Source organism: Gilvimarinus chinensis DSM 19667, from assembly GCF_000377745.1.
Lineage (GTDB): Bacteria > Pseudomonadota > Gammaproteobacteria > Pseudomonadales > Cellvibrionaceae > Gilvimarinus > Gilvimarinus chinensis.
The window spans coordinates 115344-173014 of the sequence record NZ_KB898711.1; the positions used below are offsets into that span (position 1 = coordinate 115344).

Genomic DNA, 57671 nt, shown 5'->3' on the forward strand with positions numbered 1-57671 from the left:
GAGCCGCTATAGAATTCTCAGGCCGCTCATAAAACCATAAATTGTATACGGCTATAAATGAGTCATCTCATACCCTGCGGAACAGTACAAACCGTTAAGCTTAATGAAAGCTCCAACTGGATGCGCCTAGAAAGATCCGTGTATTTATCTGGAGCGAGATAACAAAACACCCCCTGCATGACATTTTGGAGCTCTAAATGCCAACTCTAAACCTCCCGCTTCGCCCTCACACCTTTTTGCTAGCTCTGACCTTTGGCACTCTTGCGGCCTGCTCCGGATCGTCAAACACGAACGAGTCCACAAGCTCATCCTCATCGCAATCGTCTCAACCTGAGCCACCACCAAACACGGCGAGCTGCTCAACCTCTACAGCCTTAATAATTGACGCCGCCACCGACGACGGAACTCATGACGACCTCGGCCCGGAAAACGCGATTGATTACAATCTGTCAGCAAACTCACGCTGGTCATCACTCGGCGACGGAAAGTCCCTCACACTCGACCTGGGAACGATCGCTTCAATCACCGATATTAAAACGGCCTGGTATGTCACCAGCGGCCAAACAGCGTATTACGAACTCGAAGCCTCTACCGACGCCGAATCCTGGAGCACCCTAGAAGCCAACGGCCAAGCGACGACTGACGACTTTAAGTCAGACACCTTTGATGAAACCAAGGCCCGCTACATTCGAATTATTGGTCGCGGCAACTCTGAAAATGCCTGGAATAATTTAATAGAAGTGGAGGTTTACGGTTGCGACGGCCTAGAAACAGCCACCGCCTCACCATTGGGCCCCCTGTCCATTGGCGAGCTCTCAGCAGGCGAGCCCCCAGCCAACAATTTTGATCTTTCACGCTGGTATTTAAGCATCCCCACAGATGAAGACAATAATGGCAGAGCCGACAGCATAAAAGAGAACGACCTGAACAATGGTTACGAAAACCCAAATTATTTTTACACCAACGACAAAGGCGGGATGGTTTTTAGGGTTTACCCTACAGGCTATAAAACCTCGACAAACACCAATTACACACGTACTGAATTGCGCGAAATGTTAAGAGCGGGCAACACCCAAATAAGCACCCAAGGCGTAAATGCCAACAACTGGGTTTTTGGCAGCGCTCCAGAAGCTGACAGAGCTGCCGCCGGGGGTATTGATGGAACACTAAGAGCGACTCTGGCGGTGAACCGAGTGTCTACCAGCGGCGAACAATATCAGATTGGCCGCGTTATTATTGGTCAAATTCATGCTAATGACGACGAACCGATTCGCCTTTACTACCGAAAACTACCAAACAACAGTAAAGGAAGCCTTTATTTTGCGCACGAAATAAAAGGCGGTGATGATACCTGGCACAGCTTAATCGGTAGCCGTTCAGATAATGCCGCCAACCCTGCCGATGGTATAGCGTTAAACGAAACCTTCAGCTACGAAATAAACGTTCGCGGCAATACGCTACACGCTTATATCTACCGGGAAGGACAGCCTACCGTCGTCAAAACCCTAAGCATGGCTGATAGTGGGTATGACGAGGGAGGCCAATATATGTATTTTAAAGCCGGTGCCTATAACCAAAATAACAGTGGAGATGATGACGACTACACCGAAGTCACCTTTTACGCCTTAGAAGCCACCCACAATTAAACGGTATACCGCTTTGCCATTGGGTTTATAACCAATAGGCAAAGCGGTACTCACCCTAAACGCCATGAAGGGCGGCTCTAATATTTGGTCAACCAATTAAAGCCAGCCCTCTAAAGCCATTTAAATTATCCTGCTAATCCTCTGATTTTATTAGCCTTCCTTTATTATTCCAAAAGCAATGTCCGCCTAACGTGAAGGGCGCCAAAAAAAGACAGCCAAGCTTTCCGGCCAAATTAGGGAACTTTTCCAGTTAACCCCTTGCACTTACCTGTCACTTTGGTTGACAATATAATCTGCCAATTACAGACAAATTGGGCGCCAATAGGCGTTTACCCAAATATCAACAATAACGGGCCCTGGAGGATAGAATGCGAAATAACAATAAATTCGCTCAAGATTCATCGCGCATGCGCAGTTTCAACCGATCCATTCTGGTTAGTGCTATAGCCGCAATATCTTATACCGGCATGGCGCAAGCTCAGGATTCATCGGACGAAATGCTTGCACTTGAAGAAGTTGTGGTACAAGGCACACGCGCCACGATTCAAACAACCATTGATATTAAACGTAACTCCACCACCATCGTAGACGGTATGTCCGCCAACGATATTGGGGACATGCCAGCCTTGTCCATCGGTGAAGCACTGGAGTCTATTACCGGCGCGTCTTCACACCGTGAAAATGGTGGCGCCACAGAAATCTCGATTCGAGGCTTAGGCCCTTATTTGAGTGCCACTACATTTAACGGTCGTAACGCCACTAACGGTAGCGGCGATCGCTCCGTTAACTTTTCTCAATTTCCATCCGAATTGATTAACAAACTGGCCATTTACAAAACGCAAGACGCCAGCTTAATCGAAGGCGGTGTAGCCGGTCTTATTGCTCTGGAAACGGTTAAACCTCTGGATTTTGATAAGCGACGTTTACAGGTAGAGGCCAAAGCCGGCTTTCAACCCAATCAGCAGAACATTGAAGATTCAATGTCGGGCGACGTAGGCTTTCGCGGCAGTGCGAGTTATGTTGATCAGTTCGAGTTTGATAACGGCTCTGCCTTGGGCATCTCATTGGGTTATGAACAAAGCGACATTGCGCAACCCGAATCCGAGATGCGCGCCTCCAGTCCCAGCGGTACATCGCTGTTTGCCTGTATCAATGACCCCAGTGTAACCGACCGCGGGTATTACCTCAGTTCTGCAGGCGACTGTGAAGACCCAACCACAGGCCCCTCCAACTCTGGCGATTACAATACTGAAATCAACCCAGAAACAGGAGAAGCCTACGACGCAGGCAAAAGTTACGCGTTTGCGCCCAGCTCTAACAGCTATCGTCAGAACGACACCTCTGACGAGCGGGAAGCTTTTTTCGCGGCCATTCAGTTTCAACCAAATGATCGCACCGATATTAATATCGACTACCAGACATCAGAGCGTATTCAGGCCGAAAAGCGTCACGATTTGAACTTTGCCAACCAAAAACGTACGACGCCCGGCATTACCCCCGAAAACTTAGTGGTGTCTGATACCGGTGCCATTCACAACTGGGTGGGCGAAACCGCCATCGAGTCAAACAGTGAACTGTTCCGCCGCGATGAAGATTACGAAGGTTACGGCATCAACATCGCCTATGACATCACCGACGACTTTACCGTGTCGGCCGATTACGCCTTCTCCGAGACTAAGCGAGTCGAAAATCAAATTCTATTGCGCACGCAATCAGATGACCGCAATGTCTACGCTGAAGACATCTCGCAGTATCGCCCACTGGTGCAATGGGATACCGACTCCGGTATTCGTCAATACGAAATCACCGGCTTTGATGTTACCGACCACTCATTGTTCTCGGACCGTTATCGCGCCCGTATTGATAGCGATGTCGACCGCACAAACACCATTGAAGCATTCCGTGCTGACTTCGAGTGGCGTTTGGATGGCACCATCACCGCAGTGAAGGGTGGCGTTCGTCACTCAGAGCTGGAATATCTGGATATGGGGCCGACCGTTCGCAACGAATTTGAAGTCACCATTGGCGAATACGAGTTTTTATCCCAGGTGAATGAAACCTGCGCAATCGACTTCCCTGAAAGCGACTTTATGGGCTCAGAGCGTGACGGCGCCCTGTTCACCATTCTGGATGATCAAGGCAACATCGTTAAGGAAACCAACAGCTGGGCCACCTTCGATACCGCTTGTGCGGTTTCCATGCTGGCCGACCATACAGGCAACAGCATGGATTTCCCCGAGATGCCTGAGTCTTTGGCCAGCACCACTGACGTTACCGAAACCACAGATGCCGCTTACATCATGGCAGACTTTGACAGCCAGCTGTTCAACAAAACGGTACGCGGTAACTTTGGTGTTCGTGTCATTCAGACCGATGTCGAGTCCATCGGTTACCGCACACCCTACACCATTGAAACCTCTGATGAGGGCATTCTTTCACTGGTGCCAGTCGAAGGCGCAGATCTTGAACGCGTAGAAGCTGGTGGCGATTATACCGAGGTACTGCCCAGCATTAACGTGATTATGGACCTGAGCGAAGAGCTGATGTTACGCGGCGCGGTATACCGCGGTTTATCACGCCCCGAACCTGCAGACCTAAGCTATCAGCGTGGCTTTACGGTTAGCAGCGAAGAAGACATTACCGAGCTGGATGAGCTGATCCAGAATGTCAGCGGTGACGGCAACCCCAACTTGCAGCCTCTAACCTCTTGGAGCTTTGACGCTGCAATTGAATGGTATCCCAACCAGGACACCATGCTGGCCTTCGGCCTTTACCACAAAAAATTCCAAGGCGGTTTTGAAACCACTCGCACCACCGAAGAGTTTTTAATTGATGGTCAACTGGTGCCCGCTGATTTCGATTTAACCGAAACCAACGATGACACCAGCAATCTGACCGGTATTGAGATTACTGCGACTCACAACTTCTCGTATCTGCCCGGCTTCTTAAGTGGGTTTGGTGTAAAAGCCAGCTACAACTATGCCGATTCAGACTTTGAGTTTGAAGACAGCAACTACGGTGATGTGACCGTAACAGACGATGAAGGTAATGTGGTCTATCAAGCAGACGGTTTCCTGGAGCCTGCTAATGTCCCCGGTTTCTCGGACCATGTGTTCTCTGGGCAACTGTACTACTCGGCCGGTGATTTTGATGGCAGCTTGATTTACAAGTACCGCAGTGAATACTTCCAGCCCTACACGAGTAACGGCACACGCCTGCGCTTTGTGGGTGACACCGGTGTTTGGGAAGCGCGCATGTCTTACTACATCACTGACAATGTGCGTTTAAGTCTTGAGGGCATTAACCTATTTGATGAGCCCAAAAAGCAATACCATTATTCACGCGATTACTTAGGCGAACTGAACAGCTACGGCCCCCGCGTCTTTATGGGTGTAAAAGCTAAGTTCTTCTAATCTTACCCCTTCTGGCGGCCCACTCCGCCAGAAACCACTCGTGCCCGCCTTTGTGCGGGCTTTTTTGTCCCCCTACCCCCAACATTTTAAATAGACTGCCCTCCTTAGAAGATAGATCAAGACCACAATTTCGAGCGCTATAATAATCTCGTCACTGCTTATTGCTGGCTTTGCAATCTGTTTAACTTTACGACTCAGTTAACAAACCTTCCCTGCTTAAGTCACCCACCAACTCATTAAAGCCCCCTCCCTGTGCACCCTCAAGCCAGGTGATCGCTTAATCCACCCTTCCCTACAACACGCCTAAATCCTCTTTCATGAACAGCCAACTCACTATAAACGTTTAAATAAAAAGATTATTAGGCTTATTGAAAGCGATCAACTAAACCGCCAAAGCCAAGCAAGAAAACCCAAACCCAGTGACAATACGCAATTCGCTCAAAGACAAGAGAGTTGATAACCGGGAAAACAACAACCCGTAAACTAGAGCAAGAGAAAAAGAAGGAGAAAGAAGCGTGGGAGAGAATAAAAAGCTGCCCCCATAAAGGGGGCAGAAAGAGACAGTATAAAACAATTACAGGAAGTGATTACTCTTCAGCAATAACCACTTCTGCCGAGTTTGAATGGTAAACAGAGCTTGCGTTCACATCAGGATCAAGAGAGTCCCCAACCGCATAACTTTCAAAATCGTCTTCAAACACAACAGAAGTACCCGCTAAGTCGTCAAATAGTTTGACCTCATCAACATGATACGCAGCAGAAGGAATTGTCGAACCATTATCGCCAAGCTTAAAGATAGCGTATTCAACTCCGTTCATCACCTCGGCTGGAGAAGCAGAGGCCGATGCGAACGCATCCGTAGTGACACTGGTTCCATTAATGGTAACCGTTAATAAAGGGGTAACCTCAGCGCTAGCAGCAGAAGCGTCCCAAGTCATTTCAACTTCCGTCCACTCACCGGGTGTAAATGGGATGTCCACGGTTAAATCATCACGATCACGAATGGCGAACTTGTCAGCCTGGATTCGTAAATCAATCAAAGCATTACTCGTGCTGGTTGAAGACCCAAACAGACCAATATATGCATCCTTAGCCGAGCCATCTTCTGTAACTGCATTATCATCTTTAAGGAAGTAAACCGATAACTTCCCAGACTCAACAGCCGAATCCAACCGGTATCTGAGTTCACCAGCGTCATCAATCATGCTGTCCGTGATTTGGGCCATTTTATTGCCAGATGAACCTGGACCACTTTCATTACCCGAGCCACTGCCACCATCAGAGCCGGCAGTAACATTGGCAACGATCACTTCAGCGGTATTACTGTGGTATACCGAAGCATCATTTTCAGCGGGATCCAGAGACACGCCAACATCATAACTTTCAAAGTCATCTTCGAACGCAATATTAGCGCCTTCAATATCCGAATACACTTTTACGTTATCTACATAATAGGCACCTTTAGGAATAATCGAACCATTGTCACCTACTTTGAAGATCACAGCTTCCAAGCCATCCATAACGGTGGTAGGAATAGAAGAAGCCGAGGAGAAAGGTTCAGTGGTTACACTTACACCGTTGATGGTTACCGTGATCAAAGGCGTATTTTCAGCATCAGCTGCCGAGGCGTCCCATGTCATTTCTACGTCCGTCCACTCACCGGGAACAAACGGAATTTCTACTTCAATATCGTCACGATCACGAATAACGTACTTATCCGATTGAATTCGTAAATCAACCATAGCCTGGCTGGTACTGGTTGAAGAGCCGTAAATGCCAATGTAAGCATCTTTGGCTGCGCCATCTTCATCGACTACATTTTCATCTTTCAAGAAAGAAACGGTTAACTTACCTTTTTCAATGGCTTCATTGAATTTGTAGCGAAGCTCGCCGGCATCATCGAGCATATTATCGGTAATACGCGCCGCCTTTGTTGTTGTCAGAACAGTATCGGCCCCGGTAATAGTAATCTCTAAAATCGCGGTAGAGCCATCAACGGATTGAACCTCCACACTATCCACCACCGAATCTTCTGGCCCGGCTAACCCTGCAATTGTAGAGTCCTCGGTATCCAACTGGTAAACCCAGTTACCATCAGCAAGAATGGAAAAAGACCCATACATGGTGCTTTCATCGCTTAACGGCTCGAGAGCATCCTCGCCTGAGTCTGGATCAGTGATAACAATCGTCCCAGCCAACTCGGGGGTACTATTATTGGTGGCCGCGGTTAAATTACTAAAGGTTGCCGGGGTATTTTCTACGGGTGCAGAGCTTGAGCTAGAACCACCCGATGTATCGGGTACATCAAAAACATCATCGCCATCGCCACCACAGCCCGCTATCGTCACGGCTAATATAGACGCTGTTAACAGTTTTAATTTCATATTCTTGTATCCTTATTGTTCATTGGTGATTTGATACGTAGTCTTGCTTAAAACATTTTTTAAAAACTTAGTGCCCCTAACCCGTTGTACTAAAGGCTTACCGGTTCGTTTTACTTGGTATAACTGTATAACTCTTCATCCGTGACTCTTAATTAACAGAAATACTCACGAATCTTAAAAAGCTTCACTAAAATATGACGCTCAGCTATTAGCTGAGCCCTTACAAAATAAAACACTGCTCTATCACAACCCAACGGCATTCTCACGCGCGTTGCTGATTATTTCTCCTGAAAAAAATGGGCTTCTGGTGAAGCCCTTTAAACTGGGTAAGGTTTTAGTTCACCCATCGGAGAGGACCACCTACTCAGTGGTGCAAAAATGACCCAAAGGCCAATACGGGTTGCTATGGCAGCCAGCCATAGAAGTGCAGAATTCGTTAGTGACGGAAATACCTATCATTCTTTGACTCCCTATTTATGTTTATTTGTAGGAAAGCTCTCAGCCTGACTATATAAAGACCTTACCGAATTGACGACATCTTTGTCAACCGATTTGACAAGCGTTAATTAAACCGAATACTTAACCAATCTCGCAGAAAAGGAAAACTCTTCGTACAACGCTCTAAAGGGCTCCAGCATTTGCACCCCTGACCGGGAAACTCAATTAATTATTAGAACTACGCCCTTAATGAAAGGGATACCAGGCAGGAAAAGAGGTGAAGTAGCCGCTGTCGGCTTTTACTCCAGCAGCGGCGTTAAGCACGGAAGACTCGTTAATCTAAGGTAATTGATGAGAAGGTTGCCTGCACATAATGGCCATTTTGGAAGTCTTCCTCCCAATTACCGGTCCCCGCACATCCGGCGTACCACATCCCTTCTTGATCTTTGCTGCTGCATTGGTTGTAAGCCCCAGCTTTAAAGTAGAACCAATCCCCGCTATAGCCGCGAGGGTTGTCCAGCTCATCAACCTTACCATTGGGGTCAACATTATTAGAAAGGTCTATCGAATATTCGACTGTGGGTTTACCTTCAGCACTAAAGGTAAGGTTCATCACATTGCCATCCACATCGACGGTATAGCTGAAGACTTGATCTAATTTAACGCCTTGCTCAGCCGGATCTTTAGCAGAATCCCATAATTCACCCCACACAGGAAAGGCGATATCCGTACGATTTGGGTCATCACGCTCTAAATTACGTTCGTAAGTCCAAAAAACCGACCCAGTATCATGGTTTGGCCACTTTTTATAATAAATTTTCAACGGCTCGTTCCCATACCCGAAACCTTTTGCCATCGAATCGTCTTTACCCGCGTGGATTTGTCCAATCACCACTGAGAACGCGGGCTTTTTATTTGGGTTTTTAGCTTCAACCGCAACATGATTAACCGCTAATGTGGCGGACAAACGTCCCCCGACTGCACCATATTTTTTTGCCTTTGGATGTGCGGCAAGCACAAAGTTGTTACCTGGAGCTCGAGTCTTTGAGCCCTCAGGGTCTACCATCTGACGCAGCTCACTTCTTGTATTGGTAGAGTTAGCCGTTGTTATCGCTTTGTTAGGAGCAGCAAAAACAACATCGCCAAATTCATTAGCGTAAAAGAAGCGGGGCTCTAGTAATCGGCTGATATTAGGCGGCCCTACCTCATCAATTTTTCCATCTCGATTACTATCCATTGGCAAGGTTATTTTCCAATGAGACAAGTCCATTACAGAGCCTGGAATTCTTTTACCTTGCATATCATCGGCAGTAATCGCCTCTGACTTAGTCTGAGTTTGCCCCTGACAAGCGGTAAGCAAAGCAAACCCTGAAGCCATCAAAACCCGAACAACAGGCATACTACGCCTGGTCGTTTTAGTGTTTATTATCATTTTACTTCTCCTACTGCGTTGCTTCTTGTGAGTTCAAGTTGTTGAAAACATACTTGATTGTTACTTTCGGCGACTTTGAATAAATAGATGTTTGAACCGTGCTCTAGCATCACCATACCCGCCGCGCCTGTCGTATTTCGGTAAGCCTGTGCAAACCCACCATCAATACAGTACAACTTGCCGTTTGCCCGTTTTGGAGGCTCTCCCCGACGCAACTTTACCGGCACATGACCGTTGACCAACACACTGTGCCGATTTCCACTTAGCTCGAGGGCGATAGATTGTATAAAAGCCTCATCATCGCGCGCATCGAAATACGGGTTTTTTCCTTCCTGGTGGAAAGCTTTATCAGCGATAAAATAACGCTCGAAAGTCGTCATTTTTTGCCGCCCAAATAACGGGGATTTCGGCCCACACCATAAATACCATGCAATGTCTGAAAGGTACTGGCAGCTTAAACTGTTGCGACGCGAATAGGCTTTGCGCAGCTGTAACTCCAGCGCATCAAACAAAGCCCGACCTTTTAACGCACGGTTGTTGACTGTAAACGCAGCAGGCTCAAGTCCGTCATCAACCGGACAGCAGCCATGAAACAGAGTAAATTGATCGTCTGAAGCCAGCAGACTACCATTAGCAAATAAAAAATTAACGTGCTTTTGTAAACGTTCTGATCCGATAAACTGTTGCTTCAACGCTTCAATAACAAGCCACTCAGCTTCTGTAAGTGCCGAGGTAGAATCTTTATCGATGGTCGGGAAGTCCGTATCTACAAGCTCCGCAATCAGGCCATTCGACGAAAACGTACCCTGGAAAAAGTCTATATGTTGCAGAACCGCCCTATCGGCCATCGCAAAATTAGGGTTTCTTTCTATGATTTGCTCTTCAAGTTTGAACTGAATAATGGCAATCGCCTTATGCATTTTATCCCAAGGCAGTAAAGCACTGTTATTTTCTTCTGTTGCAAAACAACGGGTGTTTGAATTCGAGTAGCAAGATTGCGAGAACTCAGATAGCCCCTCAAGAGAAATGCCATAATCTTCCGTTAAAGTAGAGGTATCCCCATACTTTAGACATAAACGAACAACTGTTGCAATACAAGCTAAGGATCCTGAAGCAGCCCCCATCCATAGAACATCATGATTGCCCCATTGCACGTTTACAGCAGGCAAAACCTCTAACAGATCAAGTATATGCGCAGCTCCTGGCCCCCTATCATAAATATCACCAACAACATGCAACCGATAACTGATCAGAGATTTTACGGCTTTCGCAATATAACGGCATAACTGATCACGATCCTGATCGTCCAGTAAAGCAATGGCTTCACGGCGCTGCTCGTCCAACTTTCCCGTTATGGCGTACTCATCAATAATATTCAAAAACCAGCTACAACTGGCGAAAACCTCCACTCCGACGGGCCAAAAACGACGATCATGCTTAAAGCTCAACAACACTTCCATCATTGCCGTGAGATGTATGAAATGATCGGACGAGTCTAAAGAAGCCAGAGTTTCATTTAACAAATAATGACGTAAGGCCGCGATCGGAGCTTTAGGGTTTTTACTCACATGTTCACACAGCACCGCTTCAAGCAAGCCGAAACGTTGCTCGAGCAGCGCATCAAACATCTCACCTTGCCCATGTAAGTCCGATATAAATACTTTGGATGGCCGTGCTGACATCTACGAATACCTAACAAAATTCTGCGCAGCTTTAAAAGACACTTTCGCAATTTAACTGGCGGCAGATATCCGTAAGTTTCGAAGAAAATCCTTCCTCCGCTTTGCGCAACCATACTCGTGGGTCATAAAACTTTTTATTCGGTACATCACGGCCTTCCGGATTACCAATTTGAGCCTGCAAGTAACCCTTTCGATCCTCATAAAATTCACGCACCCCGTTCCAGTAGGCCCACTGAAGATCCGTATCCACATTCACTTTAATGACACCGTAATCGATACCCGCTGCAATATCTTCAGCGGAAGAGCCCGATCCACCATGAAACACAAAGTTAACGGGATTATGCCCTAAGCCAAATTGCTCACTTAAATGATCCTGAGAATTACGCAGTATTTCTGGGCGCAAAGTAACATTGCCCGGAGAATACACACCGTGAACGTTACCAAAAGAGGCCGCAATGGTAAATTTATCACTGATCTGGCTCAGTTTCTCATAGGCATAGGCTACCTCTGAAGGTTGAGTGTAAAGCCGAGAAGAGTCAATGCCTGTATTATCGACTCCATCCTCTTCACCACCGGTTACCCCAAGCTCAATTTCAAGCGTCATTCCCATAGCACTCATACGCTTAAGGTACTCACAGCAAGTTTCAATATTGTCTTCCAGTGGCTCTTCGGATAAATCAATCATGTGAGAGGAAAACAATGGCTTTCCATGTTGACGGTAATATTCTTCACCCGCCTCTAACAAGCCATCGATCCAAGGCAAAAGTTTCCGTGCAGCATGATCGGTATGCAGCATGACATTTGCACCATAAACCGGCGCCATCGAATGCACATGTAAAGCCGCTGAAACCGCGCCTTTAATAGACCCCTGATGATTTGAGTTACCCACAGACTTACCACCGTAAAATGCAGCCCCGCCGTGAGAAAGTTGAATAATTACAGGAGCATTCAACTCCGCAGCCACCGCCATAACACTGTTAGCAGTACTTGAGGTGGTAATATTTACAGCCGGCAAAGCCATACGCTGCGCTTTTGCAAACGCGAAGGTCTCTGAAACCGCATCACCCAAAATAACATTTTCAGGTAACGTTAATTTGTTAATCATGGTCAACTCTCTTGTGGTATCTCTGGATCGGAAAACAATTACTGAAAGCTGGGCATAGCGCTTTCAGCGATAATAGCTCCCTTATGCTGAATCACCGTGGAAGCCAGGGTGTGCCCCATTTTCGCTGAGACTTCAGGGCTTTCGCCTTGTGAGCGATAGTGTAGATAAGCAGCATTGAAAGAATCCCCTGCAGACGTTGTATCCACAACCTCCACCTTACGGCCGACAACAACTTGGCGGCTAGTGCCATCATCAACACAACAACCCTCAGCCCCCATTTTTAAAACAATTTCTTTAGCCCCACATCGACGGATTCTATTGATGACAACGTCTTTATCTGACTCTGAGAAAAGTTGCGACTCGTCATCAATGGTGGGAAGGGCTATATCGCTTATGGCGTAAGCCCGACTAAACGCCTTTTGAGCAAGTTCAGTGGTTTCCCATAACACCGGACGGTAATTTCCATCAAAAACAATTTTCTTACCTTCAGCTCGCAATTCCTGCAGCAGAGAAAAAAGTCGCTCTTGCGATGCTTCGTCGAGAATAGCAAGGCTTATTCCTGAAAGATAAATATAGGAAAAATCATGTAACCGATCTTTTAAACTCACTGTTTTTTCATCAGTGTCAAAGAGAGTTTTAGCAGCCGAATCATTTCGCCAATAAATAAAGTGACGCTCGCCTGAGTCATCATTACTGATATGGTAAATACCAGGTCGCTTCTTTGACTCTATACGAACCAGAGAAACGTCCACACCATTACTCTGCCACTGAGCTATCATCCACTGGCTGGCCTGATCGTCCCCCATAGCAGTAACAAAGCTCGCACTTGACCCCAAACGCGCCAAATAAACTGCTGTATTCAGGGTATCCCCACCGTAACCAATAACGGCGGGTATTTTACTAAGCTCGGAAGACAAGGTGCCGCTGGACATTTCCAGCATACATTCACCAATGGCTGCTATTTTCACAAACTACCTCATTCACACTGACTGATTTACAAAATCCAATAACACTTCACTTCGTTAAGAAAACAGCAAGCCACCGTTTACATCCATATTTAAACCGGTTAAAAAGGTAGCTTCATCCGAGGCCAAATAAGCCACGACATCAGCCACCTCATCAGGAGACCCTTCACGACGTAATGGTGTAGCACCCGCCACATTCTTACGCGCCTCATCTTTAGTGAAAGTATCGTGAAAAGTTGTACTGATCATGCCTGGGCACAGTGAATTCACTCGAATCCCTTTTGGGCCCAGCTCTTTTGCCATCGCACGAGTAAAGGTCATCACCGCACCTTTCGCTGTGGCATACGCTGAAGCGCCAGGACCCCCGCCATCTCGGCCCGCCTGGGACGAGAAATTGATCACTACACCGCCTTCACTCATGTGAGGAGTAACGTATTTAGTCAACAGGAAGGTGCTGGTCAGATTCAAACGCACCACAAAATCGAAAAACTCAGGGTCCATCTCATCAATGGTTTTACGCGCAACCAAACCACCAGCGACATTCACTAAAACATCAATTTTTTCACCAAATGCTTCTTGTGTTTTTGCCACCAGGTTTTGCACTTCTTGCGGATCGCCCATATCCCCACGAACAAGAATCGCTTCGGCACCGAGAGCTTTTACTTCAGCCAAGGTTTTTTCCGCTTCATCTTTACTGCCGAAGTAGTTGATGACAAGCTTGGCGCCTTCTTTAGCCAACTTTAATGACGTTGAGCGACCAATATCACGACCGCCACCGGTAATGATGCACACACGATTTTCAAGCTTCATAGTTCATACCTTAAGAGTCAGTAACGGTTATACCGCCCAAGTTAGTTGCTTTACTGCTTGCCCAAAAGCTTCTGAATATTCATCAACAGAGCGATTTATAAACAGTCTTAAATCGTTATTTACCCGCCACCATATCTGCGCGTATAGGGCTGAAAATATCAATCAAAATTCCCGCTTCAAGACAAACGGCACCATGCTCTTCGTTTGGCGGAACATAAAAGCAATCCCCACCTTTCAGGATTTTTTTCTCACCATCAATCATCACTTCAAACTTACCCCGTTCGACATAAGCAACCTGAGAGTGAAAATGACTGTGAACATACCCCTCACTGCCCTCTTCGAAGGTGACACGAACCACCATAATTTGTTCGTTGTAGCCCATAACACGGCGCTTAACACCTGGAGCTACATCCTCTTCTTCGATTGTGTCCAACTCAATGAATTTACTCGATTCGATCAACATAGTATTCACCTATTACATCACGGGTTAAATCTGTTTTATTTCTTTGGCGCCTAAAAAATAAATTAATTATTTTCTATATTGACTGACGCCTTCACAATTCTAGAACTGCTTTCTTCTGTGGATAGAGTTAGGGAAAACGTTTCAACCTTAGCCATATCGACAACAAGTTCAGCACCGGACTCGGTCACCTTATACTCTAACGAACGAACTCGACTATATGCGTCCTTAACGTATTCGGCTGTGCCATTGTACTCGCCATGAGGCTCCAGGACTGAGAAAAACACGGCGTCACGAGCTTCCAATCTGCGCAGCACTCCCTGATCTCGACGCAGATTTTGATTCGGGTCATTAGCCCCAAGTTGAAAAAATAAGGTTTCTGAATTTTTGCTGTTTTCAGAATAATGACCGTAGGTATAAGAGTAAAAACGATCAGCAAGGAGCCAAGTAAGGCGATTATCGGTTTTTGCGTTTTTTGCAGAGGTTCGCAATAGCATGTGTTGATAACCATCCGCCTTACCCATGGCTTTCCAACTGCTTGGCACCTTCTGCTTTTTAAGGTTGTGATCAATTACCTGACCATTAAAGTGCAACGGTAAATCATACTCATGCTTGTCTTCTGACTTAACTTGAAAAACATCGATCACAAACGGGTCAACACCTTCAGGCTTAACCAACGCAAGCACACGTGTTAACTCAACGTCATCATACGCAGAGTTTATGCGACCAATACTAATATCAGAAAGATCGTTTTTTAAAAAATACACCTGCTCAGCGGGATTAATATCTGCAACAGAAAGCTCACCGTCAAACTGACTGGTTTTATCAACCACCAACGTATTATGAGCCACGGTTTGTTTAGCCCAACTGTTGTTTTCCGGCAGGTAATGACCGCCGTATTTAGCTTCTACATTTAAATACCGTGCTGCGCCATAGTCGGAGACTACCTCTTCGCCATTGTCATAAAACTGCCAGCTTAGTCGATCGTAATGTCCATGACCCATTCCCTGGCTTGTATTTTTCGCTACCAGCAAGGTTCCATTTTCATTATCGCCAGCACGCAATAGAGTCAAGCCGCCTTGATTTCCATCCGCCCCGTCACGATAGACTTTCGATGGGTATTCATACGGTTTAACCGCCCCATCTTCAATGAGCTTAGATAAAGCTACACCACCAGCGCTCAAACTTACACGCCCCTGCTGCCGGGCGATATCCGTTAAACTTTCATCCCCCGTTATGCCATAAGCAATAGCCAGGGCTTGAACAAGCTCTTCTGTCTTTATACCTTTGTCTTTGATAGCGTCATTAATCGGCAGAAATAAACCGTTGTAACTTAATTCAATCGTTGTATAGATAGCCTTTAATAATATTCCGTCCCGATACTCGAAAATAGCCTTGCCGGGTTGATTGGTTTGTATAGCTTGAGCAAACCACACAAAAGGCATTAATGCGTAACGCTGGTAATACGGCCCTTCAGTGTAGTAACCATCGGGAGAAAAAAGCTCATCCAGCTGTTTATAAAATCCAGATTCACCACTTAAATCAAGCCCTTTCAGAGCCTGCTCCACATAATCTTCTCGTCCCGTTGCATACCCCACCATACCGACAGCGGCAACCGCCCATGTACCATGGTTATGGATCTTATCAAAGGTCTGAGGTTGACCTTTGGACAGATAATCCGCCACTGGAAACAATAAATTTTCCTTGAATTTATTATTAACTTTATCCGTTAAGGTATCTGAAATCATGTCATAAGCCTGAACGGTATATACCAGCCACACGGCCTCATTCAAACTTTGCCAAAACAATTTCCCGGGGGTTTGCTCTTTCTTCTCTGGGTGCAACCCAAGAGATGGATACATATCGGCATAAGCGTCCAACATATCGACAACGAAATCACGGTACTTTTCATCACCGTCAAGCTGAAACTGAAGGGCAGCGGCATACATTGCCTTGTAGTTTCGCTTATGTTGCTCGTGGGTATACCCACCTCCCGCATCTTTCGGTTGAGGAACAATCACTCCCTTTGCCATAGCCTCATCGGCGACCAATTTATTTGCCGATAAAGAAGCCTCTATCAAGCCACCAGACGCTTGACTAAGCTCAGATACATCATTACCGCTAATTACCAACGAGGGGGCGGCTACTGAAGCAAGACTCACCAGCAGGAAACCCGCCACGCTCATGGACTTAGCTAAAAAAGAATAAATGCTCATATTAATCACTCAGAAATATTATTATTTTCAGCAGTAAAGGTTGACTCCATACCTGGCACCACACTTTCGACCTTAAACAAAGGCTTGTGACTGTATTGGTTGTCCTCGATACGAATCACTGGACCACCTACAGTATGCTGAACCAAAATTGGCGCACTGTTTTTAAAATGGCTGTTTTTTATTAAGCCACGCTGAACACCGTGTAATAGAACGCTGGCCTCCCCATTTTTCGGCGTAGGGGATGCCGTAACTGTCACACCGTCCATATAAACATGCGGACCAAAGGTACTCTCATCCGTTCCGCCTCGATACACAACCATTAACCCTCCAGTCGCGTTAGTTACCGTCGAGTTTTTCACGGTCACATACTCGGCGTTGTACATACCATAATCGTCTCTTTCTGAATCTAACTTCAGAACTGAACCCTTTATGTTATTAAAAGTGGAGTTCTCAACTAAAACATGATCAGCAAAGGTACTTTTGCGAAGCTTGATCACATCAAAGTCTTTGTTTATGTCCAGATCACTGACCGCTACGCCCACCAACTCGAGAACAAAGTTCTTTGTCATTGGTGCGCTATCAGACCGGATAACCGCATTCGCCTTATCATCAGGTGCTCGAACACCACTAATGGACAAATCCTGTAGTCGAAGTGAACCGCCATTTTTAAGGTCTACCAGTGACTTGCGCGAGAAGGTTATACGGGTTTTCTCTTTACCTTGCCCGCGAAGCACTAATGGCTTATCCAGCAGAAGCGTTTTAGAAAAATGAAAATCACCTTCACCCAACACCATCTCGGCACCGCTTTCTAACTGCTGATAAGCGTCAATAACCGTGTCGGTACCAGACTCAACTTTCATTTTCTTAGCGACAGAAAGAAGAGTATTTTTTTCCGGTTTAGGGTACCAAGATACCCCCACCTCGCTCTTCTCTATAGGAAGGTCATACTCAGGTTTCTCAACTGACTTAACAAGGCTAAAGCCAGAGGCAAGGGCCTCATCCACGGAAAAGTTTGCCTTATTACCCTCAAACTCTATGCCGCTTACGCTATCGTGCAGTTCAAAAGGAGACTCACCGGAATCATTGATAACGGTATTGTTTACAAAACGAGTGTCCACCGGCGCGGCACTGCGCTCCTCATCACTGCCCGCGCCAAAGATAATACGATCAACATTCAGCAGGGTATTGTCTGATATCACCGAGTTTTTAACTTGATGATAACGATTTATCGGCGAGTTAGGGACACCATTCATAACCACTAATCCGCCACCGAAACGGGAGCCGGTAAGACCCGACATGAAATTGTTTTTTACCACCTGATTAGCATTAATGACTCTTATGCCGCCAGTGTGGTCTACCCCATTACCGATAAAAGCGTTACCTTCTACCAAATTGCCATTACCGTGTCGCAAGGTCAAAGTTCCACGCGACTCAAAAAACACGTTATTTTTAATAACGTTCTTTCCCGATTTATTAGAGATAATTTCAACCTCACCATCACAGCGATCAAAATAATTATGCGCGACAGTGGTAAAAGAATCTGTGAGAGAAAAATGACTGGTTCCAATACGTAAAGTTTCACCACCATTTGAGCCAAGAACAGGACGAGGCCCAAAGTAGTTGTACTCAATTTTATGGTGATTTTCTCGACTATGAACGGTATCCAGCCGAACCGCCATGGTCACACCTTTATTCCGCTTGTAGCTAAAATGGTTGTGATCGATACGGTTATTTTTTCCGTAAATACTGACCCAGTAATCAGTTTCATAGCGATCTGGATTACTAAAATCGTCAATAACAATTTCGGTTAATCGTGTATTTACAGCAACTGTCGAATAATCTGACTCACTTGCAGGCTTTGCGGTGCGAAAAGATATAACCGCATCAGATGGCGTATAACCATCTTTAAATACCAGCCCCCTAACCACCAGATGCTCACCGGCCAGCTTTAAATTTGAGCGACCAGTAATAATAGCGTTGCCAGGATTGGCAGCGGCCAGGGTTATCGGTTGTTTCTCAGTGCCTTTACCACTGAACACAAGCTCGACATCTCGCCATTCACCATCGCCCAACAATAAACGATCTCCAGGCTGTAGCTTATCGACGGCCTGCTGATACTGTGAAAAATTGGAAACGGTGAAGTCTTTTGCCGTCGCGAAAGCCGAAGCAAAGGAAAGAAAAATAACGCCAGAAAAAACAGAAATCTTATTATTCATGTAATTACACCACACTTACGCCCAAAAAAAGCGGCCGGACCTCCTACGGAAGTCCGGCCCAAGGAGAGCCACACACTAGAACCAGCGCTATCGCTTGCTTCTAGCCTGGGACCAGTGCTCGTATTCCCTAGACCATACAACGCTCAGAAACCTGAAATCTAAGATGTATCGACTATTCGTTGCCTAGACTAGCAACCTGACAACAATAGTGTCAACCAATTATTATTACAAAAAATACAGAAAACCTTGATAAGCCTGTATTTTTTCGTCTGAAAACGGAAATTACCACTTATTTCAACGCTCCCCCCTACTTCACCACAAAAAGTCCAAACCACTCAGAATAACAGCTAACACATTGTTTTATATAGATATATACACAAAGACACTCATCAAAACGCCCCCCCCACTCTCAGCAAAAGCGTGCCAACACCACATCGTCTACCAATGCGTATTACCAATTGGCCGTATTCATGCTAGGATCAACCTCACAACAATTCATTTAAAACGATTTTGGATACTGAAGGCATGAACAAGCCCGGCGGAATTAAAACTCAAAGAACATATCGCAAAGTGGCAGATAAGATGTTGAAAGCGCTTGACTCAGGCGAATTCCCTGCAGGCGCACGCCTACCTCCCGAGCGAGAGCTTTCCGAAAGATACGGCGTTAGTAGGCCTACCATTCGCGAGGCCATTATCGCGCTGGAGGTTATGGGGAGGGTGGAAGTGCACACAGGCTCAGGCGTGTATGCCGTTAAATCATTCAAGACCAAAAGCGACAACCCCAGAGAGTACAGCCCCTTTGAAATCACCGAAGCTCGCGTACTGATTGAGTCGGAAACCGCCGCTCTTGCAGCCTCAACCATGAGCGAAGAAGAGCTGAACGAATTGGCCGACGCTTTGGAAGAGATGGTACAGGAAAACAAAAATGGCGATTTAACTTCAGAGGTCGCCGATAAAAAATTTCACTCCATCATTGCCCAATCAACCCACAATCGGCCACTGATGAATATCATTCGTCACCTTTGGGATATTCAAGCCAACCTGCCAGAAATCAAAACCGCTCATCAGTCAGTCTGCAAAACCGATGGGCAAAAGCGCATTGAAGAGCACCGGCAGATTCTAAACACTCTAAAAGCTCGTGATGCTCAAGCAGCCCGCGTTTCAATGCGGAACCATTTTTCCCGCTCGCTGGACGCCTTGCACGCCACCACAGAAAAACACGCCGTGGAAGAGATTCAAAGGCAACTTAACGCCCGCAGGGAAAGGTTTTCGTTAAGTCGAATTCAATAAGCATCCATTGTTTTAATCGTAAATGAGGTAACTCGTATGACCAAAAGCGCTGCACCAAACAAAGACAACATAGCTACTCGCGCAATAAAGCCTATGAGTTAGTCTAAGAGCATTTACACATTCAAATCACTCTACACTCAATATAAGCACCTTTTAGGGGGTAAAATAATGAAAGTTAAAAACCTGCGATGGTGGGTGATCACACTCATCGCTCTCGCCACTATCATCAATTATATTGATCGACAGACCATGAATGTTCTGTGGGCCACCAGTATGGGGGAGGACCTCTACCCCGACTTAGACGCCGACGGAAGAAAAGCCATTTACGGCACCATTTCTGGATTTTTTATTCTCGCCTACGCTTTAGGCCAGGCCATTTTTGGCAAAATTTTTGACTGGGTAGGCACCAGAATCGGGTTTGCTCTATCCATAGGCGTGTGGTCGATTGCTACCGCGCTGCACGCTTTCGGTCAAGGCGTTGTATCCTTGAGTATCTTCCGCAGCCTCCTCGGTGTGGCTGAGGCCGGTAACTGGCCCGGGGCTGCAAAAGGTAACGCCGAATGGTTCCCTTCTAAAGAGCGCGCCTTAGCTCAGGGGATTTTCAATTCGGGGGCAGCCATTGGTGGCTTGGTGTCCATTCCCATTATCGCCTTTCTGGCGGTGTATTTTAGCTGGCAGGCAATCTTTGTCATCGTCGGCCTTCTGGGCTTACTGTGGTTAATCCCTTGGCTGGTACTGGTTAAAGCGCCACCCCAAAGCCACCCCTGGATCACCGAAGAAGAGCGTGAATACATTCTTACCGGCCAAAAAACAACACCGGCGACAGATGATAACAATGTAGAAACAGAATACGCTCCAGACACCAAAGAGATGCTCTCTCGCAAACAAAGCTGGGGGGTAATTATCGCCTCTGCAGCCATTGATCCAATTTGGTGGCTCTTCGTATTCTGGATACCCACCTACCTCGCCGAAGTGTACAACATGGACGTGAAAGGAATTGCACTGTACGGCTGGGTGCCTTACGTCGGAGCCATGTTTGGCGCGTGGTTTGGGGGGCTGCTGTCTCAAAACCGAATCAATGCAGGCTGGACCATCAATAAAACGCGAAAGTTTGTCATCACCCTGGGCTGCCTGCTTATGCTGCCTTGCCTATTAGCCATGGCCAACCCGGGCGGCCCCGTTACCGCGGTTTTGCTTATGGGCGTGATTTTATTTGGTTTTCAAACCACGATTAGCAGTGTACAGACCCTGCCCGCAGACATGCTAAGCCAAAAATCAGTCGGCACACTTTCGGGCTTTTCCGGCATGGCCGCCAAGTTTTCAGCCTGGGGACTAACCATATTCGTTCCCTGGCTAACCCAAGGCGGTAATTACACCCCGGCATTTGTCATTGGTGCCTCACTGGCTCTTATCGCCTTAGCCGCCATCTGGATTCTTATTCCTACCGTAGAACCACTGAAAGCCAAAAACAATTAAAGCCTAAAGTCACAACCTGGCTTTTAAACGTCAAAAAGTCGCTCGAACACCCACAGTGTTCGAGCGACTTTCCTCCCTCTTCCCAGTACACCTAACCCAGCTAAAAGCGCCTCTAAAAACTGCGCAGGCTCAGCCCCCTAACAGACCACAAGCCTCCTACAGACTCACCCCTAACAGCCTCTACCTACCCGATACTGAGATAAAAAATTCACAGGCACGTGAAAAACTAAAAATAAAACCTGGAGCACTTTACCAAGAAAGATGCGGCACAAAAAAGCCGGGCTTTGAACAAACAAAGCCCGGCTTTCTATCTAAGACCGATCAGCTCAATCGCTTATCAAGCTATTTTTCCAGCTTAAGATAATAGTCAAAGATTTCTGGCACATTTCCATTACCCATACCTGCATCAAATGCAGCCTGCAAACCTTCAGAAGTGCCTTCGGCAATAGGCGCTTTGGTGCCTAAATCCTTAACCATTTCCAAAAAGTAACCCAAATCTTTGTTCGCATTGGCAATGGAAAAGCCCAAATCACTTACGCCATCAACAGCATAGTTTTTGCAAAACTGCATAAATGGAGAGCTCGAAGGCCCAGTGGACATGATGTCAAACAACTGCTGACGATCAACACCCGCCTTATCAGCCACGGCAAACGCTTGAGACATTGCACACACAGTGGTCATACCCATGAAATTGTTTATCAGTTTAGTGGTATGGCCCGCCCCCAATGCACCAAGGTAAAAAACATTTTCACCTTGCTGCTCTAAAACCGGCTTAACTTTTTCAAAAGTTTCTTTATCGCCCGACGCCATGATGTTTAACAATCCATCTTTAGCGTGAGCAGGAGTACGCCCAAGAGGTGCGTCCACCATGCCAGCCCCTTTCTTGGCCAGATCAGCACCGATTTTACGCGTGGAAGCCGGAATTGAGGTGCCAAAATCTACCAGGACAGCCCCTTCTTTGATTCCAGCCAAAATCCCTTCATCCCCATAAACGAGCTTTTCAACGACATTGGAGGTGGTCAGGCACAACATAACAATGTCACTAGCTTCAGCCAGTTCTTTGGCTGTTTTGGCCTGCTTAGCGCCACGCGCCACAACGGCATCTACCGCCTCTTGATTCAAGTCCATAACAATGGGTTCGTAACCTTTCTTTTGCAGGTTCTCCACCATGTTGCCACCCATCAGACCCAGGCCGATGAACCCAATAACAGGATTTGTCATACTCATAACTCCAATATTCAATATGTTTAACTCGGTTTGACGCTTGTGCATACAGCGCGCGCGATACTTCTAGAAGCCAACCAACAGGTAGAAAGAACCAACAGGCACACCTTTAATATCGCCAATGCAACACTTCAAATCGTTTGACTGTCGCGAATAGAAATAGACCGTGAAAGAGTTTAAAAACCGATGAATTTCAACTTTTATTATTCACCTCTATCGCCCGCCCACAGGAAGCGCCCAGCCATCTGTAAGCATTCAAGTTTAAGTTACCATTCGTGCTGCAAAAGTGTCAACCAATTATTATGACCGAAACCCTGCAAAGTTCAATTTATCCCTAAAGTTCCACAGCTTAATATTGGTTATACAGCCGTAGGCCTAATCACCCACACCGGCTTAACTTATTAATTATTAAGCACTATCGATGCAGATTACAGGATCAATCAATACTGCAAGCCTCTCATTTCTTGTCAACCATTCGGAAAACCATCCCTCTTTTATCTAATTTTCTAAGAGGGTTATCGTTAACCAACCTGTATTACCAATTAATGAAATTCATGTTAAGATCAATTACATAGCAAAAATGTAAACTTTTGATTGTTCGGAGAGACACGTACATGAGTAAAACTGGTAGCAGCGGAAACAAGCGAACATATCGCAAGGTTGCTCAAAAAATGCTTGCAGCGCTCGATTCAGGTGAATTTCCCGCTGGAGCCCGCCTGCCACCCGAACGCGAACTCTCTGAGCGCTATGGTGTCAGCCGGCCCACTATCCGAGAAGCGATTATTGCCCTGGAAGTAATGGGGCGGGTGGAAGTTCAAACCGGCTCGGGGGTTTATGCGCTCAAGGTTTTCAAAACCAACAGTGACAATCCTCGCGACTACAGCCCCTTTGAAATCACCGAAGCACGGGTTCTGGTTGAGTCCGAAGCGGCCGCTCTGGCGGCCTCTACACTGACCGATGAACAATTTACCGAGCTAGAGGCGGCACTGGAGGAGATGAGCCAGGAAAATGAAAGCGGGAACCTGACTTCTGAGGTGGCTGATCGTAAGTTTCACGCCATCATTGCCGAATCAACGCAAAACCGACCATTAATCAACATCATTCGCCACCTGTGGGACATTCAGGAAAACCTACCAGACATTAGAATGGCCCATCAGTCGGTCTGTAAAACCGACGGTGAACGACGTATTGCAGAACATCAGGCCATCCTAGACGCCCTGAAAGCTCGGGATGCCCATACCGCACGGGTCGCTATGCGCAATCACTTTGCCCGATCTATGGACGCCTTACACGCTACCACTGAGCAACGTGCCGTCGAAGAAATTCAGCGCCAGCTAAACGCACGACGGGAAAGATTCTCCCTCAATCGCATTCAATACGCTGCCGAATAGAGACCCTGCCCGCCAGCCTCAACACGACAACACTGTGTTGGGGCTTCTTCCCTCCCCCACCACACACAAAAAGCCAGCCTGCAGCAGTACTTTTTTTACCCAAAAAAAGGCCGGGAATCAATCCCGGCCTCAACATTAGCTCTAATTAAAATTAGAACTTATAGCTAGCACCTAAGGTTATGCGACGATCGGTCAAACCCTGGAAGCACAACAACGCTCCCTCATTAACACAAGACTGCTCGATCTCAGACTCGGTCAGGTTTACACCTTCAACACCCACACTAAACTGGTCGGTGATGTCGTAGTTAACACTGGCGTTCAGCTGGCCACGTGATTCCTGTACCACTGGGAAGCCCCATGGGTAGCTAGAGGTACTACCGAAATCATCCGAGCGGAATGCGTCGCGCCAAGTATAACGGGCACGTGCTGACAAACCATACTTTTCATAATAAACAGTAAAGTTGTAAGCGTTCTCCGAGTTGTCCAGCAACTGAGCACGCATGGTCACGTCGTCATTACCCAAGGCAGAGAATACCTGAGCCGCGCGGCTGGTAGGGTCATAATAGGAATCACCACCCTCAAACTCCTGCCAGGTATAGTTGGTCACAATACCGAAGCCAGATGCCCAGCCCAGGGTGTCTTCAAACTCACTCAAGTCGTACTGGAATGCAAGCTCAACACCTTTTTGAGTCGTCTCACCTTCACCGTTCACAGTAATTGACGTGGGTACACAAACACCGGGTGCCGCACCTGGAGGACCAAATACATTCGGGTCGGCGATTGGGTTAAAGATACCGCCCCCCTCACAAGGAGCCGTCATGTCACGGTAACCAGTATTGGGGTCTTCAACTGGATCTTCTTGCTGACCAACAAACAAGCCCGTGCGGGTTTTGTGGAAGTAACCAACACTAACCATGCTAGAAGGAGCAAAGTACCATTCCGCAGAAATCTCCCAAGACTCTACCTCTTCTGGCTCCAGCCCTGGGTTACCGATTGCCGCAGCAGGGTTTGGACTGGTGTCGAAAGAGAAAGACGTGGACAGGTTATCGAAGTCTGGGCGACGAATATCTTTAGACCAAGCGGCACGCAACATGATCTCATCAGTAACATCAGCCACTACGTTAATTCGTGGCAACAGGAAGTCGTAACTACCTGATGTAGAGGTTTGCTCAACCACACCATCAGTTGTACGGTTACCTACAGATTCAATCTCAGTCTCTAAATAACGCAAACCAAAGTTACCGCGGAAGATGCCAGCCTGAAAATTCGCCTGAGCATAAAGCGAGTTCGTTTCTTCGGTAATATCAAAGAATGAGTTAGTGGTAGATGTAGGCTGATCAATCGGCGGCTGGCCAATAGCCGTCATTGCAGAGTTAATTGCCGCCAGTACACCATCAGGGTCTGAGTTGGAACGTGCGGGATCAATGACTAAGAAATCCCCCACATATAAATCACGACCGTCTGCTTCGTTGAAGTTGTCTGGGCCCGCAATCAAGATATCAGCGTAGAGATCACCAGAGGGTGACTCAGCCATATCACGTAAGCCAGTGTTATTGGCACTATCGTTATTAACACTTTGAGAGCTGTTAAAGCGATAACCAAAATCGATGGTGGTGAAGATTGAGGTATCAAGCGCGTAGCTAACATCGATACGGAATGCATCTTCACTGTTCTCAACCACATCATGCGATTGATTCAGATCGCGCAGTACGTAGTTGGCAGGGTCTAACAACTCAGCAGTGCTGGGTGCATTGGCTACATCAGCAATGCCAAACGCCAAAGAGCCACCCGACAGGTCATACTCAATAGGTGTACCATTGTCGTTAGCCGAACCGGTAGCGGTATTGGGGTTGATAAAATTAAGTGTTGTACTAAAGTCCGGATTAACGGTGTCATTGGTTGAACGAGCTATCTCGACTTTACCAGAGAACTTTCCGAGCTCGAAGTTAGTACCCAGGCTGAAAATATCACTGGATGTATCGCGCGAACCTGTATCCGATGATAAACGCAGGTTCGGGTCATAACGACCATCGTTTTGCGCTTCAATCACACCGGTCAAGGCCGCTTGAATTGACCCCAGGTTCAAATTACCGTTTTCACTGTCCACTGAACCGAAGTCCACGGTTTCGTAGGAGTCTGGAATCGATGTGCCAATCAGAGTGCTTACGCCCGAAGCCTGCACACGAGTACTTTCTTGGTAGCGCTCTTGCTCATTCATGACCGCATCAAAGTAGAACGTAAATGCATCGCTTGGGGCCCACTCAAAGGTACCGGCGAAGTTAGTCGTTTCGTACTGATAGTTATCGTAATCCTGAACAAAAAACTGAATGGGCAGGTAATTGGTGCCATCATCAAGAGTATCTAAGTTGTCGCGGTCGGCGCGAGGACGGAAAGCCGATACATCTTGCTCAGAATAGCTTGCACTGATCACAACACCGAAATCGCCGGCATCTGTTGACCAGTTGTTACCCAGTGAGCCGGATAGACGAGGGCTCCAACCACCGTCATCAGACAGGCTGCTTTGCTCACCCTGAATACGCGCCGCAATCAACGGCTCGTTCAAGTCGAGCGGACGGATGGTTTTCAGGTTGATGGTACCACCCACAGAACCTTCAATGGTTTTTGCGTCTGGGGCTTTAATAACCTGCACTTCAGAAATGATAGATGCCGAAACATCGTCAAAGCTGATGCCGCTACGACCAGCACCCGAACCAACAGTAGACACACCGTTGATTTCAGTGCGGTTGGCATTCGTACCACGAATTTGCACGCCCGTACCCACACCTGCAGAACGGGTAATCTGAATACCGGTCACATTCTCCAGTACTTCAGCCAAGTTTTGATCCGGTAGTTTACCGATGTCTTCTGATTGAATGACTTCCATCACGTTGTCGGCGGCACGTTTTTCCTGAATTGCGCTTTCCAATGAAGCGCGAATCCCGGTAACAACAACCTCTTCCAACATTTCGGACTCTTGTGCAACAGCGGCCTGGGCAAAAGCCAGTGTTGATGCCGTCATCATGGCGCCACTAATGGCGGCAACGGCTTTGGACAGATTAAATTTATTATCGTCGCTCACTTCTCATTCTCCATAGTTATGTTTATTAGCAGAATAATTTCTCACTCGCCTGAAGAACATTACCGAATTCTCTGCATTATTGTCAACCATTTTGAATGCACATGATTATACCAACGTCACCCAGCAGCAGAACCTCAATTAATCATTATAAATCAGTGATTTATACGCCAGAACTTAAGTTTACGACCTCATAAAGCCTTTAAGGAGGATGAATTCAGTAGAGATACAGATCGGTGTAATGCCCCAACAGAATGAATCCGGTTGAATTCAGGGAACTCACTTTGGTCAACCAATTATTTGTAACCGGTTAGATGATGAACGTCAAAAGCTGGTAAGAAGGCCGAAGTAAAACATGACTCACCCCGCCACTTTTAAAAGCTATGGACAGGCGCTAAATCGACTTTGCTCACCGCTTAGCACAATCTCAAGCTGCTCGAGCGCGCAGGGCTGTTCACCCATCACGACATGTCCGGTCCTTGGGTAGAGGGTAAGCTCACTGTCTGCCCACTGTTTTTGCAGTTGCACCGCCCAGTAAGCGGGTGTAATCGGATCAGATACGCCGTTTACCATGGCCACACGAACATTGTTTGTTAAGGTAGGTATTACGGGCGGTTCAGCACTTGGCCACAAATGGCACATTTGATCACGCCACCCTCGCTCCACGTATTGCCCGGCGAAACCCAACGACGCCACCCGCTCTTCGTAAGTGTCCTCCTCCCCCGGCAAATTGTCCCGACAATCCACCGCGAAAAACGCCAGCGAGTTCACGCTGGTCGAGACCACTTGATTTGCATAGCGCTCAATCAAAGGCGCCAGGGCTTTGCGATCGCGTGTCCGAGCCGCCGCTATAGCCTGCACCGCTGACGCCCAGCGATCACGCCGATAGCTTGCCGCAAAAAAAGCGGCCATAAATCGATGGTCATTAAGTACCACCCGCTGTGGCAAGCCTTCCAGCATGACATCCACTTGCACCGGGAACCGAGCTAGATAATCGAGGCTACTGTGTAATTGCTCAAGCACATTGTGCCGATCCAGATTCCGGCCGAGGTAATATTGCTGCCACATTTCATGGCAACTGGTATCACTTTCGCAGGCTGCGGCAAAGCGGTCCAGCGCCCCGCCAAACAGCGTCGGCCACTCGGCCACACCGCCTTTGCCCGGAGGGTACACAGCATCCAGCACCAAGGTGTTTAACCCGGAAATATCCGCCGCCGCTATAGCGAGGCGCGAACCGTATGAGGCGCCGTACAAATGAAATTCGGTGAAATCCCATAACCTGACCAACGCCTCTAAATCTGCACGATTTTGCCGCGTACCAAAATGACGAGGGTTAAAACCCGGCAGCGAATCAAGACACTGTGATAAAGCTGTACGGCCGAGTTCGAATTCCTCCTGCAGTGACACTGACCGACCTAAAAGCTTGCGCCCAAGTCGCTCGTATTGCGAGCAGCGCCAGGGGCTATTCGGATCAGTGCCGCGCCTTTGCATTAACACCAAATCCCTTTTCAGCCCTGCGAAATCGCGCCAACTCTGCCAGTACTCTAAATCAGACGAACTGAAACCGGCATCCAGCCCAGGCCCGCCTTGCAAATAAATAAGGGGCACGGAAGAGTCAGGTTCAGCTGCCACTAGGCGCCGAACTTCCAACTCAAAGCCGTCAGGTGTAACCAAACGCGCGCACCGCCAAGAGGCTGCTGGCTTAAGGCAGGGGTACTCCTGCAAGCTATAGCGTTTTTCTGCAATAGGCTCTTTATTTGAGGGATTACCCCCAACACCCAAGGCGAGCACTGTCGCCAGACCTGCTGCGATGAATACCACAAGCGCAGCAGTAACAATTACGCGCGCGGCCACGTCAGTTGCTCTGGATGAGCCCAGCCTGCTAACGCTACTGAGAACTCGGGCCGTAAAAAATGCTCCCCCACATCAGGCAGCCGATTAAAACAATAAATGTGCCCGGCGACGCTAAAACTCAGCTGGTAAGCGTGCAGGTAAACCCTGTCTGCCGGTTCGGCGGCATAGTTCGTATCACCTAAAATAGGTGCTCCTACACTTTTCAATGCAACCCGCAACTGATGTGTTTTTCCCGTAAAAGGCTTTAGCAGAAACAGACGCAAGCCAGGAACAAGAGACGTAGAAAGAAAAGCGGTTCGCGCCGGGTTATTCGTACTTCGCGTGAGTCGCCACGCCCCGCGTCTTGCGGGTGCCATATCACCAATGACCGCCCCCTGTTTTTTCGTCGGCTTTTTTGCGCTGATGGCCAGGTAATATTTTTCTACTCGCGCTTCACGAAACTGCTCACACAACTCGCGATTAACGCTGGCACTGCGGGCCATAACCACCAAGCCAGAGGTGACTTTATCCAATCGATGCACAGGATAAAGCTCGCTCTCTCCCAGCTGCGCACGCACCCGAGAGAACAAACCCGGCGTGCCATGATCATCGTGAAAGTCACACCCGGCAGGCTTGTAAACCACCACAAAATCGTCACTCAAGTGAACAATAGAAACCATGGTTATTACTTAAATTCGTTTCAAAAAACCTGTTAAGTCGTAGAAAAACTAAACAACCTCTGGCCAGAAATAAACACAGTGCTACACTGACTTTGGGTGTCCGTTCGCCGCAGCGCCCGTCGATAAATGGCTTCAACCTTGGCGGATTTTCGCCAAACGTCGCAGGTAGCAGGCCAAAGGATGGAACCCAAACCATCCACCCCTCACGGATCGAGACAGCCATAAATCGACACAGGCAATACCGGAACTCAAGCACGGGAAAGCCGCCAGCACATGTTAGCGCGCAAGGACTGCGTCGGCAGCGCGAAGGCAACCTGAGAGCGTCCACTCGATGCTCCACCGATGTTTCGACCACGCCCTGGTTCCGCGTGATACGGTGAACGATTCGTTCAACATCAATGCTTACCGGCGACGGACACCTTCTCACACCCTCTTTTCACCGTCTGGGCTTATGCCTGGCGGTGTGCTTTGTTTACGGGGCGTGCACTACTCAGTTATACCACGCCCGTTATACCCGCCCCCAGGTGCTAACTTCCTCCTTTTGGCATCCCTGACCGACACAAACAAGCACTCGGTACAATCCTATACAATGCACTTTTAGTTCTCGAATTCGCCATGACCGATTACACCGAACAACACAAACAGCGCTTAAGCTACATGCCCTGGCTGTATTACCGCCTTAAGCCTAAGCACTTACGCTGGGCTCACCCCTGGCAAGATCACATTCAGCAGCAGCTCAGCGTCCTGGAAACTGTGCATATAGGCAAGAATGTGTTTATTGCCCCCAGCGCACGAATTTTTGCCGAGCCCGGCCGCGACATAGTCATTGGCGATAATACCTATATCGCCGCGGATACCTTTATTCACGGCCCGGTTACCATCGGCGAGGGGGTGTCCATCAATCACCACAGTTGTCTGGATGGTGGTAGCAGTGGAATTGTGATTGGTGATCATAGCCGCTTAGCACCCTACTGCCATTTGTACGCCTTCAATCACGGCACAGACCCAGAACGCTTAATCTGCGAACAACCTGTCTCTTCAATGGGCATCTCCCTTGGCCGCGATGTGTGGCTTAGCAGCCACACAGGGGTTGTGGATGGTGTCAGCATAGGCGATGGGGCCGTGGTAGGCATGAACAGTGTCGTCACCAAAACCCTTGCCGCTGGTATTAAAGCCGCCGGGAACCCGGCCCGACCTATTGGCACACGCTAACGTGTTGAGCTACATATTGACCCAGCTGGACAACGCCCGTAAACGAAAGTGGTGGTCTTGATAGCGCAACACCACGCCATCGGCAGCGATGGCGTCTACCACGATGCTGCCATTAATCCGGTCGCCCTCGCGCAGTACCTGACCGTTGATAACCACATTGCTGTCACCGCCACGACGATAATTATGCTGCCCATACATCAAGGTGGGTATGGCATTTTGCACCGTCAAGGGTAAGGCTCTAACTCCACCGACATTGTAGTAGCCGTCAAGATTATCGGGATTTTCTGGCTCTGGCTCAGCCGCCGAATCAGACCGCGCTGCCACAAGCGCCTGCTCATTCGCTTGCGGGCGGTCTTGCTCTTGGTCATTTTGCTGATCTTGTTGTCGATACAGCTGCGCCACAGCCTCCTTATCGGCATCACTCAAGCTGTCGTTTGTTGCCTCGCCTTCAGTATTTGCGGCGCTGTCGGTAGAAGCATTCTGCGTTTGGCTGGCCTCGGCATTATCTGGTACCACCACTTCGGCATAGGGCTCGCCAAGCTGTGACGGAGTAATCGCCGGATCTAAAACCTCACTCTCTGCTTTTTGCTTGGCGCTCACGGCTGAAGCTTGAGCCATCGCAAACTTTTCCCCTTGAGTGACATCAGGTGACGAGCTGATTGCGGCGCCCTCACCCGAGCTCTGCGTTTGTATCGCGGCCTCAGTCGCGACTTGCTCGACCGACACGACAGGCTTGGCAGACCACAACCAAATCACCACCACAATCAATACCACTAAAGCTATGGCCAGCAACGCCAACAACACCCAAAGCAAAGGCGACTGAGTTTTGGCTGTTAAGTCGCCGGGGCCGATACCCGCAGGGGCTTGTTGCTGGCTTCGCTCGCGGTCTGCTTTACGCAGTGCATCCAATAACAGAGACATCAGCGCGGCTCCTCGTCGCTTAATACCGGGTCCAGCCCAAGCACTTGATTTAATGTCAAAACGGTTTGCTGCCCGGCAATGCCATCGGCTTTTAAGCCATGGGCACGCTGGAATAATTTAACCCGCTCCGCCAAAGCCTTGTTGTAGGTTTGCTGCGCCAAGGGCTCTGTCTGGCCGTCCATGCGGGCAAATTGTTGCGCTAACCAGCTGACCGCTGCGCTGTTGTCACCCAGCGTCAACGCACCGGTATAGCCACTGGGCCTGTGCCAGGCGTACTGAACCTGCCCCGTCCACATCGGGCCCAGCCTGGTTAATTCAACGAACAGGTGTTCTCCGTTGCTGCTTATTAGCTGCGCGTGGCGGTCGGTTAACCCCACCAACACCGCGTAGGCGGTGAAGCGATCTGCCGTTGTCAGCGTCAATACCACCGGGCGGTTAAGCTCTAACAATTCCCGCCAGGTCATCAAGCGGGCGGTTTCGCACTCCAGTCCCTGGCTCTGTCCCTGCCAGCAGGACTCAACACCCAAACCGCCAAAGCGCGCCAGCAACAGTGCTTGGGCATCCCCAAGGCGGCGCACTATAAAATCCTGTTCAGATTGAACGGAAGCGTCAATTTCCGTCTGCGATGACGCAGCATTTGCCGCAGGCGGTGATTGTTCAGCCGCCGGCGAGTCGTTGCTAGGTTGAACGGCCGATGTATCAGCCTCTTGCTGCTCCCCGGCCTGCCACCACCAAGCGCCCAGCAGCACGATGAATAAAGCCGCTGCTACTGCCAAGGCCGTCCACAAAGGCCAGACGCGACCGCGACCGCCGTCGCGCCCCAGGTTGCCAGTGACCTCTTTTTTCGCCAATCGCAAGATGGTGTTATCCACCTTGATTTTATTGTGTCCGTACAAGCCCACCAGCGCGCGCTCACACACAATATTGATACGCCTGGGAATGCCGCCACTGAAGGCGTGTATTTTGCGCACCATGGCGGGCGAGAAGGGGTTGCGGTCGGCACTTAAACCCGCCACCTGCAAACGATGAGCAATGTAGGCCTGCGTCTCTTGCACTGTGAGGGGATTTAAATGAAAGCGTGCGGTAATGCGCTGGGCTAATTGGCGCAAGCGCGGCTGAGCCAGCAGCGCATTCAGCTCTGGCTGACCCACCAGCACAATTTGCAGCAGCTTTTGGGTGTTGGTTTCGAGATTGGTAAGCAGTCGAATCTGTTCCAACGCTTCAGCCGATAACAGCTGCGCTTCGTCAATCAGCAGCACAGTGTTGTGGCCGCGTCGGTGGTTGGCCAGCAGGTACTGGTGTAAGGCGTCAGTTAAGGCTTTGACCGAGGGCTGCTCTTTTGGGTAGTCCGCGCCCAATTCATCGCAGATCATGGCCAGCATTTCGGGTACGGCCGCCATAGGGTTAAACACCATGGCGATATCGGTGTTATCCGGCAGCTGCTCAAGCAATGAGCGAATTATGGTGGTTTTACCCGTTCCCACTTCACCCGTTAACAGAACAAAGCCGCCCCCGCCTACGCCATACAGCAGATGCGCCAGCGCTTCTTTGTGCTGGTCACTCATATACAGATAGCGCGGGTTCACCGCGATGGAAAACGCAGGCTCGGTTAAACCAAAATACTGATGATACATGCTCCGCTTGTCCTTTTTATGCCCCACGAGCTTGGCAGATCATACACGCTAGCCTGGTCTCGGCGAAGTCTCAGCGCTGAAACAGCGCCATGGATTCAATGTGCGAGGTTTGCGGGAACATATCCATCACGCCTAATCGCTCCAAACGATAGCCCCCCTGGGTTAAGGTGCGCGCATCGCGGGCCAAGGTAGCCGGATTACACGACACATAAAGCACGCGCTTGATATCACTCTGGGCAAGTTGCTCGCACACGTTCTGAGCGCCCGCGCGCGGTGGGTCCAGCAACAGTGCATCAGGGGTGCCCAGCTCGCTTTGCAGCTGCGCCAAGGATGTTTTTGTCAAATCAAAGGCGCGAAAGGTGGCGCCAGGTAACGCGTTCAGCTCCGCGTTTTCCTGCCCCCTAGTTACCATTGTTTCAATCGCCTCAATGCCGATAACCTCTGCACCGAGCCTTGCCAGCGGCAACGTGAAATTACCCATCCCGCAAAACAGGTCAAACACTTTCATACCCGGTGTCGGCGCCAACCAATTCATGGCCTGACGCAACATTAGCGTGTTTATAGCGCGGTTTACTTGAGTAAAATCCGCTGGGTGAAACGCCAGTTGCAAGTCAAAATCCGGCAAGGCCAACAATAAGCGCGGGTCGACACATTTTCCGCTTACCTCTGTTAACTGACTGGCATCCTTTTCCCCTTGCAACCAGAGGTCCACATGGTGTTCCTGAGCCAAGGCTTCCAGCGCGGCACGCGCATTCAACGCCAGAGGTTTGGTATGGCGCAGCACGCAGCAGGGTTGATTCGAAGTAGCAATCAGGTCAATGTGGGTAACGGCAAACACCTGAAAGTGTTGTAACCACTGGTTAAGCGGAGCCAATAAAGATTCAAGCGCTGGCACTAACACTGGGCATTGGCGCAAATTCACCAATTGTTTGTCTCGCCATTGACGAAACCCCAGACTCACCTGGCCGACTTTATCAAAAGTTACCCCAAGGCGAGCACGGCTGCGGTAGCCATAACCGTCGCCCACCAATGGCTCAGCGACCTGTTTTGGCAAGGCAACACCGGCACGAGCCAATTGATCGATGAGCCCCTGCTGCTTGACTATCGGCTGATGAGCCGTGCGCATGAACTGTAACTGACAGCCGCCACAATGGCCAAAGTGACGACACTGAGGCTCAGCTCGACTGGCTGCCGGGTGTAACACCTCTATACAGCGAGCCTCGCTGTAGCGAGATTGATCGCTGATGACTCGCGCACGTACCGTTTCACCGGCAAGCGCACCGGCAACAAAAACTGCCTTGCCATCGACTCTGCCAAGCCCACGGCCGTCATGACTGGTACCTGTTACATTCAGCTCAATTTCCCAGGGCGTAAAAGAAGGAGCTTGACGCTGAGTGCGCCTTCTAGGCCGGTGTCGTTTCATTGAAAAGCCCTGATGACAGATAACGATCACCGCGATCACAAATGATCGCCACAATAACAGCATTCTCAACACGCTCGGCCAGTGCCATAGCTGCCGCTACGGCGCCACCCGAAGACACACCGCAAAACACACCTTCTTTTTTCGCCAGTAAGCGCATGGTGTGCTCGGCGTTCTGCTGCGACATACTGACGATTTCATCTATCCGAGACTCATCGTAAATGGCGGGTAAATATTCTTGCGGCCAACGCCGTATGCCGGGAATACTCGCCCCATCTTCCGGTTGCAGGCCGATAATTTTTACCTTGGGGTTTTGTTCTTTCAGATACCGAGAACACCCCATAATGGTGCCCGTGGTGCCCATAGAACTGACAAAATGCGTTATTCGGCCCTGGCTCTGCTGCCAAATTTCCGGGCCGGTGCTGCGGTAATGCGCTTCGGGATTATCGAGGTTACCGAACTGATCCAACACCTTGCCCTTGCCTTCAGCCTGCATCTTCAAGGCCAGGTCACGGGCACCTTCCATGCCTTCTTCTTTGCTCACTAAAATTAACTGCGCACCGTAAGCCGCCATTGAGGCCTTGCGCTCAGCGGTGCTGTTATCGGGCATGATAAGGGTCAGCGGATAACCTTTGATCGCGGCCACCATTGCTAGCGCAATACCGGTATTACCGCTGGTGGCTTCGATTAACCGGTCTCCGGGCTTGATGTCACCTCGAGCCTCAGCACGATTAATCATAGATAACGCGGGCCTGTCTTTAACGGAACCTGCCGGATTATTACCCTCAAGCTTTAATAACAGGGTGTTGGTACTGGCCGAGTCCAGTAAACGTTGAGCCTTGACCAGGGGCGTATTGCCCACACAGGCTTCAATGGTAGGAAAATCCATGAGGACCTCTGACAACTTGCAGCGACGCGCAAAAGGCGTCTATTCTAAGGAGCCGCCAAAAAAGTATCAATTGGCTATAACTCACTTGTCCTCAGGGATCCCGACGAGAAATAATGAAAACGAGCAGCGTAAAATCCGAACTCTGGCGCCTTATTTTGCTGCCTGCCATCAGTATTACCTTATTGCTTTCCGCCACCTTAACCTTTTTGTATATGAGCGCCTTAGATCGTTTTGTTGATCAACGAGGTCGCTTACTTGCCGAAAAAACAGCGCAGCTGGCCCATATTGCCATCCGCAACCATAACCCTGAAATCCTGAGACAGATTTTAGAATCCACTCTGGAAGAGCCGATGGTTCGCGCCATCCTTGTGGAAGACCACGAACAGCAACAAAGCCAGCATTTTGGCCCAAGGTTTCTTGATATCACCAAAAAAGCGCCCTCGGCAGACAACATGGCGCAAATCGCTTATTCAAACTACACGGCGCGCTTTTCATACCCGATTGTCGATGATAAAGGTCTGGACCCGGTGGGAGTGCTAGAGATAGAGCTTTCGCTGTCCTCATACTGGATTACAATTTATCAGACCCTACTCATTGTGGTGCTCGCCACAACTGCCTGCCTGCTACTCGCCGGATTTTTCGCCATCAAACTGCATGGCAACATTATCGGGCCGACCAAAATCATAAACGACGCCATCTGCAAGTTGAGCAACGGCGATCTCAGCGCAAGGATTGACAGTGACTTTGCTCATGAATTTCAGCAGCTGGCACAAAACGTCAACATTATGGCCAGCACTCAACAATACGCCCAACAAGATATGCAGCAACACATTGAACAATCAATGGATGATTTGCGTGAAACGCTGGAGACCATCGAAATTCAAAATATCGAGCTGGACATAGCGCGCAAGGACGCAATTGCCGCGAGTCAAATTAAGTCTGAATTTCTGGCCAATACAAGCCACGAAATTCGTACCCCACTTAACGGTATTATTGGTTTTACGAATCTCGCCATGAAAACCCCGTTGAATGAAAAGCAGCGCAGCTACGTCCAGACTATTCACGATTCAGCGCAAAACCTCTTAACCGTCATCAATGATATTCTGGACTTTTCCAAAATCGAGTCCGGGAAAATTGTACTGGATTATATACCGCTGCCTTTACGTCAAGTGGTAGAGTCTGCAGTGGACGCTGTGGCTTATGATGCCCAGGAAAAAAACCTGCAAATACTGACAATTATCGACAATAACATCCCTCCCCAGTTGCTGGGCGACCCCTTGCGTTTCTCGCAAATTCTGACCAATTTAATCGGCAACGCCGTAAAATTCAGCAGCAAAGGCACCATTACCGTTGAACTGAGCCTCGAACGTTTTGAGGAAAATAAAATCACCCTCAAAGGCGCTGTCACCGATCAAGGGATAGGCCTGAACGAAGAACAGCAACGCCAGCTTTTTTCAGCATTTACCCAATCCGATGCATCCATATCACGAGAGCACGGCGGCACTGGCCTCGGTTTAGCCATCTGCAAAGGACTGATAAAACAAATGAACGGTAACCTTGGGGTGGATAGCGAACTCGACATGGGAGCCACCTTTTGGTTTACCGCAGAACTCGGCGTGGACCCACATTTTGTCGCCTCAGAACATCATCCACTGAAAAATAAACGTCTGCTGATCTGCAGTGATATTGAAGCCGGATACCGGCAATTGGCGAGCCTGACCGAGCAATGGGGGGCAGAGACGCATTGGATTTCATCTGTTCACGATATTTTCACAACGCTTCGACGGGAACAGCAAGGCGGTCAGGACTATGACGTAACAATACTGGATGTATCTCCTGGGGAGCGGCGTCTACCCCTTGGATTACTGGATAATTTAGCCGAACAGCTTGAAAGCGAATTTCACTGCACACTAATTATTTCCTGCACCGCCAATCATAAAGTGCTTTTCAGTCAGCACATCAGCGCCTCATCCATTGAATTTGTCGTTAAACCCATCACCCATTCCAGTTTATTGCATGCTTGTAACCATGCCATGAACCTTAACGTAGAAAGCTCTCAAGCCTTAACACCTCCGCCGCAGCCCACCGAACATCACGTATTATTAGTGGATGACAATGAAGCTAATCTACAGCTTGCCAGTGAATTTTTACAAGGCTTAAACGTTAAAGTCACCCAAGCTAAATCAGGTGAACAGGCCATAGAGCTGCACCTCGAACAGAAGTTCGATTTGATCTTTATGGACATACAAATGCCGGGTATGGACGGCATACAAACCACCCAAGAGATCCGCCGCCAGGAAAGCAACACCAGAACCCCTATTGTTGCGCTGTCGGCTCATTCGCTGAGCGAACACAAAACGGATTTGTTAATTTCCGGTATGGACGACTGCCTTCGAAAACCCGTCTCACAAGATCAACTGGCGCACGTACTCACACGTTGGCTTGGATTAAACCAAGGCAGCCTCTTTCCCGATGCCAGGCTCTTGCACCGCTCAGGAGACTCTTTTACACAAACTGCCGAAGCCAGCGGCCCCGTGAATATAAACCAGTGCCTGGGGCTCGCTAACCATAAAGCCGATTTAGCCAAAGACATGCTAAAAATGTTAATTGATAACTTACAGGAAGAAAAAAGATCTATTAACGATGCTTTTCAGGCCCAGAACTGGGCGACATTGCAAGACCTGATTCACAAACTTTATGGCAGCAGCTGCTATACAGGGGTACCACATTTGCGCGGCCTTTCTGGGCTAATCGACAAAGCTCTGCAAGCCCGCCAAACCGGCGTATTAGCGCCTATGATAAAAAGCTTAAACGCTGCAATGGATCAGTTAATCACATGGCAAAAGAATAACAACATTGACGAGTTGTTTACTTCTTCAGATTAAAAAATTCACGGGAGCGCAGCGGCTTTGCACCTAACAAGGCTTGAAGCAAGCATCTATTAACGCGCTTAGCCGTTTGCCGTGCTGAAACCAGATCGAAACGCTGCCTTGCCACCTGCAATATATGTTCACCGTAGAACAGCCCCGTCTTTTTTTCTCCCGCCATGACGGGCACAAAGCCCTGCTGAGTTTCCAGGCGATAGTAAGCCTCAGAGCGTATTGGCCCTGAGTCTAGTGCCTCTTCCGTCCAACTGATTGCGACCCCCATTGCCTGTAGCAGACTCTGCTCAAAACGTCGCAAGACGGGTTCCGGGCACTCGGTTTCGGCCAATTCAGACAGCGCTTGTTGATAGGCAGAAAATATTTCTGGATGGGGGTCTGCTTCTGGAATCAATCGATGCAACAGCTCATTGAGATACAGCCCGGAATACAAACAAATACCCTTTAGAGAATGAGGTATTCCAGCGCCTTCAAAATGGGTCATCAGCAGCATTCCAGCTTTTCCCTGGGCAGAAATAAGCAATGGAATAAAAGGATTCAGCAGCGCTCTTTGCGATTTCTTTTTTTGCCGCTGACCTCGTACTACAGTGGCAAGAATCCCGTACTGAGGGGTAAAACAATGAACGATAAAACTGGTATCGCGGTAAGGGCGGGTATGAATAATATATGCCGGTTGCAACTCCACCCGTCGCATAAACTAAGGCCTTTTACAGATCGTCGTAACCCAAACTGCGCAATGCACGCTCATCGTCCGACCAGCCAGATTTCACTTTAACCCAAAGGCGCAGCATAATTTTAGTATCCAGCAATTTTTCCATATCCAGCCTCGCCTGCTGGCCAATTTGCTTAATACGCTCGCCCTTGTTACCAATTAAAATCCGCTTTTGGCCATCGCGCTCAACCAGAATAACCGCTCCTATGTGAAGGGTCTTCCCCTGTTGTTTGTATTCCTCAATCTCTACCGCCATTTGATGCGGCAACTCATCGCCTAACTGACGGGTAATTTTTTCACGAATGATCTCCGCCACCATAAAGCGGGCGGAGCGGTCAGTGATTTGATCTTCATCAAAAAAATGGGGGCCCTCTGGAATGTACCCCAAAATCACTTCCTGCAATCGGTCTAAATTCGTACCGCGTAACGCCGACATAGGTACAATTTGATCGGCCTTTAAGCGCTCAGACAGCACCTGTAAATGAGGCAACAACGTGTTTTTATCGTCAATTTTGTCGATTTTGTTGACCGCAAGAATAATGGGGGAGCGCACCGCCTCAAGGCGCTGAGCGACCATTTCATCTTCTTCGGTAAACGCCAGACGGTCCACCACAAAAATCACCAAGTCGACGTCCTTCATCGCCGAGCCCGCTGCGCGGTTCATATAGCGGTTGATAGCGCGCGGCTCGTTTTTATGCAGCCCAGGAGTATCCACAAACACAACTTGATTGGTGCCTTCGGTCAGAATACCGGTCACGTTGTTACGGGTGGTTTGCGGCTTACGCGACGTAATGCTGACTTTTTGGCCCAGCAGATGATTCAACAACGTAGACTTGCCCACGTTCGGGCGGCCGACAATAGCCACGTAACCGCAACGAGTAGTTTGATCAGACATAGTAAATTCCTAACTCACACCCAAGCGTTTAAGCACCTGAGCGGCGGATTGTTTTTCAGCCGCACGGCGACTGCTGGCGCGAGCACTCTCGGGTTTATTCAGTAAAGCAACATGGCACTCTACGGTAAACATTTGCGCATGAGCCTCGCCAGCCACCTCGACTACCTGATAATCCGGCAATGGCTGTCGCTTGGCCTGCAAATATTCCTGCAAGCGCGTTTTCGCGTCTTTCGCCGGGTTTTCAAGGCTAAGTGCTTTCAGGCGCGAATCGTACCATTGCAACACCCGCGCGCGACAACTCGGCATATCTGAATCAAGGTAAATGGCGCCGATAATCGCTTCAACCGCATCGGCAAGAATAGAGTCACGCCTGTGGCCCCCGCTTTTCATCTCGCCTTCGCCCAAGTGCAGACATTCACCCAACTCAAACTCACGGGCCAGCTCGGCCAGGGTTTCGCCTTTAACCATTTGGGAGCGTAAGCGGCTCAACTGGCCTTCGCGGGCTTTAGGAAACTGGTGGAATAACGCCTCGCCCACTAAAAAATTGACGATAGAGTCGCCTAAAAACTCTAACCGTTCGTTGTTGTTGGCGCCCACACTGCGATGGCTTAGGGCAAGCTGCAGACGGGTTATATCTTTGAATTGATACCCCAGTCTTTGCTGTAAACGGGTGAGTAGAATATCGCTCACTGGTCTTCTAATGTCTCCGGGGCAGTGCAGCATTCGTCCGGACGACTGCTGTCGAGTACATTATGAAAGCTCAGTACTACATCGATGTTGTAGATCAGTGGCACACGAGTTTCATATTTGTTGACAATAATGATGCCTTTGCTGCTTTGCACAAACTCAAGCTGTCGAGCACCTTCACTGCGTACATTGTTGATACTGAAGTAACTGTTGAGCTTGCGAGTAATTTCCCCTTTACTCATCCGTTTTAGCTCATCACCTTCATCTGCCAGCGCTTGCAGGCCATTAACAATGTAGTAATTTTCGGCGTACACGGGCACCAATTTAGCCGCGCACAAGCCAAAAAAAGCCACCACCATTATCACCAGCAGCCAACCTATGGAAGACAATCCTCGTTGCGATGCTTTTGTACGCATAGTCGCTATCCTCAGCGTCAATTGTTGTTTAATTGTTAACCGTCGACATTAATTGATTGCGCCGGCACGGTCAAAACTGGGCAGACTGAACAGTGAATCCCAGTGCATCCACACAGCAACCGCTTTACCCACAATATGATCTTCCGGCACAAAGGGATCGTCCCAGCCGCGACTGTCAAAGCTGTTGTCGCGGTTATCGCCCATCATGAAGTAATGCCCTTCAGGCACCGTCCACGAGCCGCGGCGACTGTATTGCCCCGGGCGCAGATACTTGCGCGACGTGTAGGTATGCTCACCTAAGGTCTCTTCAACCAGCCTAAACTGAGGGCGTTGCGGCGGTAATACCGCCTGCAGATTTTCAGGCACAGGCTCGCCGTTTACGGTTAATTGATGGTCGGTGTACTCGATGGTATCGCCGGGCAAGCCAATAACACGTTTAATATAGTAAGTATCGGGCAGGTGGGGCGGGAAAAACACCATCACATCGCCGCGCTCAGGTTCATTAATCGGTATGACTTTTTTATTGATCACTGGCAACCGAATACCGTAGGTGTATTTATTCACCAGAATAAAGTCACCGATATCCAAGGTTGGCTCCATAGAGCCTGAGGGTATTTGAAAGGGCTCAGCGACAAACGAGCGCAGCACAAACACCACCAGCAATACAGGAAAAAACGATTTACTGTATTCGACCAGGGTGGGTTCACGAGACGCTTCATCAACCGCTCTCTGATAGAGCTTGCGTGTATCGCTACCCTCATCACCGAGCTCTTTACCATCAAACTGCGCTTTGGCAGCCGCTGTTTTTTGTTTACGGGGCCCGGCCAACACTAACGCATCGAACAGCCAAACCAAGCCAGTAAAAAAAACCCCGATAGTTAAAATCAGGGGCAGGTTGATATTTCCCATGTATGCGCCTTGTGATTAATTGTCTACCTGAAGTACAGCGAGGAAGGCAGACTGGGGAATTTCAACATTACCCACTTGCTTCATCCGCTTTTTACCTTCTTTTTGCTTTTGCAGCAGCTTTTTCTTACGCGAGGCATCGCCACCATAACACTTGGCGGTTACGTTTTTACGCAGTGCCTTAACCGTGGTACGCGACACAACATTGCCACCAATGGCGGCCTGAATCGCCACATCAAACATCTGCCGCGGAATTAACTCTTTCATTTTTTCCGTCAGGTTTCGGCCGATACTTTGGGCGTGATCACGGTGAACAATCAATGCCAAAGCATCGACTTTGTCGCCGTTAATTAACACATCCAATCGCACCAGATTTGCCGCTTCAAAGCGGGAAAAACTGTAATCGAGCGAAGCGAATCCACGGCTCACGGATTTAAGACGATCAAAGAAATCCAATACCACTTCGTTCATGGGCATGTCGTAACGTACCGACACCTGATTCCCCATGTAGTGCATGTCACGTTGAACACCGCGTTTCTCTACACACAAAGTAATCACCGACCCCAAATGTTCCTGGGGTACGAGAATATTTGCCTCAACAATGGGCTCGCGCATTTCATCGATGCTGCCAGAATCCGGCAGAGACGATGGGTTATCCACGTAAATGATTTCACCCTTAGTGGTTACTACCTCATACACTACCGTTGGTGCCGTAGTAATCAGATCCAGATCGTATTCGCGCTCAAGCCGCTCTTGGATAATTTCCATGTGCAGCATGCCAAGAAAGCCACAGCGAAAACCAAAGCCCAGCGCATCGGAGCTTTCAGGCTCGAAAAACAACGAGGCATCATTCAAAGTGAGCTTTTGCAGCGCTTCGCGGAAGTTTTCAAAGTCGTCGGAGCTGACCGGGAACATACCCGCGTATACCTGCGGTTTCACCTTCTGGAATCCGGGCAACGCCGCTGTGTCAGGGTGATTGCTGGAGATAATGGTATCCCCCACCGGCGCACCTTGAATATCTTTGATGCCAGCAACGATAAAACCCACTTCGCCAGCTTTAAGCTCTTTTAATTTAGTGAGCTTAGGGTTGAAGACCCCCACGCTGTCGACCACATGGGCTTTGCCGATGGATTTGGTGACGATTTTGTCTTTCACCCGCAAAGTCCCCTGAGTTACCCGCACCAGCGACACAACGCCAAGGTAGTTATCGAACCAGGAATCGATGATCAACGCCTGCAGAGGCGCTTCGCGGTCGCCCACAGGCGGCGGTACCAGGCGCACAAGCTCTTCCAGCACATCCTCGATACCCAAACCCGATTTTGCGCTGCAGCGCACCGCCTCGGTGGCATCAATACCGATCACATCTTCAATTTCCTGTGCCACACGTTCGGGCTCGGCCTGAGGCAAATCCATCTTATTCAGTACTGGAATAACCTCCAGCCCCTGCTCGATGGCGGTGTAACAGTTCGCCACCGACTGCGCTTCAACACCCTGCGCCGCATCTACAATCAGCAGCGCCCCCTCACAGGCAGAGAGTGAGCGGGAGACTTCATACGAGAAGTCGACGTGCCCCGGAGTATCAATAAAGTTCAGCTGATAAGTCTCGCCATCGCGTGCTTTGTAGTTCAACGTCACGCTCTGAGCTTTAATGGTGATGCCTCGCTCGCGTTCAATATCCATAGAATCGAGCACTTGCGCAGCCATTTCCCGGTCAGTTAGGCCGCCGCACAACTGAATAAAACGGTCCGCAATCGTGGATTTACCATGATCGATATGGGCGATAATAGAAAAGTTGCGTATATGGCTGATTTCTTTAGGGTTAATACTGTCTGACATTCTGTCTCAACTCATGCATTCGGGCGCGGCCCAAATGGCGGAAATGGTCTGTTCGGCCTGAGCGTATCGCTACCAGCCGGGTTCACACAAAGGCGGCAAGTTTAGCTTATTTGCCCGTCCCATGCTATGACATGCTTTCGCTCTCAAGACGGGGATTTGATAGAATCGCCGCCCTAAATCCTCACAGCAACCCAAGCGGACTCAGCATGAACTCAAACACCCCCACCCTCGCGCTTGCCTGCGACCTTATTTCCCGGCAATCAGTAACCCCGGAAGACGCCGGCTGCCAAGCATTGATGATCGAGCGCCTGCAACGCATCGGGTTTACCGTGCATCATCTACGCTACGGCGAGGTGGATAACTTTTGGGCAGTTCGCGGAGACTCCGGCCCGCTGCTCGCTTTTGCGGGCCATACCGATGTGGTTCCCACCGGGCCCGCCGAACAATGGCAATATCCTCCGTTTGAACCGTGCATCGTCGATGGCATGCTGTGCGGTCGCGGCGCTGCCGACATGAAAGGCTCTTTGGCTTCAATGATTGTCGCCTGCGAGGAGTTTATCGCCCAGCAACCCGACCACAGCGGCCGTATCGGATTTTTGATTACCAGTGATGAGGAAGGGCCGGCTGACAATGGCACGGTAAAAGTAGTGCAATGGCTGGAAGAGCAAGGCGAGAAAATAGACTGGTGTATTGTGGGGGAACCCTCCAGCACAAATAAACTCGGGGATGTAATTAAAAATGGGCGTCGGGGTTCTCTCGGTGCAGAACTGACAGTAAAAGGTGTGCAAGGCCACGTGGCCTACCCGCATTTGGCGCAAAACCCCATCCACACACTGGCCCCCGCCCTGGCCGAGTTGACCGCGACCGAGTGGGATAAAGGCAACGATTTTTTTCCCGCCACAAGTTTCCAGGTTTCCAACTTCAATGCCGGCACCGGTGCCACTAACGTGATTCCAGGTAATGCCCATGTGGTTTTTAATTTTCGCTTTTCAACCGAAGTGACTGAAAACCAGTTGCGCGAACGCACCGAAGAAATTTTAAAACGACACGGTGTTGTTTACGACATCCAATGGAAGCTGAGTGGACAGCCCTTCTTAACCGCTAAAGGTTCGCTAGTAGAAGCGGTAGTGAACGCCGTGGAAATAACAACGGGCTACAAACCAGAGCTTTCCACCAGCGGCGGCACCTCTGATGGGCGCTTTATTGCCCCTACCGGTGCACAAGTAGTAGAGCTAGGCCCTATTAACGACACCATCCATAAAGTGGATGAACGCATCAGCGCCGCTGATTTGAATCAGTTAACGCAAGTCTATCGCCGCACACTGGAAAATTTGCTCGGTAAATCAAGGCACCGGTAAATAAATTGTCCGCCAGGCCGCAGCTTCAATCTGCTGCCTGGCCCACCGAAATCTCGGTATTGAACCCATCAGCTCATCTACCGAGCCACTTCTCATTGCACGCTCAAGCCCTAGTGTGAGTCGCTCTCGCAATTGAACATTATTGTCTCGGACAAAAAAATACACATCACTGGGGTAACTAATCACTAAATCCGGCACAATCGCCAAATCAAGCTCAGGACGGGCCTGTTGCTCTTGGCTGATTTGATAGATGCCCCGCAGAAAATAATCGAATCGTCCCGCCGCCAGCATAGGGAATAACTGCTCATAGCCCACCGCGGTGACGGTCCGCAAATGATTATGCTTCAGTACGTCCACATCGGGCCACTGGGCTCCTAAACCGGCGGAAAATTTGCGCAAATGAGCTACAGTTTCAACCTCATTGAATCGGGCTACATCCTGCCGACGGACCAGCAGCATACGGTACTGACTTAACTCCCCAAGCAACCCCACCGGCACTCGGGCCAGCCCCTGCACAGACTCTTCAATGGAGGTATGCCACATAACATCGACAGCCCCTTCCCGTACTGCCAACTGCAAGCGGCGATCCGCTAGCACTCTTGGAGGCTCCTGCACCGTGTAGCCCCCATACTCTTCACGGGTATAATCCAGGGCTAGCTGCAAAAGGCGCTTGAAATAATAAGTTTGATGGTTAATGTCATCGGAGTTGTAAACAGGGGCAATTATTAACTCCGGTGTTTTTTCGAAAGGTTCAACCCCGTGACACAGCGCTGCCAAAGCGTAAATCAGCACGCAAAAGCAGCAACGTTTAACCATATTTTTTCCTCACTATCGAACGGCTAAACGAAATAATAGCAAAACTCAGCCATTTGAGGCGTCTACCTCAGCCGGTATAATCCGCCAGCAATATAAATCACAACTTTTTAAGTTTAGGTCGGGCTTTGAATCAATATTTGCATTTTATAAAATCCAGCTGGGCATTACTCGGCTTCGGCTTTTGCAGTATCTTTTGGGGCAATCTGGGCCAGTCTTTTTTTATCAGCTGGTACGGCTCTCAAGTTCAAAACTCACTCGAGTTAAGTGCCGCCCACTATGGAAGCCTATACTCAATCGGCACCTTGGGCAGCGCCATTACCATTGTGATCATTGGCGGCCTGATTGATCGCTGGCCTTTACGCCGCTTTACGATTTTGGTGGGCTCAGGCTTACTGATCGCTTGCCTGTTGTTTGCCAGTGCTGCCAACGCCATCACCTTGCTGTTCGGCTTTTATCTGTTACGTCTATGCGGCCAGGGGCTCTTACCTCATGCAGCGCAAACCACCATGGCACGCCATTTTAATCAGCACCGCGGCAAAGCACTGAGTCTTGCCGCCAGCGGCGTACCGGTTGGCGAAGTCGTTTTACCATTACTGGCCGTCGCCCTCATTAGTACTATAGGGTGGCGCGGCAGCTGGGTCATGTTCGCCATTACCGTGCCCTTGCTTTATTTGCCTATCGCACTGTGCCTACTGCGCTGCGCACCACAAAACACTACCCTCCCCCCCATGTTAAATCCTCAAGACCCCTCTCTTAATCTGGGGCGTCGCGCCATGCTCAGCGACTACCGCTTTTGGCTTGCGCTACCGGCAATACTGGCAGCGCCGTTTATGGTCACCGGTGTTTTTATCCAGCAGGGGTTTATTCTTAGCGAAAAAGGCTGGACACCTCTTTGGCTTGCCAGCTGTTTTATCGTTTACGGCATGACTCACTGGCTCAGCTCTTTGGTGGCAGGCGTATTGATTGACGTCTTCAGCGCGCGCAAGCTGTTACCCTATATGCCCACCCCCTTATTGGCGGCATTATTGATACTCGGTTGCACTCAGGGGCAATGGGTTGCCCCGCTGTTCATGGCTCTACTGGGCGTGGCCATCGGTATCGCCAGCCCCATTACCGGCGCTTTGTGGGCCGAGGTGTACGGCACAGCCAGATTGGGTTCAATACGCTCACTTATGACGGCGTTTATGGTTTTCTCAACAGCCGCCTCACCGGTTTTATTCGGTGCCCTGATTGATCGCGGGGCCAGTCTTGCTTACTTGTTTGGTGGCTGTGCCGTGGCAGTTTTAGGCTCGATTGCGTTAGTCAGCTTTTCATACCCACGCAGCAAAAAACCAACGTCGCTGGTATGATGCCCCGAAACCAATAAAGGGATCTCACGTGCGCCTGTCTTCAGTGCTTTGGCCTGTATTTTTTCTATGCCACTGGCTTCTGTGCGGCTTTATTGCCTGGCACCTGCTGGCCAAGGTGGATTTTGCCTACCCCTTGGCCTACCAAACCCTTGATATTGAGCAGCACATTCAAACCTATGGCCCGCAAAATCGTTATCGAGACGGCTTTGCCGATACCCATACTGAGCAACATATAGCGCTATTTGGCGAAATTAATCGAGCTATCCACAGCGAGCCGAACGCGCTGGCAAGCATCCACTACACCACGCGTCAAGGCAAGAAAGAGCGACTTTTGCGCAACGATGAAGTTATTCACTTAAAAGACGTCGCGCATCTGGTCGAGCTGGTATACCGGGCAGGCTGGGTATCCCTCATACTGACACTCGCCAGCGCCGCGGTCCTGCTCTTCACCCGTGCATCGCTGCCAAAAGCGCTGAATGTTATCGCAAGTTTTACGGGCGTTATTGCATTAGCTTGCGTGGCAGTGTTTATGATTGGCCCTAAAAAGGTGTTTTATACCCTGCATACTTGGGTCTTCCCGCCCGAGCACCCATGGTTTTTTTACTACCAAGATTCCCTGATGACCACCTTGATGAAAGCCCCAGACCTATTTGGCTTTATCGCCGTTTTGCTGCTGGTGGTGTGGATGGCGCTGTGGGGAATCAGTTTATTGGCCATCGTGCGCCTGTGGCGCAGGGCTCCAACCGCTACACATTGAGATCACTGTATGATTATTCAAAACGAAACTGTCGATATTGCGACTCCCACAGGCATCATGCGTACCTACGTGTACAGGCCTGTTGCCGAAGGTCGCTTTCCTGCGATTATTTTCTACTCTGAAATTTTTCAGCAAACGGCCCCCATCGCCCGTTCAGCGGCCATTATGGCTGGCCATGGCTTTGTGGTATTGGTGCCGGAGGTGTTCCACGAGCTCAACCCGATCGGCACCGTGCTGGCTTACGACGATGCAGGCAAAGACAAAGGCAACGAGGATAAGTTTACTAAGCCGCTCAAAGATCACGACAGCGACACCAATGCCATGCTGAGTTTTTTAGACACCACTGAATACTGTAACGGACACGTGGGTAGCATGGGTGTTTGCATTGGTGGACACCTGGCGTTTCGTGCCGCTCTCAACCCGCGCATACAGGCAGCCTCTTGCCTGTATGCCACCGATTTGCACTCTAACACTTTGCCCACTGATGAGGAGGATCAAACACTGACGCGTTGCGGTGATGTGAAAGGCGAGTTGATGATGATCTGGGGCCGACAAGACCCCCATGTGCCAGACAACAGCCGCGCCGACATTAACACGGCTTTGCGCCAGGCTGGCTGCCACTTTACCTGGCATGAATTCAACGGCCAACATGCTTTTATGCGCGATGAAGGCGAGCGCTTTGACCCGGAGCTGGCGCTTAACGCTTACAAAATGTCTGTGGATTTGTTTCGCCGCACGCTGAACTGAGGCGCGGCCTATATCGGCAAGGGCAAGCACTGCAACACAGGCAATGCTTGCCTTAAGCGCTAAGGCTCGGCGGCCTGCCGAGCCTCTTCGCGCAATTTATCCCGTACGTTCATCAACACTTTACCGTAGTGGTTTTCACCGCGTTTATCGCGACCGCACCCCCAGTAGTAATCGAACTGACTGTCTTCCACTAAGGATTCATCCCCCGTGGCGAGCAATCGCTCAGCAAGTTCTGGGTAAGTGCGCATTTTGATGTATACCGCGCGAGTCATGACAATGGGTTTTACCTGTTTCCAGTCACCGCGCTTTTTGCGAAACCAACCTCCAGAGGCCTTGCGGGCCGCGGCAACGTCGCTAGCGTTTCTAACCTTTTCTTGATCAGCAACCTTGCTGAACTGCATGGCCAGAAAATAATGTTCTACCGTGGGCCAGGCTTTGCCGTCCAACTCAAACGGGTGACTGGACACGCGACTGAAGCCGTCATCCGGATTATCCATAGAAAAGTACACGGCCGTTGACGGGGCGGAATCAAACATCAGTTGGCCCCACCAAGCTCTGCATCACGCTGCCAAATCTGATAACTGTAATCGATATTGGAGTAAAATTTCTGCTCAAAGACTTTATGTAATGAAGCGGGCAATTCGGGGAAGCTCACATCCCCCTCGGGGCGCGCATGAATAATCGACAAGTGCAGCGTGTCGATACGCGGCAATAACTGTCGATAAATTTGTCCGCCACCGGCCACCATCAAATGGTCTGTACGCTCGGCCATCGCTTCCAGCGCTTCCTCGATGGATGAAAATACACTTACCCCGTCGCTTTGCTCTACCGCTTTGCTGCGTGACACTACCGCGTACTGGCGGTTGGGCAGCTTGCCCATGGACTCAAAAGTTGTGCGCCCTACCAAAAGCCACTGGTTAAACGTCAGCGCTTTAAATAAAAGCTGTTCGCCTTTGGCTTGCCATGGAATATCCGGGCCTGCACCAATCACGCGGTTTTCTGCACACGCAGCCATCATTGATAATTTCACGTTTTATCCTTTTATTAAGAACTGCACGAAAGTATCGAACAGCCGGGTTTTACTTTTGCCCACTTTGGGCGCTTTTGCGCATAGCGCTCATAGTCAGGTGGTGCACTGTAGTTTTTCAGTGCTTTCATTAGCTCATGCAGCTCAGTTAAATCCCCCTGCGCTGCCGATAGCATTGTAGCCACACTTGGGTTTGACCAATGACAGTGCGCGGCGGTATCTGATAGTAAGTGGATTTTAATACCAGCAAAGACGCCTGAACATTCACAGTCGCGGTGATTTTAGCCAAGTGACCGAAGAAAATCTGTCATATCGGCTCTACAAGCGAAACGGTTTAAACAGGTCATCCACCCCATCGTCGTCAGCGTCAGAGCATTCTGCAAAACCAGCTTAGCAGCCTGCGACAACGACCAAATTCTTCGCTGCAAAAGCCCAAGGCCTCTCCTAACGCAGCGGCCTCTCTCCAGAGGAAACAATGCTTTGCCAACTGTCTGGCAACCTTGCGTGGGTGTCCAGGCAAGATGACCAGCTTATCGTAGAACTGGCCACTGTTGTCATCCCGCCAGTTAATTTCCATAGCCGCTCCAGAATCTTTAACCCAATTCCAGCAGCATAAATCAGGCCTGAGTAGCAGGCAAAGTTAACCCGGCGGATCGAGATAGGTTGACGTGCTCGTGTTTACCCGAAACCAGCCTGCAATGCTGTAACGCTCCTGGCGCGCGGGCAAAACCTCATGGGGAAAGTCTTCGCTTAAGAATACCACCAGGCGCCCACCCACAGGCGCTACCTGCTCCAAGACAGACTCGTCCGCCCTGTCGTAGAGCATAAGTTCGCCGCCATCGGTTTCACACCAGTTTTGATTCAAATAGAACACCGTAGATAACACACGGTTGGAGCGCCCCTTAAAAGCATCCCAGTGTTTTTTATAGAAGGTGCCCACGGGGTAGTAGGCCAAGTGACTTTCGTAGTCGAACAACCCCATAAACAGGCGTTGGTTTAATCCCTGGCGAATCATCGCCATGGTGTCGAGAAAAAACGCCGCTGCACCAGTACGCCCCTCAAGCCAGCAGATACGATCACCACGAACCTGTTTGGCGATGGTAAAATCATCCTGTCGGCCAATACCGGCACTTTTGAACTGACAATCCGGATGCTCAAACTCAGCGCGCAGCGACGCCACGGTGGGCGCACTAAATATATCGTCAAGCACGGCGTAGCCTTTCACCGTCAATTGATCGGCAAGCTCGTCCAGTAACGATTCATCAACACGGGTGGTAAACTCGGAATCTAGGCAGGGGCTGTGTGTCACAAGGGTTCCTCTAAGGCTGTGAGAGCTTATACCCCCGCTTCTGACATTGCGCAAGCAAAAGCGACATCATGCCATTAAAAGACAAGTTGATAACATTTTACTCGGCGCCTCTGGCACAAAGCTTTAAGCAGTTTCGCTTGGGTGCGGTGCTGTTTTTTGTAGGGCTTTTGCTGGTGTATCTGGCCTCACAGCTGCTGCAGCCGTCGTTAAGCCAGGAAATCGCCACTCTGATTGGCTTATGCGTGATTGGCCTTGGGTTTGTGATTGCCATCAGCGCGCAAATGCGTATGTTGATTTCGCGGCTGATCGCTTTCTTGCGCAAGCGCTAAGCAATAGTAACCAGCTTAATTCAAGGCCTCTGGAAACTTTTGTCGAGCGTAAATATCAAATCTGCCGGACTTCCCCTCTAAACGATAGCTGGGTGCCTGCTGCGCCAAATCCGGCGCGTTACGCGGGCGCTTAACCACCACCCGATAGCGCGCAGCGGCCAGAGCCCCTTGCAGCAAGTGGTCGGCATCTTCATCAGCACCCACTAAAGAATGAAAGGCTTTCATTTCCTTTTTAACCGCTGCGGATTTCTGCCGCTCGGGAAACATAGGGTCCAAATACACCACATCGTAGGAGGCGACGCTTTGCTGTAGTAGAGTTAGGGTATCGCCGAACGTTAACGTCAAACGGGCCAGAATATCAGCCAGCTCAGGGTCTGCTTCAATGGCCGCACGGGCTAAGCCGTCCTCTAACAATGCATGTACTGCCGGGTTGCGCTCGTGCATTTGCACTCGAGCCCCTAGTGTTGCCAGAACAAAAGCGTCGCGACCGAGGCCCGCTGTGGCATCCAGTACATGTGGCCGCACCTTAGCCGTTATGCCTACCGCTTTCGCAATAGCCTGTCCTTTACCACCGCCGAACTTACGCCGGTGGTTAACAGCACCGGCAGCAAATTCAGCGCGCACCGGGCCCGGAGCTTTGCGGCCCGTTTGCTGCAAACTCAGGCCATTAACGTCAAAGACAAGGGCAAACTCAGGGCCGTCTTGTAGTTCATTAACAGCAAGATCAAACAGCAATTCCGCCCCCATCAGCCCGGCCAAATGGCTGGCGGCCGGACGCCGGGTGGCGGTATTACACACTACAACGATTTCAGTCATTCGGTTTTAACGCGGCACCAGTTCAATTTCCACGCGACGGTTTTGCGCGCGGCCAGATGAGGAAGAGTTACTGGCGATGGGATAGCGAGGCCCGTAGCCCACCGCGTTCATACGACCGTAATCCACTTTGCGCTGCCCCAGGTATTCGCGCACGCTCTGCGCCCGCCGCTCACTGAGCATTTGATTGTAATTGTCCGAGCCAGTTGAGTCGGTATGCCCGGCAATATTCACATTGGTGTCTTTATACTCAGCCAACACCAGTGCGACGGAATCTAAAACATCGTGAAACTCCGGGCGAATGGAGTACTGGTCAGTTTCAAAGGTGATATTACCCGGCATAATCAATGAAATGGTGTTGCCATCGCGACGCACCTGCACACCACTGCCCTGCAGTTTCTGACGCAGTTCAGCCTCTTGGCGATCCATATAGTGGCCCACACCGCCACCAATAGCACCGCCTGCCACGGCACCTGTGAGTGCGCCTTTGCCCCGGTCTTTTTTACTGGACGATGCAACTCCAATAGCGGCACCGGCCACCGCGCCAATGACCGCGCCTGTGGTTGAATTGGTGGTTTTTTGCTCTCCTGTGTAAGGGTCTGTGGTGGTGCAAGCCACTAAGCCTAAAACGCTGGCAATTGCGATTACTTTTTTCATCTTGACTCCTGAATCTGGCCAATGAATATCCGGTGATAATCCTATACCATTGTCCGCTTGGGTACACTGGTCATTATCACATTTACACAACCACTCTTAACCCTCACTGAATACGGCAACAGAGACACAATGAAGATACTTTTTTTCGCCACGGCCCTAACCCTGATTACCGGTTGCAGTCAGTACGATTTTTCTGTGAATGACAATGTGCTGTACACGCCTAAACCCTTGCTTACAGTATCGAACATTCTCGACTCAAACCTTCAAGCGTGTATCGAGCAAGCCGTTGTGGACCGCAAGGTAACATCTGTCAGTCAGCTGACACAGCTGCAGTGCAGCCATGCCGGAATCGTAAGTCTTGCCGGGTTAGAACGTTATTTTGCTATCACCGAGCTGGATTTAGCCGATAATAAAATTCGCGACGCAAGGCCCTTGGGAAGATTGGGCAAACTCACACTGCTGCATATTGAAAACAATCGTATTTCAGATTCAGCGCCATTACTGCAGCTGATCAAACTAACGGACGTTAATTTGGAAGGCAATCAAAAGGTCAACTGTCAGGACTTATTACAACTACAGCGGACCGTCAAAGAAAATCGAGGCACCATCAGCTTGCCCGAGCACTGTCAGAACAACGACTTACAGAGCGAAGGATAACCCGATGGTATTGCGAAACTGATGCACCACTTTCATCGTGACAGGCTCCGCATTTATGGGCCCCACCACTTTGCGAAAGCATACTTGCAATTCGGTCCCAACCGGCGGTATCGATTGGTTTTCTAGCATCACCTGTGCCCCACCCTCGGAAATATCCGTAGTGAAACCAACGATGGTGCCGATACTGGGGTGCATCATCTCCACCCGAATACTCCGGCTGGTGCGTTCATGTTGACGACGTTCCACTTTCTTATCCACCCATTACAGTTTTTGTATACCAGCAACTATAGCAAAGGCGTGGCGCTTATTAGAACAATTAACACCATGACTGTGAGTTAAGCCGACACGGATACCGGCGGCACACCAGACACCTCAAGCCACTCAAACCCCTCATCCTGGCAGGCATAGACTGTGTTAGCCACAGAAGCCAGCAAGGGCTCAAGAGTCTGACGGACAAGCGCCAGAGAGTTATTCTTTTGGCTGATATGTGCAACCACCAGATGCTGTAACCGCGAAGTATTCACACGCTGTAAAAAACCTGCAGCCTGCTGGTTGCTCAAATGCCCCCATAAACCTCCCACTCGCTGCTTTAACGAAGGCGGGTAAGGTCCGCCTGCGAGCATTAAAGGATCGTGGTTTGCTTCTAATATCAATGCATCGCAATCGCAATAACATTTTTCGACATGAGGTGAGATATTACCAAGATCCGTTAACACCCCGAGGCTCACACCGCTGTAGCGAAACACAAACTGCGCCGGCTCACGAGCATCGTGAGGCACAGCAACAGGTTCCACCTCTAAACCATGCAGGCTAAATCGCTGATAATTTTCAATTAATCGAAGTTCGGGGATTAAGCCGTGATCTCGGCTGTAAAAAGTGCCTGGAGTCATATAAACCGGCATTTTAAAACGCCGCGCTAACGCTGCCACACCTTTAATATGATCGGTATGCTCGTGTGTAACGATAACGGCTGTAAGGTCTTTGGCTGATCGCCCCAGACGCTGCAAACGCGCTTCAGTTTCCTTAACACTAAAACCGCAATCCAGCAGCAGGGCACCACCTGACCACTCGATCAGCGTACTATTACCCTTACTGCCGCTGCCCAGAGAGGCAAACCTCATGAGCTTGCCTCTTAGATCAGATTTTTACGTAACAATGTCAGTAATTCGCGGGCGGTGCGTGGATCGAGACGCTTGCCATAAGGATCACGCAAATGAACGGTATAGTCGCCGGTTTGACCTTTGATGAACAGCAAATAACCGGGTGCATTAGGGTTAAGTGTCTCTGCCGTACGTTTTGACAGAGGTGCATTGGTAAAGGCTTCCCCCTGGGGTACATTTGGCAGAAGCTGCGATACCGTATAAGGGCTGGTATGTACTATGTCACCATCGCTTTCAAACCAACTGCTAAACCAACCGTCACCTTCTGGCTCTACCGGCTCGTAATGCAGATAGTACACGCCTTCATCGGGGGCACTGTCGTAAATGGCAAAGCCATCCTGTTTCATGGCGTGGAACAATGTTGCCTTGGCGCGCTCTTCGCTCAAGCGTATTTTCATCACCGGTTCACTGGCCTCAACCACGAGCGCTGATTTAGCTTCGCCGCCAATAGCCTGTGCCAGTAATGAAGTACCACCAATCGTTTCGTCCTGTGCCAGAGCAGCCGCTAACTCATCCAGCAACCAGGCTTCGCGCTCAGTGGAGGTTGACTGCCCTGGCCACTGCGCCTCTTCAGGGGGCGTGGCGCCGCTAACGGACTGGTGTAATACGTGGATCTCACTGGTTTCAGGTTGCACACCTTGATCAATCTGAATGCGATAGCGGTCTGTGGTGCTTAAATCAGTTTTAAACTGCAACCAGTGGCTCTCTATCAAGCCGCGACTGATATCAGCACTGGCAACATCCACATTATTTTCGTTCATAAAACTGCGCACCCGAGGCCAAACTTCACCGGGAGATACGTTCATCAAAATCCAGCGCTCATCGCCCAAGCGCTGAATTTTTACGTTTTCCTGCATTAAGTTGGTCGCCAGAGGTTGCGGCCTTGGCACCTCGTTGTGATCAGCGGCCACCGCCTCATCAAACTCGCTCTGCTGAATAGGGGGTATGGGATACACCTCACCCAAGCGCGCACCACTCATACCTTCGGGAACTTTTAAAGGCTCAATTTTATCGGCTTTTTGGTAATCGCCATCACGATTACGGAAATAGGCCTGGTCACCCCAAAACACGCCACAACCCACCAGCTGTGTCATTAACGTCAAAGCGAGCCCGCGAAGGGCGATGGTTTTTATCATAGGATTATCTTCAGCTTACTTATAACAGCCCGGCATCGCGCAAAGCGGTGCGAACTTGCTCATGATATACGTCGGATAGCGGCGTCATGGGTAAACGAATCCCCTCACCTATTACCCCCATTTGCGCCAGCGCCCACTTCACCGGAATTGGATTGGCCTCAAGGAACATGGCCCGATGCAGCGACATTAATGAATCGTTGATCGCACGAGCCTCTTCAGCCTTTCCAGCGATAGCAAGTTCACACATTTGCGCCAGCTTGCCGGGTATGACATTAGCCGTGACAGAAATATCCCCATGGCCGCCTAATAACATCAATTCCACAGCGGTTTCGTCGTCGCCCGAGATAATTTTAAAGCCATCCGGCGCGGCATCAATAATGGCTTTGGCGCGAACCATATCACCGGTAGCCTCTTTAATGCCGATAATGTTGGGCAATTTAGCCAACTCAAGAACAACGTCGGGCTGCATGTCTACTGCTGTTCGGCCAGGCACGTTGTATAAAAGCTGGGGAATATCCACCGCTTCGGCTATGGCCTTATGGTGCAAGTACAAACCTTGTTGAGTTGGCTTATTGTAGTAAGGAGTTACCAATAAGCAGGCATCAGCGCCGGCATTTTTGGCGCCTTCCGTTAACTCAATCGCTTCCGATGTTGAATTGGCACCAGTACCAGCAATGACAGGTATTTTCCCCGCCACCTGATTCACAACATGGGTAATAACAGCCAAATGCTCGTCAACATCCAATGTTGCCGATTCACCGGTAGTGCCTACCGCCACAATCGCGTGAGTGCCCTGTTCGAGATGCCAGTCAACCAGAGCCGACAATCGCTGCCAATCCAGTGAGTTATCGGCGTTCATTGGTGTCACCAGGGCAACCATACTGCCTTGAATCATATTTTCTCCACTGCGGAACAAAGGCGCTTCGGCGCAGCGCCCGGATGAGCAGTCACTCATCGATGATTGATTACAAAAACTGGCGACATGTTACGCACAGCCGCTCAGGGACACAAGCGAGGCAGCGTTGAGCCTCTACAAACTCAGCCTTTTTTAAAGGCCAGCATTCTGTCTAAAGGTCGCATGGCCCGTTCAGCCAATACCGGATCGACAAAGATTTCGTTGTCGTCCTGATCAAACACCTTAGCCAGTATTTCCAATTCGTTTAATGCCATCCATGGACAGTTGGCACAACTGCGACAGCTGGCACCACTACCCGCTGTCGGAGCAACGTGAAACACTTTATCCGGGCACAGCTGCTGCATTTTATAAAAAATGCCCTGATCAGTGGCCACAATAAACTCGCGGTTAGGCAGAGTTTGTGCGGCGTTAATCAGCTGCGACGTAGAGCCCGCCACATCCGCCAGCTCTACCACTGACTGAGGGGATTCGGGATGTACCAGCACGGCGGCGT

The 57671-nt window shown here is 49.5% G+C and carries 48 protein-coding genes (1 of these 48 only partly in view); 13 read left to right on the forward strand and 35 right to left on the reverse strand.

Annotated elements, in window-relative coordinates; translation table 11 throughout:
• Positions 1-197 precede the first annotated feature (197 nt).
• Positions 198-1646: a polysaccharide lyase family 7 protein gene (locus tag D568_RS0115250; RefSeq protein ID WP_020210469.1), complete on the forward strand. Its 1449-nt coding sequence runs from the start codon at positions 198-200 to the stop codon at positions 1644-1646.
• A gap of 368 nt (positions 1647-2014) precedes the next feature.
• Complete coding sequence (locus tag D568_RS0115255) at positions 2015-5059, forward strand: TonB-dependent receptor (RefSeq protein ID WP_020210470.1); 3045 nt, start codon at positions 2015-2017, stop codon at positions 5057-5059.
• A 587-nt stretch (positions 5060-5646) separates the two neighbouring features.
• Here D568_RS0115255 and D568_RS0115260 read toward each other — a convergent pair.
• From D568_RS0115260 to D568_RS0115300, 9 genes are all read right to left on the reverse strand, one after another.
• On the reverse strand, positions 5647-7443 hold the full coding sequence (locus D568_RS0115260) for a VCBS domain-containing protein (protein ID WP_020210471.1): 1797 nt from the start codon (positions 7441-7443) through the stop codon (positions 5647-5649).
• A 772-nt stretch (positions 7444-8215) separates the two neighbouring features.
• Positions 8216-9313 (reverse strand): polysaccharide lyase family 7 protein, encoded by a 1098-nt coding sequence (locus D568_RS0115265; RefSeq protein ID WP_020210472.1) that lies wholly within the window; start codon positions 9311-9313, stop codon positions 8216-8218.
• Entirely contained in the window at positions 9310-10995 is a 1686-nt protein-coding gene (locus D568_RS20350) for a fructose-bisphosphatase class III (RefSeq protein WP_051084078.1), read from the reverse strand. The genes D568_RS0115265 and D568_RS20350 overlap by 4 nt, the downstream gene beginning before the upstream one ends.
• A gap of 31 nt (positions 10996-11026) precedes the next feature.
• Positions 11027-12100, reverse strand: coding sequence for a class II fructose-bisphosphate aldolase (gene fbaA / locus D568_RS0115275; RefSeq protein WP_020210474.1), 1074 nt, complete (start codon positions 12098-12100; stop codon positions 11027-11029).
• 38 nt (positions 12101-12138) lie between these two features.
• Positions 12139-13068 (reverse strand): sugar kinase, encoded by a 930-nt coding sequence (locus tag D568_RS0115280; protein WP_026287082.1) that lies wholly within the window; start codon positions 13066-13068, stop codon positions 12139-12141.
• A 54-nt stretch (positions 13069-13122) separates the two neighbouring features.
• Positions 13123-13875, reverse strand: coding sequence for an SDR family NAD(P)-dependent oxidoreductase (locus D568_RS0115285; protein WP_020210476.1), 753 nt, complete (start codon positions 13873-13875; stop codon positions 13123-13125).
• Between the two features lie 115 nt (positions 13876-13990).
• Entirely contained in the window at positions 13991-14338 is a 348-nt protein-coding gene (locus D568_RS0115290; protein ID WP_020210477.1) for a cupin domain-containing protein, read from the reverse strand.
• A gap of 62 nt (positions 14339-14400) precedes the next feature.
• Complete coding sequence (locus D568_RS0115295) at positions 14401-16551, reverse strand: alginate lyase family protein (protein ID WP_040516979.1); 2151 nt, start codon at positions 16549-16551, stop codon at positions 14401-14403.
• A 5-nt stretch (positions 16552-16556) separates the two neighbouring features.
• Positions 16557-18767: a polysaccharide lyase 6 family protein gene (locus D568_RS0115300; protein ID WP_020210479.1), complete on the reverse strand. Its 2211-nt coding sequence runs from the start codon at positions 18765-18767 to the stop codon at positions 16557-16559.
• A 525-nt stretch (positions 18768-19292) separates the two neighbouring features.
• On the opposite strand from D568_RS0115300, the gene D568_RS0115305 reads away from it, so the two are divergent.
• Complete coding sequence (locus tag D568_RS0115305) at positions 19293-20057, forward strand: FadR/GntR family transcriptional regulator (protein ID WP_020210480.1); 765 nt, start codon at positions 19293-19295, stop codon at positions 20055-20057.
• A gap of 168 nt (positions 20058-20225) precedes the next feature.
• Positions 20226-21533, forward strand: a complete 1308-nt coding sequence (locus D568_RS0115310) for an MFS transporter (protein ID WP_020210481.1) — start codon at positions 20226-20228, stop codon at positions 21531-21533.
• Between the two features lie 342 nt (positions 21534-21875).
• Here the strand turns inward: D568_RS0115310 and D568_RS0115315 are convergent, their stop codons facing one another.
• Positions 21876-22805 (reverse strand): NAD(P)-dependent oxidoreductase, encoded by a 930-nt coding sequence (locus tag D568_RS0115315; RefSeq protein WP_211211699.1) that lies wholly within the window; start codon positions 22803-22805, stop codon positions 21876-21878.
• A gap of 566 nt (positions 22806-23371) precedes the next feature.
• On the opposite strand from D568_RS0115315, the gene D568_RS0115320 reads away from it, so the two are divergent.
• Positions 23372-24148, forward strand: coding sequence for a FadR/GntR family transcriptional regulator (locus D568_RS0115320; protein ID WP_020210483.1), 777 nt, complete (start codon positions 23372-23374; stop codon positions 24146-24148).
• A 151-nt stretch (positions 24149-24299) separates the two neighbouring features.
• Here D568_RS0115320 and D568_RS0115325 read toward each other — a convergent pair whose 3' ends face one another.
• From D568_RS0115325 to D568_RS0115335, 3 genes are all read right to left on the reverse strand, one after another.
• A complete protein-coding gene (locus tag D568_RS0115325; RefSeq protein WP_020210484.1) occupies positions 24300-27227 on the reverse strand; it encodes a TonB-dependent receptor in 2928 nt (975 codons plus the stop codon).
• Positions 27228-27605: 378 nt separating this feature from the next.
• Positions 27606-29078: an alpha/beta hydrolase gene (locus D568_RS0115330; RefSeq protein WP_020210485.1), complete on the reverse strand. Its 1473-nt coding sequence runs from the start codon at positions 29076-29078 to the stop codon at positions 27606-27608.
• Positions 29063-29737: a TIGR01621 family pseudouridine synthase gene (locus D568_RS0115335; RefSeq protein ID WP_020210486.1), complete on the reverse strand. Its 675-nt coding sequence runs from the start codon at positions 29735-29737 to the stop codon at positions 29063-29065. The genes D568_RS0115330 and D568_RS0115335 overlap by 16 nt, the downstream gene beginning before the upstream one ends.
• Positions 29738-30352: 615 nt before the next feature.
• Between D568_RS0115335 and D568_RS0115340 the strand changes: the two genes are divergently transcribed.
• Complete coding sequence (locus D568_RS0115340) at positions 30353-30949, forward strand: acyltransferase (protein WP_020210487.1); 597 nt, start codon at positions 30353-30355, stop codon at positions 30947-30949.
• Positions 30950-30958: 9 nt separating this feature from the next.
• Here D568_RS0115340 and D568_RS0115345 read toward each other — a convergent pair whose 3' ends face one another.
• From D568_RS0115345 to cysM, 4 genes are all read right to left on the reverse strand, one after another.
• Entirely contained in the window at positions 30959-31870 is a 912-nt protein-coding gene (locus tag D568_RS0115345; protein WP_020210488.1) for a general secretion pathway protein GspB, read from the reverse strand.
• Positions 31870-33504 carry an ExeA family protein gene (locus D568_RS0115350; RefSeq protein WP_020210489.1) on the reverse strand — a complete coding sequence of 545 codons (1635 nt, stop codon included), beginning with the start codon at positions 33502-33504 and terminating at the stop codon, positions 31870-31872. The genes D568_RS0115345 and D568_RS0115350 overlap by 1 nt, the downstream gene beginning before the upstream one ends.
• Positions 33505-33574: 70 nt before the next feature.
• Positions 33575-34927, reverse strand: a complete 1353-nt coding sequence (gene rlmD / locus D568_RS0115355; RefSeq protein ID WP_020210490.1) for a 23S rRNA (uracil(1939)-C(5))-methyltransferase RlmD — start codon at positions 34925-34927, stop codon at positions 33575-33577.
• Complete coding sequence (gene cysM / locus D568_RS0115360; protein WP_020210491.1) at positions 34908-35813, reverse strand: cysteine synthase CysM; 906 nt, start codon at positions 35811-35813, stop codon at positions 34908-34910. The genes rlmD and cysM overlap by 20 nt, the downstream gene beginning before the upstream one ends.
• A gap of 113 nt (positions 35814-35926) precedes the next feature.
• Between cysM and D568_RS20355 the strand changes: the two genes are divergently transcribed.
• Positions 35927-38698 (forward strand): response regulator, encoded by a 2772-nt coding sequence (locus tag D568_RS20355; RefSeq protein WP_020210492.1) that lies wholly within the window; start codon positions 35927-35929, stop codon positions 38696-38698.
• On the opposite strand, the gene recO is transcribed toward D568_RS20355, so the two are convergent.
• From recO to lepA, 6 genes are read right to left on the reverse strand one after another with little or no spacing between them, the layout of a single operon-like run.
• Positions 38682-39389: a DNA repair protein RecO gene (gene recO, locus D568_RS0115370; RefSeq protein ID WP_020210493.1), complete on the reverse strand. Its 708-nt coding sequence runs from the start codon at positions 39387-39389 to the stop codon at positions 38682-38684. The two genes, D568_RS20355 and recO, sit on opposite strands and share 17 nt — an antisense overlap.
• A 13-nt stretch (positions 39390-39402) precedes the next feature.
• Complete coding sequence (gene era / locus D568_RS0115375; protein ID WP_020210494.1) at positions 39403-40302, reverse strand: GTPase Era; 900 nt, start codon at positions 40300-40302, stop codon at positions 39403-39405.
• A gap of 9 nt (positions 40303-40311) precedes the next feature.
• Entirely contained in the window at positions 40312-40992 is a 681-nt protein-coding gene (gene rnc, locus D568_RS0115380; protein ID WP_020210495.1) for a ribonuclease III, read from the reverse strand.
• Positions 40989-41405 (reverse strand): DUF4845 domain-containing protein, encoded by a 417-nt coding sequence (locus tag D568_RS0115385; RefSeq protein WP_020210496.1) that lies wholly within the window; start codon positions 41403-41405, stop codon positions 40989-40991. Before D568_RS0115385 ends, rnc begins: the two co-directional genes overlap by 4 nt.
• A 48-nt stretch (positions 41406-41453) precedes the next feature.
• Positions 41454-42314: a signal peptidase I gene (lepB, locus tag D568_RS0115390; protein ID WP_020210497.1), complete on the reverse strand. Its 861-nt coding sequence runs from the start codon at positions 42312-42314 to the stop codon at positions 41454-41456.
• A gap of 15 nt (positions 42315-42329) precedes the next feature.
• Complete coding sequence (gene lepA / locus D568_RS0115395) at positions 42330-44147, reverse strand: translation elongation factor 4 (RefSeq protein ID WP_020210498.1); 1818 nt, start codon at positions 44145-44147, stop codon at positions 42330-42332.
• A gap of 206 nt (positions 44148-44353) precedes the next feature.
• On the opposite strand from lepA, the gene dapE reads away from it, so the two are divergent.
• Positions 44354-45505 (forward strand): succinyl-diaminopimelate desuccinylase, encoded by a 1152-nt coding sequence (dapE, locus tag D568_RS0115400; RefSeq protein WP_020210499.1) that lies wholly within the window; start codon positions 44354-44356, stop codon positions 45503-45505.
• Here dapE and D568_RS21200 read toward each other — a convergent pair.
• Positions 45491-46321: a type 2 periplasmic-binding domain-containing protein gene (locus tag D568_RS21200; protein WP_020210500.1), complete on the reverse strand. Its 831-nt coding sequence runs from the start codon at positions 46319-46321 to the stop codon at positions 45491-45493. The genes dapE and D568_RS21200 overlap by 15 nt on opposite strands.
• Positions 46322-46446: 125 nt before the next feature.
• Between D568_RS21200 and D568_RS0115410 the strand changes: the two genes are divergently transcribed.
• From D568_RS0115410 to D568_RS0115420, 3 genes are read left to right on the forward strand one after another with little or no spacing between them, the layout of a single operon-like run.
• Positions 46447-47670 carry an MFS transporter gene (locus D568_RS0115410; RefSeq protein ID WP_020210501.1) on the forward strand — a complete coding sequence of 408 codons (1224 nt, stop codon included), beginning with the start codon at positions 46447-46449 and terminating at the stop codon, positions 47668-47670.
• Between the two features lie 28 nt (positions 47671-47698).
• Positions 47699-48427, forward strand: coding sequence for a lipoprotein intramolecular transacylase Lit (locus D568_RS20365; RefSeq protein WP_020210502.1), 729 nt, complete (start codon positions 47699-47701; stop codon positions 48425-48427).
• 9 nt (positions 48428-48436) lie between these two features.
• A complete protein-coding gene (locus D568_RS0115420) occupies positions 48437-49174 on the forward strand; it encodes a dienelactone hydrolase family protein (protein WP_020210503.1) in 738 nt (245 codons plus the stop codon).
• Between the two features lie 59 nt (positions 49175-49233).
• Here the strand turns inward: D568_RS0115420 and D568_RS0115425 are convergent, their stop codons facing one another.
• From D568_RS0115425 to D568_RS0115445, 4 genes are all read right to left on the reverse strand, one after another.
• Positions 49234-49710 carry a riboflavin biosynthesis intermediates N-glycosidase gene (locus tag D568_RS0115425; RefSeq protein ID WP_020210504.1) on the reverse strand — a complete coding sequence of 159 codons (477 nt, stop codon included), beginning with the start codon at positions 49708-49710 and terminating at the stop codon, positions 49234-49236.
• Positions 49710-50204, reverse strand: coding sequence for a trimethoprim-resistant dihydrofolate reductase DfrA (gene dfrA / locus D568_RS0115430; protein WP_020210505.1), 495 nt, complete (start codon positions 50202-50204; stop codon positions 49710-49712). Before dfrA ends, D568_RS0115425 begins: the two co-directional genes overlap by 1 nt.
• A gap of 364 nt (positions 50205-50568) precedes the next feature.
• On the reverse strand, positions 50569-50778 hold the full coding sequence (locus tag D568_RS0115440; RefSeq protein WP_020210507.1) for a hypothetical protein: 210 nt from the start codon (positions 50776-50778) through the stop codon (positions 50569-50571).
• A gap of 63 nt (positions 50779-50841) precedes the next feature.
• Positions 50842-51510: a 2OG-Fe(II) oxygenase gene (locus tag D568_RS0115445; protein WP_020210508.1), complete on the reverse strand. Its 669-nt coding sequence runs from the start codon at positions 51508-51510 to the stop codon at positions 50842-50844.
• A gap of 68 nt (positions 51511-51578) precedes the next feature.
• Between D568_RS0115445 and D568_RS0115450 the strand changes: the two genes are divergently transcribed.
• Entirely contained in the window at positions 51579-51839 is a 261-nt protein-coding gene (locus tag D568_RS0115450) for a hypothetical protein (protein WP_020210509.1), read from the forward strand.
• A gap of 15 nt (positions 51840-51854) precedes the next feature.
• Here the strand turns inward: D568_RS0115450 and D568_RS0115455 are convergent, their stop codons facing one another.
• Complete coding sequence (locus D568_RS0115455; RefSeq protein ID WP_020210510.1) at positions 51855-52655, reverse strand: class I SAM-dependent methyltransferase; 801 nt, start codon at positions 52653-52655, stop codon at positions 51855-51857.
• 6 nt (positions 52656-52661) lie between these two features.
• Positions 52662-53309, reverse strand: coding sequence for a YiaD family glycine zipper/OmpA-like lipoprotein (locus D568_RS0115460; protein ID WP_020210511.1), 648 nt, complete (start codon positions 53307-53309; stop codon positions 52662-52664).
• Positions 53310-53438: 129 nt separating this feature from the next.
• Here D568_RS0115460 and D568_RS20370 point away from each other — a divergent pair, with 129 nt between their 5' ends.
• A complete protein-coding gene (locus tag D568_RS20370; protein ID WP_020210512.1) occupies positions 53439-53966 on the forward strand; it encodes a hypothetical protein in 528 nt (175 codons plus the stop codon).
• On the opposite strand, the gene D568_RS0115470 is transcribed toward D568_RS20370, so the two are convergent.
• The 5 genes from D568_RS0115470 to nadA all read right to left on the reverse strand — a co-directional run.
• Entirely contained in the window at positions 53949-54212 is a 264-nt protein-coding gene (locus D568_RS0115470; RefSeq protein WP_040516938.1) for a PilZ domain-containing protein, read from the reverse strand. The genes D568_RS20370 and D568_RS0115470 overlap by 18 nt on opposite strands.
• An 89-nt stretch (positions 54213-54301) precedes the next feature.
• Positions 54302-55087: an MBL fold metallo-hydrolase gene (locus tag D568_RS0115475; RefSeq protein WP_020210514.1), complete on the reverse strand. Its 786-nt coding sequence runs from the start codon at positions 55085-55087 to the stop codon at positions 54302-54304.
• An 11-nt stretch (positions 55088-55098) separates the two neighbouring features.
• Complete coding sequence (bamC, locus tag D568_RS0115480; protein ID WP_020210515.1) at positions 55099-56262, reverse strand: outer membrane protein assembly factor BamC; 1164 nt, start codon at positions 56260-56262, stop codon at positions 55099-55101.
• A 19-nt stretch (positions 56263-56281) separates the two neighbouring features.
• Complete coding sequence (dapA, locus tag D568_RS0115485) at positions 56282-57157, reverse strand: 4-hydroxy-tetrahydrodipicolinate synthase (RefSeq protein WP_020210516.1); 876 nt, start codon at positions 57155-57157, stop codon at positions 56282-56284.
• 143 nt (positions 57158-57300) lie between these two features.
• Positions 57301-57671 carry the final stretch of a quinolinate synthase NadA gene (gene nadA, locus D568_RS0115490; protein WP_020210517.1) on the reverse strand. The gene runs 697 nt beyond the window's last position, so the window shows 371 of its 1068 coding nt (coding positions 698-1068); its start codon lies off the right edge, out of view; the stop codon is at positions 57301-57303.

What these genes read in the sequence shown, in the direction of transcription:
- lepA (WP_020210498.1), bottom strand. Translation starts at nt 44,147, where the DNA reads ATGTCAGACAGTATTAACCCTAAAGAAATCAGCCATATACGCAACTTT.
- D568_RS0115450 (WP_020210509.1), top strand. Translation starts at nt 51,579, where the DNA reads ATGCCATTAAAAGACAAGTTGATAACATTTTACTCGGCGCCTCTGGCA.
- D568_RS0115385 (WP_020210496.1), bottom strand. Translation starts at nt 41,405, where the DNA reads ATGCGTACAAAAGCATCGCAACGAGGATTGTCTTCCATAGGTTGGCTG.
- D568_RS0115440 (WP_020210507.1), bottom strand. Translation starts at nt 50,778, where the DNA reads ATGGAAATTAACTGGCGGGATGACAACAGTGGCCAGTTCTACGATAAG.
- D568_RS0115255 (WP_020210470.1), top strand. Translation starts at nt 2,015, where the DNA reads ATGCGAAATAACAATAAATTCGCTCAAGATTCATCGCGCATGCGCAGT.
- D568_RS20355 (WP_020210492.1), top strand. Translation starts at nt 35,927, where the DNA reads ATGAAAACGAGCAGCGTAAAATCCGAACTCTGGCGCCTTATTTTGCTG.
- D568_RS0115335 (WP_020210486.1), bottom strand. Translation starts at nt 29,737, where the DNA reads ATGGTTTCTATTGTTCACTTGAGTGACGATTTTGTGGTGGTTTACAAG.
- D568_RS0115285 (WP_020210476.1), bottom strand. Translation starts at nt 13,875, where the DNA reads ATGAAGCTTGAAAATCGTGTGTGCATCATTACCGGTGGCGGTCGTGAT.
- D568_RS0115340 (WP_020210487.1), top strand. Translation starts at nt 30,353, where the DNA reads ATGACCGATTACACCGAACAACACAAACAGCGCTTAAGCTACATGCCC.
- D568_RS0115300 (WP_020210479.1), bottom strand. Translation starts at nt 18,767, where the DNA reads ATGAATAATAAGATTTCTGTTTTTTCTGGCGTTATTTTTCTTTCCTTT.
- D568_RS0115310 (WP_020210481.1), top strand. Translation starts at nt 20,226, where the DNA reads ATGAAAGTTAAAAACCTGCGATGGTGGGTGATCACACTCATCGCTCTC.
- era (WP_020210494.1), bottom strand. Translation starts at nt 40,302, where the DNA reads ATGTCTGATCAAACTACTCGTTGCGGTTACGTGGCTATTGTCGGCCGC.
- fbaA (WP_020210474.1), bottom strand. Translation starts at nt 12,100, where the DNA reads ATGATTAACAAATTAACGTTACCTGAAAATGTTATTTTGGGTGATGCG.
- D568_RS0115315 (WP_211211699.1), bottom strand. Translation starts at nt 22,805, where the DNA reads ATGCACAAGCGTCAAACCGAGTTAAACATATTGAATATTGGAGTTATG.
- D568_RS0115345 (WP_020210488.1), bottom strand. Translation starts at nt 31,870, where the DNA reads ATGTCTCTGTTATTGGATGCACTGCGTAAAGCAGACCGCGAGCGAAGC.
- D568_RS0115425 (WP_020210504.1), bottom strand. Translation starts at nt 49,710, where the DNA reads ATGTTTGATTCCGCCCCGTCAACGGCCGTGTACTTTTCTATGGATAAT.
- D568_RS0115295 (WP_040516979.1), bottom strand. Translation starts at nt 16,551, where the DNA reads ATGAGCATTTATTCTTTTTTAGCTAAGTCCATGAGCGTGGCGGGTTTC.
- lepB (WP_020210497.1), bottom strand. Translation starts at nt 42,314, where the DNA reads ATGGGAAATATCAACCTGCCCCTGATTTTAACTATCGGGGTTTTTTTT.
- rlmD (WP_020210490.1), bottom strand. Translation starts at nt 34,927, where the DNA reads ATGAAACGACACCGGCCTAGAAGGCGCACTCAGCGTCAAGCTCCTTCT.
- D568_RS0115350 (WP_020210489.1), bottom strand. Translation starts at nt 33,504, where the DNA reads ATGTATCATCAGTATTTTGGTTTAACCGAGCCTGCGTTTTCCATCGCG.
- cysM (WP_020210491.1), bottom strand. Translation starts at nt 35,813, where the DNA reads ATGGATTTTCCTACCATTGAAGCCTGTGTGGGCAATACGCCCCTGGTC.
- D568_RS0115260 (WP_020210471.1), bottom strand. Translation starts at nt 7,443, where the DNA reads ATGAAATTAAAACTGTTAACAGCGTCTATATTAGCCGTGACGATAGCG.
- dapA (WP_020210516.1), bottom strand. Translation starts at nt 57,157, where the DNA reads ATGATTCAAGGCAGTATGGTTGCCCTGGTGACACCAATGAACGCCGAT.
- D568_RS0115290 (WP_020210477.1), bottom strand. Translation starts at nt 14,338, where the DNA reads ATGTTGATCGAATCGAGTAAATTCATTGAGTTGGACACAATCGAAGAA.
- D568_RS21200 (WP_020210500.1), bottom strand. Translation starts at nt 46,321, where the DNA reads ATGGTTAAACGTTGCTGCTTTTGCGTGCTGATTTACGCTTTGGCAGCG.
- dapE (WP_020210499.1), top strand. Translation starts at nt 44,354, where the DNA reads ATGAACTCAAACACCCCCACCCTCGCGCTTGCCTGCGACCTTATTTCC.
- D568_RS0115265 (WP_020210472.1), bottom strand. Translation starts at nt 9,313, where the DNA reads ATGATAATAAACACTAAAACGACCAGGCGTAGTATGCCTGTTGTTCGG.
- D568_RS0115455 (WP_020210510.1), bottom strand. Translation starts at nt 52,655, where the DNA reads ATGACTGAAATCGTTGTAGTGTGTAATACCGCCACCCGGCGTCCGGCC.
- D568_RS20370 (WP_020210512.1), top strand. Translation starts at nt 53,439, where the DNA reads ATGAAGATACTTTTTTTCGCCACGGCCCTAACCCTGATTACCGGTTGC.
- D568_RS0115305 (WP_020210480.1), top strand. Translation starts at nt 19,293, where the DNA reads ATGAACAAGCCCGGCGGAATTAAAACTCAAAGAACATATCGCAAAGTG.
- D568_RS0115475 (WP_020210514.1), bottom strand. Translation starts at nt 55,087, where the DNA reads ATGAGGTTTGCCTCTCTGGGCAGCGGCAGTAAGGGTAATAGTACGCTG.
- D568_RS0115420 (WP_020210503.1), top strand. Translation starts at nt 48,437, where the DNA reads ATGATTATTCAAAACGAAACTGTCGATATTGCGACTCCCACAGGCATC.
- D568_RS0115250 (WP_020210469.1), top strand. Translation starts at nt 198, where the DNA reads ATGCCAACTCTAAACCTCCCGCTTCGCCCTCACACCTTTTTGCTAGCT.
- D568_RS20350 (WP_051084078.1), bottom strand. Translation starts at nt 10,995, where the DNA reads ATGTCAGCACGGCCATCCAAAGTATTTATATCGGACTTACATGGGCAA.
- recO (WP_020210493.1), bottom strand. Translation starts at nt 39,389, where the DNA reads ATGCGACGGGTGGAGTTGCAACCGGCATATATTATTCATACCCGCCCT.
- bamC (WP_020210515.1), bottom strand. Translation starts at nt 56,262, where the DNA reads ATGATAAAAACCATCGCCCTTCGCGGGCTCGCTTTGACGTTAATGACA.
- D568_RS0115320 (WP_020210483.1), top strand. Translation starts at nt 23,372, where the DNA reads ATGAGTAAAACTGGTAGCAGCGGAAACAAGCGAACATATCGCAAGGTT.
- D568_RS0115460 (WP_020210511.1), bottom strand. Translation starts at nt 53,309, where the DNA reads ATGAAAAAAGTAATCGCAATTGCCAGCGTTTTAGGCTTAGTGGCTTGC.